The organism is Rhizobium sp. P2_G9 (assembly GCF_056403475.1).
Map to the genome: position 1 here is coordinate 56,953 of NZ_JBFUFK010000004.1, position 55,614 is coordinate 112,566.

General features: G+C 59.5%; 57 protein-coding genes and 1 tRNA gene (1 of these 58 only partly in view). 27 read left to right on the forward strand and 31 right to left on the reverse strand.

Annotated elements, in window-relative coordinates; all coding sequences use genetic code 11:
• From guaD to vapC, 3 genes are all read left to right on the forward strand, one after another.
• Positions 1-492, forward strand: the 3' end of a protein-coding gene (gene guaD, locus AC1DYF_RS04585) for a guanine deaminase (RefSeq protein ID WP_477875498.1). Its footprint begins 816 nt before the window's first position; only the last 492 of its 1,308 coding nucleotides appear in the window; its start codon lies beyond the left edge, outside the window; its stop codon occupies positions 490-492.
• A 64-nt stretch (positions 493-556) separates the two neighbouring features.
• A complete protein-coding gene (locus AC1DYF_RS04590; RefSeq protein WP_477875499.1) occupies positions 557-769 on the forward strand; it encodes a type II toxin-antitoxin system VapB family antitoxin in 213 nt (70 codons plus the stop codon).
• Complete coding sequence (vapC, locus tag AC1DYF_RS04595) at positions 766-1,158, forward strand: type II toxin-antitoxin system VapC family toxin (protein ID WP_477875500.1); 393 nt, start codon at positions 766-768, stop codon at positions 1,156-1,158. Before AC1DYF_RS04590 ends, vapC begins: the two co-directional genes overlap by 4 nt.
• A 38-nt stretch (positions 1,159-1,196) precedes the next feature.
• Here vapC and AC1DYF_RS04600 read toward each other — a convergent pair whose 3' ends face one another.
• Entirely contained in the window at positions 1,197-3,023 is a 1,827-nt protein-coding gene (locus tag AC1DYF_RS04600; protein ID WP_477875501.1) for a glycoside hydrolase family 113, read from the reverse strand.
• A gap of 147 nt (positions 3,024-3,170) precedes the next feature.
• Positions 3,171-4,064, reverse strand: coding sequence for an AraC family transcriptional regulator (locus AC1DYF_RS04605; RefSeq protein ID WP_477875502.1), 894 nt, complete (start codon positions 4,062-4,064; stop codon positions 3,171-3,173).
• 201 nt (positions 4,065-4,265) lie between these two features.
• Here AC1DYF_RS04605 and AC1DYF_RS04610 point away from each other — a divergent pair, with 201 nt between their 5' ends.
• A complete protein-coding gene (locus AC1DYF_RS04610; RefSeq protein ID WP_477875503.1) occupies positions 4,266-4,394 on the forward strand; it encodes a hypothetical protein in 129 nt (42 codons plus the stop codon).
• On the forward strand, positions 4,387-4,761 hold the full coding sequence (locus AC1DYF_RS04615) for an Atu4866 domain-containing protein (protein WP_477875504.1): 375 nt from the start codon (positions 4,387-4,389) through the stop codon (positions 4,759-4,761). Before AC1DYF_RS04610 ends, AC1DYF_RS04615 begins: the two co-directional genes overlap by 8 nt.
• A 176-nt stretch (positions 4,762-4,937) precedes the next feature.
• Here the strand turns inward: AC1DYF_RS04615 and AC1DYF_RS04620 are convergent, their stop codons facing one another.
• From AC1DYF_RS04620 to AC1DYF_RS04640, 5 genes are all read right to left on the reverse strand, one after another.
• Positions 4,938-6,290: a hypothetical protein gene (locus AC1DYF_RS04620; RefSeq protein ID WP_477875505.1), complete on the reverse strand. Its 1,353-nt coding sequence runs from the start codon at positions 6,288-6,290 to the stop codon at positions 4,938-4,940.
• A gap of 9 nt (positions 6,291-6,299) precedes the next feature.
• Positions 6,300-6,554: an acyl carrier protein gene (locus AC1DYF_RS04625; protein WP_477875506.1), complete on the reverse strand. Its 255-nt coding sequence runs from the start codon at positions 6,552-6,554 to the stop codon at positions 6,300-6,302.
• Positions 6,555-6,571: 17 nt separating this feature from the next.
• Entirely contained in the window at positions 6,572-7,657 is a 1,086-nt protein-coding gene (locus tag AC1DYF_RS04630) for a YheC/YheD family protein (protein WP_477875507.1), read from the reverse strand.
• On the reverse strand, positions 7,654-8,736 hold the full coding sequence (locus AC1DYF_RS04635; protein WP_477875508.1) for a YheC/YheD family protein: 1,083 nt from the start codon (positions 8,734-8,736) through the stop codon (positions 7,654-7,656). Before AC1DYF_RS04635 ends, AC1DYF_RS04630 begins: the two co-directional genes overlap by 4 nt.
• Before the next feature lie 251 nt (positions 8,737-8,987).
• Positions 8,988-9,752, reverse strand: coding sequence for an SDR family oxidoreductase (locus tag AC1DYF_RS04640; protein ID WP_477875509.1), 765 nt, complete (start codon positions 9,750-9,752; stop codon positions 8,988-8,990).
• Between the two features lie 144 nt (positions 9,753-9,896).
• Between AC1DYF_RS04640 and AC1DYF_RS04645 the strand changes: the two genes are divergently transcribed.
• On the forward strand, positions 9,897-10,796 hold the full coding sequence (locus tag AC1DYF_RS04645) for a LysR family transcriptional regulator (RefSeq protein WP_477875510.1): 900 nt from the start codon (positions 9,897-9,899) through the stop codon (positions 10,794-10,796).
• A gap of 35 nt (positions 10,797-10,831) precedes the next feature.
• On the opposite strand, the gene AC1DYF_RS04650 is transcribed toward AC1DYF_RS04645, so the two are convergent.
• Positions 10,832-11,659: an AraC family ligand binding domain-containing protein gene (locus AC1DYF_RS04650; protein ID WP_477875511.1), complete on the reverse strand. Its 828-nt coding sequence runs from the start codon at positions 11,657-11,659 to the stop codon at positions 10,832-10,834.
• A 68-nt stretch (positions 11,660-11,727) separates the two neighbouring features.
• Between AC1DYF_RS04650 and AC1DYF_RS04655 the strand changes: the two genes are divergently transcribed.
• From AC1DYF_RS04655 to rpsU, 3 genes are all read left to right on the forward strand, one after another.
• Positions 11,728-12,708 (forward strand): DMT family transporter, encoded by a 981-nt coding sequence (locus tag AC1DYF_RS04655; protein ID WP_477875512.1) that lies wholly within the window; start codon positions 11,728-11,730, stop codon positions 12,706-12,708.
• A 236-nt stretch (positions 12,709-12,944) separates the two neighbouring features.
• Positions 12,945-13,154, forward strand: coding sequence for a cold-shock protein (locus tag AC1DYF_RS04660; protein ID WP_477875513.1), 210 nt, complete (start codon positions 12,945-12,947; stop codon positions 13,152-13,154).
• Between the two features lie 419 nt (positions 13,155-13,573).
• Positions 13,574-13,810 carry a 30S ribosomal protein S21 gene (rpsU, locus tag AC1DYF_RS04665; RefSeq protein ID WP_477875514.1) on the forward strand — a complete coding sequence of 79 codons (237 nt, stop codon included), beginning with the start codon at positions 13,574-13,576 and terminating at the stop codon, positions 13,808-13,810.
• Positions 13,811-13,916: 106 nt separating this feature from the next.
• Here rpsU and ade read toward each other — a convergent pair whose 3' ends face one another.
• The 4 genes from ade to choX all read right to left on the reverse strand — a co-directional run bounded on the left by ade (position 13,917) and on the right by choX (position 18,976).
• Positions 13,917-15,611 (reverse strand): adenine deaminase, encoded by a 1,695-nt coding sequence (ade, locus tag AC1DYF_RS04670; RefSeq protein WP_477875515.1) that lies wholly within the window; start codon positions 15,609-15,611, stop codon positions 13,917-13,919.
• A 126-nt stretch (positions 15,612-15,737) separates the two neighbouring features.
• Positions 15,738-16,706 carry a CorA family divalent cation transporter gene (locus AC1DYF_RS04675; RefSeq protein ID WP_477875664.1) on the reverse strand — a complete coding sequence of 323 codons (969 nt, stop codon included), beginning with the start codon at positions 16,704-16,706 and terminating at the stop codon, positions 15,738-15,740.
• Between the two features lie 304 nt (positions 16,707-17,010).
• Entirely contained in the window at positions 17,011-18,033 is a 1,023-nt protein-coding gene (locus tag AC1DYF_RS04680; RefSeq protein WP_477875516.1) for an alcohol dehydrogenase catalytic domain-containing protein, read from the reverse strand.
• Positions 18,034-18,037: 4 nt separating this feature from the next.
• Complete coding sequence (choX, locus tag AC1DYF_RS04685; RefSeq protein WP_477875517.1) at positions 18,038-18,976, reverse strand: choline ABC transporter substrate-binding protein; 939 nt, start codon at positions 18,974-18,976, stop codon at positions 18,038-18,040.
• 102 nt (positions 18,977-19,078) lie between these two features.
• Here choX and betI point away from each other — a divergent pair, with 102 nt between their 5' ends.
• A complete protein-coding gene (betI, locus tag AC1DYF_RS04690) occupies positions 19,079-19,717 on the forward strand; it encodes a transcriptional regulator BetI (protein WP_477875518.1) in 639 nt (212 codons plus the stop codon).
• Positions 19,718-19,934: 217 nt separating this feature from the next.
• On the opposite strand, the gene aptA is transcribed toward betI, so the two are convergent.
• The 13 genes from aptA to AC1DYF_RS04755 all read right to left on the reverse strand — a co-directional run bounded on the left by aptA (position 19,935) and on the right by AC1DYF_RS04755 (position 31,654).
• Complete coding sequence (gene aptA / locus AC1DYF_RS04695) at positions 19,935-21,263, reverse strand: omega-aminotransferase AptA (RefSeq protein ID WP_477875519.1); 1,329 nt, start codon at positions 21,261-21,263, stop codon at positions 19,935-19,937.
• Between the two features lie 370 nt (positions 21,264-21,633).
• Entirely contained in the window at positions 21,634-22,755 is a 1,122-nt protein-coding gene (locus AC1DYF_RS04700; RefSeq protein ID WP_477875520.1) for a DUF2333 family protein, read from the reverse strand.
• Between the two features lie 3 nt (positions 22,756-22,758).
• Entirely contained in the window at positions 22,759-24,048 is a 1,290-nt protein-coding gene (locus tag AC1DYF_RS04705) for a DUF6638 family protein (protein ID WP_477875521.1), read from the reverse strand.
• A 15-nt stretch (positions 24,049-24,063) separates the two neighbouring features.
• A complete protein-coding gene (locus AC1DYF_RS04710; RefSeq protein WP_477875522.1) occupies positions 24,064-24,333 on the reverse strand; it encodes a type II toxin-antitoxin system RelE family toxin in 270 nt (89 codons plus the stop codon).
• Positions 24,317-24,550: a type II toxin-antitoxin system RelB family antitoxin gene (gene relB / locus AC1DYF_RS04715; RefSeq protein ID WP_477875523.1), complete on the reverse strand. Its 234-nt coding sequence runs from the start codon at positions 24,548-24,550 to the stop codon at positions 24,317-24,319. Before relB ends, AC1DYF_RS04710 begins: the two co-directional genes overlap by 17 nt.
• Positions 24,547-24,939, reverse strand: a complete 393-nt coding sequence (locus AC1DYF_RS04720) for a helix-turn-helix domain-containing protein (RefSeq protein ID WP_477875524.1) — start codon at positions 24,937-24,939, stop codon at positions 24,547-24,549. Before AC1DYF_RS04720 ends, relB begins: the two co-directional genes overlap by 4 nt.
• A gap of 5 nt (positions 24,940-24,944) precedes the next feature.
• Positions 24,945-25,199, reverse strand: coding sequence for a type II toxin-antitoxin system RelE family toxin (locus AC1DYF_RS04725; protein WP_477875525.1), 255 nt, complete (start codon positions 25,197-25,199; stop codon positions 24,945-24,947).
• Between the two features lie 60 nt (positions 25,200-25,259).
• Positions 25,260-27,173: an AAA family ATPase gene (locus AC1DYF_RS04730; RefSeq protein ID WP_477875526.1), complete on the reverse strand. Its 1,914-nt coding sequence runs from the start codon at positions 27,171-27,173 to the stop codon at positions 25,260-25,262.
• Positions 27,174-27,315: 142 nt separating this feature from the next.
• Positions 27,316-28,461 carry a hypothetical protein gene (locus AC1DYF_RS04735; protein ID WP_477875527.1) on the reverse strand — a complete coding sequence of 382 codons (1,146 nt, stop codon included), beginning with the start codon at positions 28,459-28,461 and terminating at the stop codon, positions 27,316-27,318.
• Between the two features lie 15 nt (positions 28,462-28,476).
• Complete coding sequence (locus tag AC1DYF_RS04740) at positions 28,477-29,364, reverse strand: prohibitin family protein (RefSeq protein ID WP_477875528.1); 888 nt, start codon at positions 29,362-29,364, stop codon at positions 28,477-28,479.
• Between the two features lie 72 nt (positions 29,365-29,436).
• Positions 29,437-30,525 carry a hypothetical protein gene (locus AC1DYF_RS04745; RefSeq protein ID WP_477875529.1) on the reverse strand — a complete coding sequence of 363 codons (1,089 nt, stop codon included), beginning with the start codon at positions 30,523-30,525 and terminating at the stop codon, positions 29,437-29,439.
• A 188-nt stretch (positions 30,526-30,713) separates the two neighbouring features.
• On the reverse strand, positions 30,714-31,109 hold the full coding sequence (locus AC1DYF_RS04750; protein ID WP_477875530.1) for a c-type cytochrome: 396 nt from the start codon (positions 31,107-31,109) through the stop codon (positions 30,714-30,716).
• Positions 31,110-31,225: 116 nt separating this feature from the next.
• On the reverse strand, positions 31,226-31,654 hold the full coding sequence (locus AC1DYF_RS04755; protein ID WP_477875531.1) for a c-type cytochrome: 429 nt from the start codon (positions 31,652-31,654) through the stop codon (positions 31,226-31,228).
• 285 nt (positions 31,655-31,939) lie between these two features.
• On the opposite strand from AC1DYF_RS04755, the gene AC1DYF_RS04760 reads away from it, so the two are divergent.
• The 6 genes from AC1DYF_RS04760 to AC1DYF_RS04785 all read left to right on the forward strand — a co-directional run bounded on the left by AC1DYF_RS04760 (position 31,940) and on the right by AC1DYF_RS04785 (position 37,479).
• Positions 31,940-32,890: a choline ABC transporter substrate-binding protein gene (locus tag AC1DYF_RS04760; protein ID WP_477875532.1), complete on the forward strand. Its 951-nt coding sequence runs from the start codon at positions 31,940-31,942 to the stop codon at positions 32,888-32,890.
• Between the two features lie 63 nt (positions 32,891-32,953).
• Entirely contained in the window at positions 32,954-33,847 is an 894-nt protein-coding gene (gene choW / locus AC1DYF_RS04765; protein WP_477875533.1) for a choline ABC transporter permease subunit, read from the forward strand.
• Positions 33,844-34,881: a choline ABC transporter ATP-binding protein gene (gene choV / locus AC1DYF_RS04770; protein WP_477875534.1), complete on the forward strand. Its 1,038-nt coding sequence runs from the start codon at positions 33,844-33,846 to the stop codon at positions 34,879-34,881. The genes choW and choV overlap by 4 nt, the downstream gene beginning before the upstream one ends.
• A 23-nt stretch (positions 34,882-34,904) precedes the next feature.
• Positions 34,905-35,660 (forward strand): HugZ family pyridoxamine 5'-phosphate oxidase, encoded by a 756-nt coding sequence (locus tag AC1DYF_RS04775; protein WP_477875535.1) that lies wholly within the window; start codon positions 34,905-34,907, stop codon positions 35,658-35,660.
• 113 nt (positions 35,661-35,773) lie between these two features.
• The gene (locus tag AC1DYF_RS04780; protein WP_477875536.1) at positions 35,774-36,091 is read left to right on the forward strand and encodes an ArsR/SmtB family transcription factor; all 318 of its coding nucleotides are present in this window, start codon (positions 35,774-35,776) and stop codon (positions 36,089-36,091) included.
• A gap of 638 nt (positions 36,092-36,729) precedes the next feature.
• The gene (locus AC1DYF_RS04785; protein ID WP_477875537.1) at positions 36,730-37,479 is read left to right on the forward strand and encodes a helix-turn-helix transcriptional regulator; all 750 of its coding nucleotides are present in this window, start codon (positions 36,730-36,732) and stop codon (positions 37,477-37,479) included.
• Between the two features lie 28 nt (positions 37,480-37,507).
• On the opposite strand, the gene AC1DYF_RS04790 is transcribed toward AC1DYF_RS04785, so the two are convergent.
• Positions 37,508-38,059 carry a TIGR00645 family protein gene (locus tag AC1DYF_RS04790; protein ID WP_477875538.1) on the reverse strand — a complete coding sequence of 184 codons (552 nt, stop codon included), beginning with the start codon at positions 38,057-38,059 and terminating at the stop codon, positions 37,508-37,510.
• A 211-nt stretch (positions 38,060-38,270) separates the two neighbouring features.
• Between AC1DYF_RS04790 and AC1DYF_RS04795 the strand changes: the two genes are divergently transcribed.
• The 6 genes from AC1DYF_RS04795 (at position 38,271) to AC1DYF_RS04820 (ending at position 45,556) form a co-directional block, all read left to right on the forward strand.
• Positions 38,271-39,242: a COG3904 family protein gene (locus AC1DYF_RS04795; RefSeq protein ID WP_477875539.1), complete on the forward strand. Its 972-nt coding sequence runs from the start codon at positions 38,271-38,273 to the stop codon at positions 39,240-39,242.
• 491 nt (positions 39,243-39,733) lie between these two features.
• Positions 39,734-41,785 (forward strand): SPFH domain-containing protein, encoded by a 2,052-nt coding sequence (locus AC1DYF_RS04800; RefSeq protein WP_477875540.1) that lies wholly within the window; start codon positions 39,734-39,736, stop codon positions 41,783-41,785.
• Between the two features lie 136 nt (positions 41,786-41,921).
• Positions 41,922-41,997: transfer RNA gene (locus tag AC1DYF_RS04805), tRNA-Thr, on the forward strand.
• A gap of 163 nt (positions 41,998-42,160) precedes the next feature.
• A complete protein-coding gene (locus AC1DYF_RS04810) occupies positions 42,161-43,081 on the forward strand; it encodes a bestrophin family protein (protein WP_477875541.1) in 921 nt (306 codons plus the stop codon).
• 179 nt (positions 43,082-43,260) lie between these two features.
• Positions 43,261-44,940 carry a formate--tetrahydrofolate ligase gene (locus tag AC1DYF_RS04815; protein ID WP_477875542.1) on the forward strand — a complete coding sequence of 560 codons (1,680 nt, stop codon included), beginning with the start codon at positions 43,261-43,263 and terminating at the stop codon, positions 44,938-44,940.
• A 211-nt stretch (positions 44,941-45,151) separates the two neighbouring features.
• Positions 45,152-45,556, forward strand: a complete 405-nt coding sequence (locus AC1DYF_RS04820) for a VOC family protein (protein WP_477875543.1) — start codon at positions 45,152-45,154, stop codon at positions 45,554-45,556.
• 18 nt (positions 45,557-45,574) lie between these two features.
• Here AC1DYF_RS04820 and AC1DYF_RS04825 read toward each other — a convergent pair whose 3' ends face one another.
• Genes AC1DYF_RS04825 through AC1DYF_RS04835 form a run of 3 tightly spaced genes read right to left on the reverse strand, consistent with a single transcriptional unit; the run spans position 45,575 to position 47,135 of the window.
• Positions 45,575-46,093: a GNAT family N-acetyltransferase gene (locus tag AC1DYF_RS04825; RefSeq protein ID WP_477875544.1), complete on the reverse strand. Its 519-nt coding sequence runs from the start codon at positions 46,091-46,093 to the stop codon at positions 45,575-45,577.
• Positions 46,086-46,376, reverse strand: coding sequence for a type II toxin-antitoxin system TacA family antitoxin (locus AC1DYF_RS04830; RefSeq protein ID WP_477875545.1), 291 nt, complete (start codon positions 46,374-46,376; stop codon positions 46,086-46,088). The genes AC1DYF_RS04825 and AC1DYF_RS04830 overlap by 8 nt, the downstream gene beginning before the upstream one ends.
• Positions 46,377-46,421: 45 nt before the next feature.
• A complete protein-coding gene (locus tag AC1DYF_RS04835; protein WP_477875546.1) occupies positions 46,422-47,135 on the reverse strand; it encodes an extensin-like domain-containing protein in 714 nt (237 codons plus the stop codon).
• 371 nt (positions 47,136-47,506) lie between these two features.
• On the opposite strand from AC1DYF_RS04835, the gene AC1DYF_RS04840 reads away from it, so the two are divergent.
• The 5 genes from AC1DYF_RS04840 (at position 47,507) to queF (ending at position 53,917) form a co-directional block, all read left to right on the forward strand.
• A complete protein-coding gene (locus tag AC1DYF_RS04840; protein ID WP_477875547.1) occupies positions 47,507-49,024 on the forward strand; it encodes a M10 family metallopeptidase C-terminal domain-containing protein in 1,518 nt (505 codons plus the stop codon).
• A 238-nt stretch (positions 49,025-49,262) separates the two neighbouring features.
• Entirely contained in the window at positions 49,263-51,452 is a 2,190-nt protein-coding gene (locus AC1DYF_RS04845) for an anthranilate synthase (protein ID WP_477875548.1), read from the forward strand.
• 72 nt (positions 51,453-51,524) lie between these two features.
• Entirely contained in the window at positions 51,525-52,091 is a 567-nt protein-coding gene (locus tag AC1DYF_RS04850) for a DUF2199 domain-containing protein (protein WP_477875549.1), read from the forward strand.
• Between the two features lie 439 nt (positions 52,092-52,530).
• Positions 52,531-53,433: a cation diffusion facilitator family transporter gene (locus AC1DYF_RS04855; protein ID WP_477875550.1), complete on the forward strand. Its 903-nt coding sequence runs from the start codon at positions 52,531-52,533 to the stop codon at positions 53,431-53,433.
• A gap of 19 nt (positions 53,434-53,452) precedes the next feature.
• Entirely contained in the window at positions 53,453-53,917 is a 465-nt protein-coding gene (queF, locus tag AC1DYF_RS04860) for a preQ(1) synthase (RefSeq protein WP_477875551.1), read from the forward strand.
• A 28-nt stretch (positions 53,918-53,945) separates the two neighbouring features.
• Here the strand turns inward: queF and AC1DYF_RS04865 are convergent, their stop codons facing one another.
• Entirely contained in the window at positions 53,946-54,773 is an 828-nt protein-coding gene (locus tag AC1DYF_RS04865) for a DUF2076 domain-containing protein (RefSeq protein WP_477875552.1), read from the reverse strand.
• Between the two features lie 159 nt (positions 54,774-54,932).
• Positions 54,933-55,505 carry a HupE/UreJ family protein gene (locus AC1DYF_RS04870; RefSeq protein ID WP_477875553.1) on the reverse strand — a complete coding sequence of 191 codons (573 nt, stop codon included), beginning with the start codon at positions 55,503-55,505 and terminating at the stop codon, positions 54,933-54,935.
• Positions 55,506-55,614: the final 109 nt, after the last annotated feature.

The following is a 55,614-nucleotide window of genomic DNA, read 5'->3' on the forward strand; positions in this document are numbered from 1 at the left end:
CATCTCTCCGACCGGGAGGCCGACGCGATGAGCGAGAGCGGCTCGGTGGCGGTATTCTGCCCGACGTCGAACCTCTTCCTTGGCTCCGGCCTGTTCGGGTTGAAACGGCTGTCGCAACGGGAAAAGGGCGTCAGAGTCGCCGTGGCAACCGATATCGGCGGAGGCACGTCCTATTCCATGCTCAGGACGTTGGACGAGGGCTACAAGGTGCTGCAGTTGCAGGGCGAGCGGATGACGCCGTTCGAGAGTTTTTATCGCATGACGCTCGGCAATGCCTTGGCGCTCGGTCTCGAGGACAAGATCGGCACGCTTGAAATTGGTTCGGATGCGGACCTCGTCGTGCTCGATGCGCGCTCGACGCCAGCCATGGCGTTGAAGATGGAGGCGGTGAAGATGCTCGCAGAAGAACTGTTCCTGATGCAGACCATGGGCGATGATCGGACGATTGCCGAAACCTATGTGGCGGGAAGGGCGGCGAAGAGCGGAATTTAGGCGCGTTGAAAACCGATGTGTCGATGTGTATATTCAAGGAGATTTATACACATTGGAGGCCGCGATGCGAACGAATATCGATATCGACGAAGGCTTGTTGCGGGAAGCAATGGCTTTGACAGGCCAAAAAACCAAGAAAGCGGTGGTTGAAGAGGGGCTCAGACGTTTGATCCGCACCGAACGGCAGAGCAACGCCATCGACGCGATGTGGGGCTTGGGCTGGGAGGGCGACCTCGAAGAAATGCGGACGGATAAGGAGCGAGAGCCCGTCGAATGATTGCGGTGGACTCGTCTGTTCTCATCGATATGTACCGGCAGATCGACAATTCGAGAACACGCAAACTGAAAACTCTTAGGACTTTGGAAGAAGAGATAATCCTGCTTGACGTCGTCATGCTCGAAGTTCTGCAAGGTGCGCGGGACGATTTGCACAGTCGTCGGTTGGAGAGAAATATGCGTGAATTGCGGCTGGAGTGCGCGATGTCATTCGAGATAGCCGTCAATGCTGCTCAGCATTCGCGCAAACTTCGAAGCCTTGGAGTTACGATCCGAAAGACGATTGATATTATCATCGGCACATGGTGCATCGAAAACCACTGTCCATTGCTGCACAACGATCGCGACTTCCTGCCAATGGTCCAGCATCTCGGGCTCAGGGAATTCTGAGCCGAAACCTGTCCCGATGCCCACTGCTATGCGCGCTTTCAGAACTCGAAGTCGCTCGCCTGCAATTCGCTCTTTTGGAAATTCTCGATGATCAGCGTGTCGTGCCCGGCGACGATCCAGAGGTCGTTGCCATGCTGTTCGGCATGGCTTTTCACCGCGTTGAAACTATCGACGGCTTTCCAGTTGGCAACATAGATGTCGTCGCCCTTGCCGAAATCGGTGATCGTGTCTTTGCCATAGCCGGTGGCGAAGCCGAATGTGTCACTGCCGGCGCCGCCGGTCAGCCTGTCGTTGCCGTAGCCGCCGTCGAGCACGTCGTCGTCGCCGTGTGATGGCGTGAGCGCCTTCGAAAGACCGGTAAGATCGACCGTAAACGAGCCGTCGGCATAGAGTGCGCCGCTATGCGGCTCCTGATCGTTGTTGGCCTTGCTCAGGTCGATCGTTTGCCCGTTGATGACGATCGAATCGACATAGAGGTTGCGATCCACCTTGCCCGCGGCATCGTCGTTGGTGAACACCACTTTCAGCGAATGGAAGCTCTTCGGGGTGGAGAAATCGTAGGCGAACTGGCTGATATCCCAGGCTTCCTTGCCTTCGTCCTTGGCCTCGCCGGTGCCGACCACCTGACCATCGATCAGTATCTTGAACTTGGCACCGACCCCATCCAGCATGTCGGCATGGGCGGTGATGGCGATCAGCGAGTCGTTGCCGGGATGCTGGGAGCTGCCGCCGATCAGCACGTCATTGCCCTCGCCGCCGATCAGGCTGTCATTGCCGTCACCGCCGAGAATCCGGGTGCCGCCGACGCCACCCACCAGGCGGTCGTTACGGACGGTGCCGAACAGCGTCATGCCGGTGTCGGGCGCGGCGTGGCCATTGTTATCCATGCCGTACCAGAGATTGACGACCTTTTGGGCGGCCCGGCCCTTGGTGTGGTAGTCTTTGGGTTCAGTGTCGTCGTCGGCGCGCCAGTCCCAGATGTAGAAGCCGTCGAACCAGTCGCCGCCCTGACTGGCGAAGGCGTTGAACATCGACTTGAACAGATCGGCCTGCTCCTTCTCGTCGAGCGCGCCGTTGCTGGACCAGTCGCCGGGGTCGATGGCGTCACCATTGATGGCGCGGAAGCCGCATTCTGTGAACTGTACATGCTTGCCGTATTTCTCGGCCAAGTCATGGACGTAGTCCACGGGCGATTTGCCGTCGAGTCCGGCATCAATCTCGGCGGAACCGGAGCGATGTGTCCAGGCATATTCGAGTTCTTTGACGGTCGGATTGGTGTCCTTCACGGCAAGCGAGAAATAACCGTCGACGCCGATCACATCGAGCTTGTCCCAGAAGGAAAGTGTCGCCGCCTCGGTCGTGGTCGCGGCATAGGTCAATTGGCCGTGGTAGACATTGCGGACGGCGTTGATGATGTCGAGCCATTGCGAGCGGTATTTCTCCCCGGTCATCGATTCCAGTTCGCAGCCGACGGAGAAGCTTTTGACCCCTGTCTTTTCTGCGATCTCGGCGTAGTGCACTTCCATCGCCTTGTAGCTCGCGAACCATTTGTCGGGATCTTTGGGGTCGAGGTAGGCGCGCCACTGACCATCCAGCGTGTCGATGTGGGGGTTGAGCAGGACATTGATCCCCTTTGCCTGGGCAGCCTTGATGCCGGCGATCAGGTCCTTGTCGCTCGGCGTGATGTCATTGGGCGCCAGCGTGTCGGACTGCAGCGTCTTCTGGTAATATTCGGGGATGATGGCGATTGAATTTGCGCCGGTCGAAACGATCTGGGACAACTCGTCCTTGGATGTCGCCGTGCCATACACACTGGTGCCATAGCCGGTGTAGTTATAGCCCTGTACCTTGAAACTCGTCGCCATGGAACAGCCTCCCGCTGATCAACGGCTGCATGATGACGCAAGTTTATTTCAGCGCAAGCTTATAAAGATGAAATAGCCGTGAAGGTCAGCGCAGGCCATGGAAAATATGCCGGCATCCGCGCTGTGTGTGGAGCCGGCATATGAGATTCAAGCATCCGCGTAGCGTTGGGGCTCGCTGCGCAGCCGGTCGATATCACGTTGCGGCGGGGCGCCGAACAGGCGCTTGTATTCACGGCTGAACTGCGACGGGCTGTCATAGCCGACCGTGTGACCGGCGCCCGCCGCATCCTGCGTCCGCGTCAGGATCAGCCGCCGCGCCTCCTGCAAGCGCAACTGCTTCTGATACTGCAGCGGGCTCATTGCGGTGGCTTCGCGGAAATGCTGGTGCAGCGAAGATGGGCTCATGCCGGAGAGCGAAGCCACTTCCTCGATGCTGAAGGAGCGCGTGTAGTTCTCCTTGATCCAGGTGATGGCGCGGCCGACATGGCGATGCTGCGCCGGCGGCTGCAGCATGCGGCGCACGCAGGCAGCCTGCTCGCCCTTGAGCAGCCGGTAGAGGATTTCGCGCTCGATCAGCGGCGCCAATGCTTCAGCGTCCTCCGGCGTTTCGTGCAGGCGCAGCAGGCGGATCGCCGCATCGAGCAGTTCGGCTGAGGTGTTCTGCGTCGCCATGCCGAGGCTCAACTCTTCCGAGGGCGCGGGCGTGTTCATGATCATTTCGGCAGCGAGGCTCAGGTCGAGCTCCAGCTTCATGCCGAGATAGGGCTCAGCCTCGCTCGCCTCCATCACCTGGCCCATCACCGGCAGATCCATCGAGACCAGGAGATGTTGCGACGGCCCATAATGGAACACTTCCTCGCCGAGGATCATCCGCTTGCCGCCTTGGGCGATGAAGCAGATCGCTGCCTTCTGCACGGCATGATGCGGCTCAGACGGCGAGGAGCGCCGATAGATCGTCAGTCTCGGCACGGCCGTCTGGTGGCCACCGTCTTTTTCAGCGTATCGTGCAATCAGTCTTGCAAGTTCTTTATGCCGTTCCATGAAGAAATTCCGAATTCGTGGGCATTTTCATATCGCTATGGCAGTGCTTATAATCCAATCCACCGGTTTCGCCAATTGCACGATTCTGCCATTCGGAGAATTGTGCAATCATTGTGGAGGAATGGTCTACCGCCTTTTTCGTTTCCCCGGCTATATCGTCACTGTCAGCAACGCCCCAACGCAAACCAGAAAGGAAAGACCATGGCTCCGAAAACGCTCACCACTGTCATCTGGGATTTCCCGGTGCGTATTTTCAATACACTGCGCGAAAAAATCGACAGGTTCGCTCGTGATCGCGCCTTGGCGGATGAGAGGTGGCTCAATGGTTAGGCACGGAATATTGTTCGACGCGGCGAGTTTCTCGCTGTCGCTGGTGGCGGCTCTGTCGCCGTTTGCGCCGTCCTATCGCGAGGCGGCTCGCAAGAAGATCGAAGCACATAGCAAGGAGATCGGCTTGGCCGAGAACAAATATGCCGGCGTCTGGGTGACCGGCGACGGCTATATCCGCTATGAATTGCTGCCGAATGGCCGCTATGTCGAGGCGCGCGGCAACCGGGAACAGGCCTATCTCGGCCAATATTGGATGGCCGGCGACCATATCGACTACAAGGACGATACCGGCTTCACCGCCGACGGCGACTTCAAGGATGGTATCCTCTATCATGCCGGCATGGTGCTTTATCGGCGGGATAATTGAGGGTTATTTCGAAGATGGGAGGCGGCATCAGAGCGTGGCTGCTGTCCTCATAGGCGAAGTGAGGCATGGTCGTTCATTCCCAAAGCATTCGTCTTCTCGCCGCAGCCAGGTTTGGAATGCTGCATATTCCCGGTGCTCTAAATCATGCCGCGCGAATAGGATCCACGCGGCATGATTTAAGCTGTCGCGACGTTTCCGAGCGCTGTCGACATCAAATCGAAGAACAAGCCCTGAGAAACAGCTTCGCTTAGCGTCCCATGGCGGGAAATACCGGGAAGGGGACGAACGGTCACATGCCGCATCGTCGCCAGCGCATCGGCCGAGCGCTCATCATAGCGGTTTTCGGCGCCATAGACGATCGTGGCGCCGGGCACCGTTTCCCGACGAGCGTAGAGCATCCGCAGATCGACGATGTCATCGTCGAGACGATGGCCCGTGCGCGCTTCAATCTCCAGTCGTTTATCCGGCTTCAAGACGCCGACATAGGCGGGGCTGAATGCCAGCACGTGGTGAGCACCGAGTTCTATGCCGTAGCGAAGGGCGCCGTAGCCGCCGGAAGACTGGCCAAGGCAGATGATTTGCCGTGTTCCCATTTTTTCGCAAAGGTGCTTGAGCGCAATACAGGTCTCCCCGACATTCGAGCCAAGACCCGGAATCCCGGCAAGATAATAAGCCTCCTGCCGATCATAGAGAATGATCAGGTTAACGCCAAAGCGGCTTAAGAGCCGTTCGAGGAAGTAGACTGCAACCGTGAATCGCCGGTCGAGGCCGGTAAATGCGATGACGGTGACAGTGGAGCCTGCATCCTTGATCCGATAATCGGCCCCATCGGTCTTTACGCTTTCCGGCTGGTTCTCATACCCCGTCAGACTTGTCGACACGTCCAGCAATTTGAGGACATCCGCACGATATTTGCCGGTGCGTACCAGACAAGCCGACGCTCTGAAACTCCTGATAAACTGCGCCCTTTGCGCGAGATTGACCATTGCGCGAAGTTGCGAACCTCGACCCGCTTCGGCTGCGGCACGGAGCAGCGAGATGGCTTCCTCGACCCGCCCTTCGTTTACCATCAACTTGGCAGCCTTGAGTTTTTCCTTCAGCGTCGCGTCGCGATCGTAGGCGAGATGCAGCGCCGGGGATACCGCGTTCCAATCCCGGCCCGGCATGGCCGCCGAGGCCAACTGCGTATCGATTCCCAGATGGCTGACGGCTTCGCCATTCGACGTTCCCTGCAAGTCGGCGCCGCCAACAGCTCTCCTGAGCGCGACCAAGAGATTGCTGGCTTCAGTGCGATACCGCTCCGATCGCAGCATGCACAGGATGGCCCTTAGCCCGCGTTTGATCTGGCGCTTGCGCAGCAGATTGACCATTGCGTTCAATTGGTGGCGCTTGCTTTGGGCAGTGAGCGCTTCGAGCAGCGACAAGGCCTCCCTCAAACGCCCATCTTTGGCAAGCTTGCGGGCGACCTTGATCCTTTCCTTCGGCGTTGCATTCGGATCTTCCATCAAGCGCAGGATCGGTGCCAGCATGTCCAGCCCTCACTCCTGCCCACTGTCGATCAGTCTATCGATGATATGGTCTATCGTCGAACCGGACCTCAGGAATATTTCCGGATCGATTTCGTGCCCCAGGTCTTTTTCGACTTCCATCGCCAACTGGATGCTGTCGACCGAGTCGATATCGAATGATCCGATCGTGTCGCTGCCATCGATGGAATCGGCGCTCCTGCCGGTCATGACCGCAATGTGCAGTTTCAGTCGATGCGATAGTTGGAGTCTCCCCTCAGCCGACATAAACGCCCCCCGTTGTTCTATCCGGCAAAATTGAGTTTAAGTGTTCCTTTCGCAATAGCCAAGCAATAATCCACGTTTACTCTGGCGCGTTCCAGATTATGTCCGGAAGACTGCGGCTGGATATTAGCTTCGATCAGCCAAATGGCGTCACTTTCATCGAGAACCATATCGACACCGAGCTCTTTGATGCGGAAATCCTGGAACCGATCCAATGTCCGGCCGAGTTCCAGAGTGAGCGATTCCGCCTCATCGCGGATTTCCTCGCTGCGGCGACATCTGCGCTGCTCGAGCGCGACAGCGATGTCGCCGCCATAGCCGCCGTTTGTCGGATTGCCCACGGAAAAGCCAATCTCGCCGATCCGGGCGCCCGACTTTACAACTTTCCAGTCGCCTGTCCCATCCTTGTGGACATCAAACCGGATGTAGAAGGCGCGGCCATCCGGCGTGACCGACTTCACATACTTTTGCAGGATATAGCGGCGATACCGGGTTCGGCCTTCGATCGTCTGGGCGGTCCGCCTGGAGACCTCTTGCAGACTGCCGGTCCAACTCTCCTGGTCAGCGCGGTGCGTCCAATCATCGGCCTGGGGAAGGATGAATTGGATACCCCGGCCGCGATTGCCGTCTGCAGGCTTGATGACCGCGGAGCCCACCTTTCTCAGCCAATCCTCGACCGCCTGCGCGACGTCTTCGTCGGGCGCGATGATCCGTTGGGGGAGAAGGTATTTTCGCAGGGGAGTGTCGGAGAGCCGCACGGGCAGGTCGGCCTTGTCTGGGCCTATGTCTTCGACGGTGGGACATTTCGATCGCATCCAGTCACGGACGTCGAGGTGCCGGCGCAATGTCGGGCGGGCCGGGATAACCGCGACATCCGGCCGAGCGATCTGCCGCTGTTGAAACGCACCGTCGATCCAGACATTAGCGCCGATCCTGTCCATCTCGATGTCGCAATCGGCGGCGTTTATCAGGCAGAATTCGCCTCCCTGTAGTATCGTCTCTGCCAGCAGAGCCCTGAGACGCAAAGGCGGAAACCGGTCGCGCTCTTCGCTGCCGAAGTGGACGATCGCGATCAACGGTTTGCTCGACGCGAACAAATCGGTCATAGCGCCTCTCGAATATATTTCGTTGCCTGTGGCAACGTGCCGGAAGCGACGGCGAAAGCATAGTCGACCGCAAACTCCGCGCGGCGCTGTTCATAGCTTGTCGTTTCCGGCTGGAGATTGGCTTCGAGTAGCCAGACATTGTCCTCACTGTCGAGAAGCATGTCGACTCCCAGTTCGAAGATTGATGCTTCCGGATGGGCATCGAGCGCTTTCGCCGTGTTCAGGGCTAGGTTGACTGCATCATCAAAGATCAGGGATGGCGGACGGACCTTGCGCTGCCGGAGCGTGGGTTCAAGTGCTCCTAGATAACCGCCAAAGGCAATATTGCTGGCGCGTTCGCCGATTTCCGCCATTTGGGCAAATGCCCGCAAGACGCCCCATTCGCTGCTTCCATTCTTTCCGACGTCGACACGCAGCTGCAGTGCCCGGCCGTCGGCAGTCGAGGAATCCACGAATTTCTGGATGACGATCGTCCGGTAGCCTGCGCGCCCGCCAAGGTCCTGTGCAACGTGTTCGGCGACTTCGTCCATCGTGCCGCGTCGCGTCTCGCGGTTCTGTCTGACGGACCAGTTCTCGCCGTCGCGCAGGATGAAACGGACGCCCCGGCCCGAACTGCTGATCGCCGGCTTGACGACGATCGAACCATGGAGCCGCATCGCCGACATGATCGACGCTTTGACATCATCGGGGTTCAGCACATCCTGAGGGATGATTCGTTCGGCGGCCGGGCTATTTTGGAGGAAGGCTCCCAGCCGCGCTTTGTCGGGTCCGCAGGCGCGTATCACCGGAAAGCGGCTCGACAGCCAGTTCAAAACATCATGCTGGCGACGAAGCACCGCTGCACCACCGAAGCACGCGACGACATCGAGGGCGTCGATCCCGGTAGAGGTCCAGCGGCCGCCTTGCCATAGGTCGCCGCTGATCGTTCCTGCTTCGATATCGCAGCCCTCGCTGGTGAAAACCGCCATCGATCCACCGCGCAGAACCACTTCAGCCAATGTCGCCTTGAGGCGATAGGGAGGAAGCCTTGCCTTCCACGCCTCACTGACCATGAACAGGCCGAACAGCTTGGAGGTCATCAGGGCCTTTCTGCGCGTGGGAGAAAACAACTATAGTCTGGCAGTATCATTTATTAGCGACCGCTTTTGAAGATGCGGGCGCCGCGCTACACAGAATTCTGCGCAGAAAAAAACGCTTTTCAACCGGCTCACCCGGGCCTGTGTTTCACGGCCTGTGTGGCGATGACATTCGCTTGCACCAACGAACGCCCAATATGTTCGTAGACACCACATCGGCAGGGTGCAGCCCTGCCGACCGAGTCACATCCGTTTCAGGTCCGCGTGACCGACGCGCCGCCGTCCACCAGCGATGCCGTGCCGGTGACGAAGCTCGACTCGTCGGAGGCAAGGTAGAGGACCGAGCGGGCGAGTTCTTCCGGTGTCGCCACCCGCTTCAACGCGTGCAGGCCGATGACGAAGGCGCGTTTGTCGGCGGTGTCGTTCATTTCGCGATACATGTCGGTATCGACCGCACCGGGCAGGATGGAATTCACCCGGACGTTCTGCGCGCCATATTCGACGGCCAGCGCCTGTGTCAGGCCGATCAGGCCCGATTTGCTGGCGGCATAGGCGGCAACACCGGGGAAGGAGAAGCTGTAGCCGACGAAAGTTGAGGTGAAGATGATCGAGCCGCCGCCATTGGCGGCCATTGGCGCAACCTGGTGCTTGGCGGCAAGGAAGGACGCCGTCAGGTTGATCGCCAGTGCGTCGGAAAAGCCTTTTTCCGAAACGTCGGTCGTGGCGCCGGCTTCACCGAGCGTTCCGGCATTGTTGAAGGCGATGTCGAGCCTGCCGAAGCGGCTGAGCGCGGTGGCGACGAGTTCTTTGTGGTAGTCTTCGCTACGGACGTCGCCTGCCACGGCCACGGCGCTGCCGCCGGAAGCTTCGATGTCCTTGACCAGTTGATCGAGCTCGGATTGGCGACGCGCGCCGACCACTACCTTGGCGCCTTCCTCGGCGAAAAGCTTGGCGGTGGCGCGGCCGATGCCGGCGCTTGCACCGGTGATGATGGCAACTTTGTTGTTCAGGCGGTTCATTGTTCGTCTCCCGATATCCAGAGGAAGGATGGCGCCTGCCATCCCTTGTGATGAAGCTAAGATGGCATTCCACATTCGTTCGGATTAGTCTTCAAATAGAGGAACTGAAATCCGGGAAAACCGAACAATGACGAGGGCCGAGAGATGATAAAAACCGAAAGTATCACGGCTTTTGTTGCGATTGTCGAGGGAGGCTCCATCAGCGAGGCGGCACGGCGGCTGCGGCTCTCCAAATCCGTGGTCAGCGAACGGCTCGTGGAACTCGAAACGTCACTCGGCGGCGTGCTCCTGCACCGCACCACGCGCAAGTTGACGCTGACGGAAGATGGTGCGGCCTTTCTCGAGCGGGCGCGGCGCATCGCGCGCGAGCTCGAAGAAGCCGCCACGGATATGACCGAGCGGCGGGGAACGCTGGCCGGTTCACTTCGTATCGCGGCACCCGTCACCTTCGGCAGGATGCATCTCGGGCCGGCGCTCTATCCGTTCCTGCGGCAGCATCCGGAGCTCGAATTGACGCTGGACATGGACGACCGTCGCGTGGACGCCGTCTCGGACGGCTACGATGCCATCATCCGGCATGGGCCGATCGCCGATTCCCGGCTCGTGGCCTGGAAACTGGCGTCCAGCCATCGGCTGCTGCTTGCCTCTCCCGACTATCTGGAGCGCTTCGGCGTGCCGCGTACGCTCGAAGATCTGGAATGCCACCGCGGCCTTTTCTACACCAATCGCGGCGTTGCGGATTGGCGCTTCCAGACGGCCGAGGGCACGACCATCGTCCGGGCCAAGTTCGCGCTCGGGATAAACAACGGCGACATGCTGCGCGAGGCGGCGATAGCCGGGCTCGGGATTGCTTTGCTGCCCCCCTTCATCGCCGGCTTCGCTGTTCGGGAGGGGAGGCTGCGCGTGATCGATATCGATCCGAGACCCGAGCCGGAATTCGTCTATATGGCGCATCCGCAGGGGCGAAATCCACCGGCCAAGCTGCGCGCCATCGCCGATCACCTGAAGAAAGTGTTCGGCGATCCTCCCTATTGGGACCTGTAGCTATCCGTTTTGCCGAACGATTCTTTAGCCGGACTTCATCGCGCCGATGCCCGATATTCCTCCGGTGTCATCCCCGTCATGCGCTTGAACATGGCGATAAACGCTGAGGCGCTGCCATAGCCCATTGCGGTCGAGATGCGTTCGATTGTGTCGCTGCCCTCCAGAAGGGGCATGGCTTTTATCACCCGCAGCCTTTGTTTCCATTCGGCGAAAGGTATGCCGAGATCGCGCATGCAGCGGCGAATCAACGTCCGCTCCGTGGTGCCGCCGAGCCGCGCGAACTCGGCAAGCGCGCGATTGTCCTGCGGGCTTTCCTCGAGATGCGACAGGATGGGCTGTAGATGAGAATCCTCCGACCAAGGGAGATAAGTGCCAGTTCGTCGGGCGGTGGCGAGGAGGTCTATCACCACTTGCAGGAAGCGCTGATGCTGCGACGGCATCTCCCGGGAATTGCCGTTCATCCTGAGATGTTCGAGCATCGAGCGCAACAAAGGGCTGATTTCCAGGGCGGTGGTCGTCTCGGGCATCGGACCGCACAATTCCGGAGAGACGTAAAGCGAGCAATGGCAGGCGGCATGGCGGTTGAAGCCCTGGTGCTCGACATCGGGCGGCAGCCACACGCCGTATTGCGGCGGTGCAAGATAGTGCCTGTCGGCGAGGCTGATTTCGATGACGCCGCTGTAGGAATAAACGAATTCGCCCCAGGGATGGCTGTGGCGGGGATAGGTGGCGTTATCCGGCATGTCCGCCGAGCGGAAATAAAGCGGCGACGGCAACGCGTCGCGAAATGGCGCCTCGCGGAAATGCAGCGCCTTGTTGGCTTGCGGCCAGGTTCCTGTCAGGAATTCGATACCGACTGTCATGAAGTCAGCATATCCCGCGATCCTGACAAATGATAGAGGAGCAGTCTTCGTAAAGAGGGATGCCAGCCGTGGAAAACCGCAAATCCATCGATGCCAGCGCCGTCGGTCTGATGCTCGTCGTTTGCCTGATCTGGGCGCTGCAGCCGATTGGTCTGAAATTTACCGGCGGCTATGCGGCGCCGGTGCTGCAGATTGGATTGCGATCGGGATTTGCGGGTTTGTTCGTCTTCATCCTGATCGTCGTGAAGCGTCAGAAACTGCAATGGTTCGGCAGAAACGCGGCGCTGGGCGTCATGGCGGGATTGCTGTTTGCGGTGGAATTCTTCTTTGTCGGTGAGGCGCTCAAGCACACATCGGCCTCGCATGTCGTGGTCTTCCTCTACACGGCGCCGATCTTCGCCGGGATCGGCCTGCATATCAGGCTCGCGAGCGAGCGGCTGTCCGCGGTTCAATGGGCTGGCATCATCATCGCCGCGATGGGCATTGCCTATGCTTTCCTGCAGCCGTCGGCCGGCTCGAGGCAGGATCTCGGCTCGATCTTTCTCGGGGATTTGATGGCGCTTCTCGGCGGCGCWTTCTGGGGCGCCACGACTGTTCTCATCCGCACGACGAGCCTGAGCACGATTCCGGCGGCCCATGTGCTGTTCTACCAATTGGCGACGGCCTTCGTCATCTTGACGACCGCAGCTGTCATGACCGGCAACGGCCATATCGAGCTGAATGCGATCCTCGTGGCGCAACTGGCGTTTCAGTCGATCGTCGTCTCGTTCTTGAGCTTCCTTACCTGGTTCTGGCTGCTGACCAAGTACAAGGCGTCACAACTCGGTGTGTTCTCGTTTACGACGCCGCTGTTCGGCGTGGTCGCGGGCATCGTCCTGCTCCATGAGCCGCTGACGGCCGCGTTTGTCACGGGTGCTGCCGGCGTGTTGGTGGGGATCGTGATTGTCAGCGCTTATCCCTGGATCAGGCAACGACGCCAAGGGAGATTGGGAAATGACGGCATCGCCCGGACAAGTGTGGAAAGTGGCATGAGGCAGGCGGCTCGCTGAGCCCATGAACCGCCTGTCGGCAGCCGTCGGAAGTGGGATTTGACATTGCCGCTAACGGCTGACGACAAAGTTTCTTCCGGTGATTGTTTTCGTAGCGTTTTTGGCATATATGGCTCGCATCGAACTTTGTTGGCGACTTTATCCCAGCCTTTTTGGGGATTTTCGGATTTCCATCCATCGTCGATTCTAACTTGGTCGATAAGACCGGCCACACCTACGATTGAAAGGAAATCGTTATGACCACGGGCACAGTAAAATGGTTCAACAGCACCAAGGGTTTCGGCTTCATCCAGCCCGATAACGGCGGCCAGGACGTTTTCGTCCACATCTCCGCTGTTGAGCGCGCCGGCATGCAGGGCCTCAATGAAGGCCAGAAGATCAGCTACGAGATCGTGCAGGACCGTCGTACGGGCAAGAGCTCGGCCGATCATCTTCGCGCCGTCTGAGATATCTTCATTGCCACGCGCCAGCACGGATGTACTGGTGCGTCACGGGCGATGATTATGGAAGGTCGGGAAATTCCCGGCCTTTTGTTTTTCCGAGAAAGGAGCCGGAAATGTCGAGGCATGCCTATAAGGTTGACGACATCGTGCTCCTGCGGACGGGGCCCATTCGAAATGCCGCGCCGAGCGGCGCCGGCCGCGTTCTCGCGATCCTTCCTGCAGATGCAGAGGGGATATCGCAATATCGTGTGAAATTCGATGCCGAGAATTGTGAGCGGCATATCTCTGCTGTCGAAATAGACGATGATATGTCGATGACGACAGGGAGAGAACGGCCAGGCTCGAACAGCTCGGCGGGCTCATGGATCAATCACAAATCCATCAAGACAAGCCGATAGCGGCACTGACCGAAGGAGATATCATTGCAGGTACTTGTTAGAGACAACAACGTCGAGCAGGCGCTTCGCGTGCTGAAGAAGAAGATGCAGCGCGAAGGCGTGTTTCGCGAAATGAAGGCGCGCAGCGCTTATGAAAAGCCGTCGGAAAAGCGTGCCCGCGAAAAGGCCGACGCTATCCGCCGCGCACGCAAACTCGCGCGCAAAAAGGCGCAACGCGAAGGCCTGCTGCCGATGCCGAAAAAGGTCATGCACGCCAGATAAGCGCCGGCCCGCCTCTACCGGGCGCCGGCAATCATTGTCGCGAGGCGCCCGACCCCATACCAAGTGTCGATAATATGTACCCATTGCATATCATCGACACTTGGTATCACTCGATCAGTTCGAATCGGTCCACGTCGACCAGACCCCTATCCGATATTTTCAGATGCGGAATCACCGGCAGCGGCATGAAGGCGAGCTGCAGGAAAGGCTCCTGCAATGTCGAGCCTAAAGCAAAGGCTGCCTGACGCAGGTGATGGAGGGTGTCGCGAACTTTTTCGTAAGGTTCGAGACTCATCAAGCCGGCGACGGGGAGGGCAATCTCGCCGGTGACGCGGCCATCCTCGACGACGACGAAACCACCTTTGATTTCAGACAACCGGTTGGCGGCGATGGCCATGTCTTCGTCGCTGGCGCCGACGACGCAGATATTGTGGCTGTCATGGCCGACGGTGGAGGCGATGGCGCCCTTCTTCAGGCCAAAGCCCTGAACGAAGCCCGTGGCCATGTTGCCGTTCTTGCCGTGGCGTTCGATGACTGAGATTTTCAGGATATCGTTGACGAAATCGACCGTGGCCTGGTTGCCCTGCATCGGCAGTCGGTAGCGGCGATGCTCGGTGATGATCTTTCCCGGCAGGACGCCGAGCACCGGGCTTTCCGTATCGCGCGCCGCAACGGCAAAATCCGCCGACGTGACATGCTTCGCCTTCACGCTGTCAAGACCGACCGGTTCCACCGGCTTGCGGGCCGCGAACAGGTCCGGTGTAACGCGTCGGCCGGCCGTGAAGACCATTTCCGCCCTGCAGTTTTCCAGGCTGTCGATGACGACGAGATCGGCGCGCCAGCCGGGCGCCACCAGGCCGCGGTCACGCAGGCCGAAGGCTTTTGCCGCGGAGATCGAGGCGGCGCGGTAGATGGCGAGCGGCTCGACGCCGTGGGCGATGGCCGTGCGGATCATATAGTCGAGATGACCCTGTTCGGCAATGTCGAGCGGGTTGCGATCATCCGTGCAGAGCGCGAGATAGGGTGACAGCCGTTCGGTGATGATGGGCATCAGCGCATGCAGGTCCTTGGAGACCGAGCCTTCGCGAACGAGGATATGCACGCCCTTGCGGATCTTTTCCAGCGCTTCCGCGGCACTGGTGGATTCGTGCTCGGTGCGGATGCCGGTCGAGAGATAGCCGTTCAGTCTATAGCCCGACAGCAGCGGCGCGTGGCCGTCGATATGGCCCTCCTGGAAGGCTTCGAGCTTGGCGAGCGGCACCGGGTCCTTGGCGATCACGCCGGGAAAATTCATCATTTCCGCCAGTCCGATCACCTTGGGATGCTTGCGGAAGGGCAGGAGGCGCTCGATCGGCAGGTCGGCGCCGGACGTTTCGAGATGCGTCGCCGGCACGCAGGAGGAGAGTTGTACGCGGATGTCCATGATCGTTTCGAGGGCCGAATCAAGGAAGAATTGCAGTCCTTCCGTGCCCAGCACATTGGCGATCTCATGCGGATCGCAGATCACCGTCGTCACGCCATAAGGCAGCACGCAGCGGTCGAATTCGTGCGGCGTGACGAGCGAGGATTCGATATGCAGATGCGTGTCGATAAAGCCAGGTACGACGATCCTGCCTGAAATATCGATCGTCTGCCTGCCTTCATATCCGCCGCAGGTGCCGACGATACGATCCTCGCAGATGGCGATGTCGGAGGCGACCAGTTCGCCCGTGACAAGATCGAAGAAGCGCCCACCTCTGAGCACGATGTCGGCTGGCTCGCGGCCTGTGCCCTGGTCGATCAGTCGTTCGAGTTTCGTCATGGGCCGCTCCGATTCCTGATCGAGGCATTTTAGCGGCGCGGCGAGAGGATGCAAATGGCCTTCGCGCGGCGGCCTGCTTTGGTTGATCCAGATCGCAAACGCCGCCGTCGGCCAACAGGCCCTGGATCACAGCCAATCAATGCGCCGCAGCACGAAAAGCGTGAGCGCGGACAGCACGGCCATAGAGCCCACGATCGCCATGAAGGCCCAGCCGTCGCCGACGCCAGGTATGCCGCCGACATTCATGCCGAACAGCCCCGCTATGACACTCGGCGGCAGCAGTAGTGCAGCGAGGGCAGAGAGGCGATTGGAATTGCGGGCGATCCGCTCGCTGATGACGGTGGAAAGGTCGTCATGCAGAATGCTGGTTCGATCGCGGATGGCATCCAGATATTCGATGAAGCGTGACAGTTTGTCGATCACCTCTCTGAAGCGCATCTTGTCGCGCTCCTTCAGCCAATGCGCATCGTCATGCTCGATCCGGCCTAGCGCATCGCGTTGCGGCGCGAGATAGCGGCGCAATTGCACTGCACGGCGACGCAGCAGTTTCAGCCGCCCTCGTACCTCGCCGGCATTGCCGTGGAAGATCATTTCGTCGAGCTCGTCGACTTCCTCGTCCATGGCGTCGAGCACCGGCTCGATGTCGCGGCAGAGTTTGTCGCTGACCATGGCGAGCAATTCGCCCGTCTGGCGAGGCCCCTTGCCGGCTTCGAGCGCCAGCCGGATATCGCGCAGCCCGGTGAGGTAATGACCGCTGTCGCGCAGCGTGATCAGCCGGTTCTCGTCGATCCATGCATGCAGCGGCACGAGATCTATGTCGTCAGTCGGCACCTGCACTTCGTCGGGCGGCACGGCGCAAACGCCGCGCAGGATGATCAAAAGGCCGTTTTCGACCTCTTCCACATGCGGCCGGGAGTCTTCGGCAAGCAGCGCCTCAGCGACCAGCGGATCGAGCCCACTCTCGTTGGTAATCCAGTCGGCCGCGGCGGGGTGGTTGCGTTCGAAATGGAACCAGGCGACGCCGTCCGAAGGCTGCCATTGGCAAATGCTCTTCAGATCCAGCGCCTTGCTGCCGCCTTTCCCGTCAAGCAGCATGGCAAAACGTAAACCCGGCTCGGCACCGTAGCGCAGCGGCAGTCTCGGCAGGTCCAATCCACTCTCCTCCCTCGGGGCATGTGTTGCAAGCAGTATGCCAAGTCCTGCTATAATAACAGTAAACAGGAAAGTCGCGAAGGGTCCCACCTGCGATCCAGTGGGTGATCAGGGAGATGACAGATTGACGCAGGCCGTTAAAGATCCGACCTGATTTTCAATGCGATATGCCTCTCAACGCTTGCTTGATGTCGGCAGGGCAGATCAGAAAGGTGGACAGACAGCAAGGTCGCGGCAAAGAATTGGTTCAAAAACGAATGACGAAGCGGCCGCCGGCTTTGCCCTGCTCAAGGTTTTCGAGCGCTCTCGATGCATGCTCAATACTGATTTCCTCTATCGGATTGCGGAGCGGCTTTTCCGCATGGATCGCTACGACTTCGCCCATCTCCCGCCGTGTTCCGACGCTGGTGCCGGTGATGGTGACGCCGGTGCCGGTCAGCCATTCCTGGTTCAGCGGCACCGGTTCCGAGACGAGGGCAGCGGCGACGATGCGACCGCGAGGGCGAACGGCGGCGGTCATCGGTTGCCAGGTCGCGGGACTGGGGGCGAAATTGATGACGGCGTGGAATTTGTCTGTGCGTTGCCGAAGCCGGTCCGGCAGGTCGGCGTCGACCAGTTCGGTCCAGTTTGCGCCATAGCCGGCGGCATGCTCGAGCTTGGCAGGATCGCGATCGATGGCGAGGACGTCGGCACCCAGCCGTCTTGCAAGCTGGACGGCATAGAGGCCAAGGCCGCCGCAGCCGAAAATGGCAACTCGTTCCCCGGCAGTGACGCCGGCGCGGCGGAGCGCGCCATAGGCGGTGACGCCGGCACACATGACTGGCGCAGTGGCAACCGGATCGACACCTGTCGGCAGCGGCACACCGAAACGCGCGTCTGCGACGACATAGTCGGCAAAACCACCGGGGACATTGAGGCCGTGGGCGCGCTGGTGTTGGCAAAAGGATTCCTGCCCATCCAGGCATTCGTCGCAATGCAGGCAGGTGTCGTGCAGCCAAGGCACGCCGGCATGATCGCCGATGGCCCAGCCTTCAACGCCATCGCCAATCGCGGCCACGATGCCGACGCCCTCGTGGCCGAGAATGAAAGGCGAGGGCGCCTCGGGCGGGCGGACGTCGCCCTTCCAGATATGGACGTCGGAATGGCAGATGCCGCAGGCTTCGAGTCGCACCAGCAACTGGCCGGGACCGGCGACCGGTCGGGGAACGGTCCTGATTTCCAGCGGTTCGCCGTAGCGGGTCAGCACCGCGGCACGCATGAATTCATCCATCAGGTCAGTTACCCAGTGCTGCCTTGACCGCGTCGAGTCCCGGCTTGCCGTCCCATGTCTTGACGTCCTTCAGCCAGGCTTCGAGCTTTTCCGGATGTGCTTTCATCATCTTCTTGGCCGCGGCTGGCGCTTCCATGCCGCCGGTCATGATCATGTTCATGCCGGTATTCTCGTAGGAGATATCGAAGACGAGGTWGCTGAGGAATTTTGTCACGTTTGGGCAGTCCGCCGGGTAGCCCTCCCGGACGATGGTGCGCACCGTTGCACCGCCGAAATTCGGGCCGAACTCAACGTCGCCGCCGGAGAGATAGGTCATATCCAGGTTGACGTTCATCGGATGCGGCTGCCAGCCAAGAAAGACGATCCAATCCTTGTTGGGGAGCGAACGGCGGACCTGCGTCAGCATCGCTGCTTCGCTCGATTCGATGACTTTCCAGTTCTTGTCGAGGCCGTGCGTGTGCTTCTCGACCATGTCGAGCAGTGGCTGGTTGGAACCGGCTTCGATGCCATAGATCTTGTGGTCAAGCTTGTCGGCGAATTTCTGCAGGTCGTCGAAGGAGTTCAGGCCGGCATCGGATTCATATTTCGGCACCGCGAGGGTGTACTTTGCGCCCGTCAGGTTCGTCGTCACCGGGATCACCCAGCTCTTGTCAAAAAACTCCTTATAGTCGAGGTCCTGCACCGGCCGCCAATTGCCGAGGAAGACGTCCATCTGGCCGTTCTTCAGCGACTGATAGGTGACGTTGAGGGCGAGCATGGTCTGCTTGGCGTTGTAGCCGAGCGCCTTGAGGATGGTTTCGGCAGTCGTGTTGGTCAGTGCAATGTCGGTCCAGCCGAGGTCGGACATGCGCACCGTCCTGCATTCCGGTTTTTCGGCCGCGAGCGCAGCAGGTAGCAGGATGGCATTCAATGCAATCGAAGCGGCAATGGCTCTGGTGTTCATGACAGTTCCCCTGTTGTTTTCGGCGAGCATAGAACGATAAAATTTTTTTCCAAGATAAAAAATTGTTAGAGCGTACAAAAAATTGTTCTGATAGGAAAAGCCATGCCATCAGGATCGAAGAAACAGAAGACCCGCATCGAGGACATCCGCCGTGTCGAACTCATCGACGCGGCGCATCGCATTTTCCTGCAGGAAGGGCTGAAGGGCCTGACCACGACGAAGATTTGCGCCGAAGCTGGCATGTCGCAGGGCATCCTTACTTATTATTTCAGGGATAAGGAGGAGGTGCTGTTCGAGATGGTGCGGATGAACCACCGGGTGCTGGCCGATGAGGTCGTCGTTCATCTCCGCGCTGCCCGCACCCGCTGGGATCGGCTGATCGCGCTGATCGATGGAAACTTTCCCGCCAATCGCTTTGACCGGCCGGCGGCGAGCGCCTGGATTTCGCTCTATTCGGAGGCGGCACATAATGAGAGCTATGCGCGGCTGCAGCGGCCCTATTACAAACGCCTGCGGTCCAATGTCGCCTCGGTGCTGAAGCCGCTGATGGCGCGCGACGCGATCGACCATTTCGTGCGCGGCTTTGCTGCGATGATCGACGGCCTGTGGATGAGGCGGGGTCATTCGGAAGAGGACATGTGGCTATCCGAGGCGAAGCTTTTGCTTGTCGAATATGTCGAGCAGAGCCTTGGGGCGGACATGGTGCGGATGTTGAAAGCCGAGATTTACCGCAACATTTGATCTCCCAGAGAGTGCGGCAAGCGCCAGACTGGCGCCTGCCCAATGCTTGGATATGCTGGTGCTTATCCGACGCGCTCGATCTTGCCGGCATTCACCACTTCGACCAGGGCATAGGCATTCATGGGCAAGGCCTCCGGCGGGATATTGCAAGCCCTCCTGGCCATGAATCAAAAAAGCGGCCGGAGACGGCCGCTTTCGCTGATATTCTCGATCTCTGTCAGATATTCGACATCAGCACCTTGCGGAGCTTGTCGAACAGTTCGTCGATATGGCTCTTTTCGATGATCAGCGGCGGCGACAGTGCGATGATGTCGCCGGTGGTGCGGATCAGGAGGCCACTCTCATAGGCCTTGAGGAAGGCGGTGAAGGCGCGCTTGGTCGGCTCGCCGGCAATCGGTGCGAGTTCGATGGCGCCGATGAGGCCGAGATTGCGAATGTCGATGACATTCGGGCAATCCTTGAGTGAATGAAGCGCATCTTCCCAATAGGAGGCGAGCTCGGCGCCGCGGGTGAGCAGGCCTTCTTCCTTGTAGGTGTCGAGCGTGCCAAGCGCCGCAGCCGAGGCGATCGGGTTGCCCGAATAGGTGTAGCCGTGGAAGAACTCGATCATGTGCTCGGGACCCTGCATGAACGCGTCATGGATCTCAGCGGTGACGAGCACGGCGCCCATGGGGATGACGCCGTTGGTCAGGCCCTTGGCGGTGGTGATGATATCCGGCTTGACGTCGAAATATTGTGCAGCGAACGGCGTGCCGAGGCGGCCGAAGCCGGTGATGACTTCATCGAAGATCAGCAAGATGCCGTGCTTGGTGCAGATTTCGCGCAGCTTCTGCAGGTAACCTTTCGGCGGCAGGATGACGCCGGTGGAGCCGGCGACCGGCTCGACGATGACTGCGGCGATGGTCGAGGCGTCATGCAGGGTGACGATGCGCTCGAGTTCGCTGGCGATATCGCCGCCATGTTCCGGCAGGCCTTTGGTGAAGGCGTTCTTGTCGGGGAAATGGGTGTGCGGCATGTGGTCGACGCCGGTCAGCAGCGTGCCGAACATTTTTCTGTTGGCGACGATGCCGCCGACGGAGATGCCCCCGAAATTGACACCATGATAGCCACGCTCGCGGCCGATCAGGCGGAAGCGCGAACCGTTGCCTTTGATGCGATGATAGGCGAGCGCGATCTTGAGCGCCGTTTCGACCGATTCAGAGCCGGAATTGGTGTAGAGCACATGCTCCATGCCTTCGGGCGCGATGTCGATCAGGCGGTTGGCGAGTTCGAATGCCTTGGGATGGCCAAGCTGGAAGGCCGGCGCGTAATCGAGCTCGCCTGCCTGCTGGCGGATCGCCTCGGTGATCTTGGGGCGGCAATGGCCGGCATTCACGCACCAGAGACCGGCGGTGCCGTCGAGCACGGTGCGGCCATCATGTGTCTTGTAATACATGTCCTGGGCGCTGACAAAAAGCCGCGGCTCCTTCTTGAATTGCCGGTTGGCAGTGAAGGGCATCCAGAACGCACGCATGTCATTGGGCGTGGTATTGAGGCGGTTCGACATAGTTTTCTCCGGAATTGGTCGAAAAACGCGGGGAATAGGCCGATAAATCCTCCCCCTTCGTGCTTTTTTCGAGCGTTCGGCGGCCAAACCAGCATATTCGTATTGGTCGGTCAAACTACCAAGCACGCGGCCTTTTTCAAGGCGTAGCACGGAATTTCATAAGAGATCACCGGAATTGATCAGGGCCCGGGCAAGCCCGAAGCAAGCTTGACGTGACACAGCTCGCGCGGGAAGAACGTGCCGCGGCAGGGAATCAGGGCATGGTGGCGCGCGCTTCCCCAAATGTGGCGGCAAGCCAGAATAGACTCCGTTTCCCAATGACCGGGGAAACGGAGTTCTTGGCGTCTGGTCCGCTCTTTTCGGGTGCCGTTTAGCGATCCAGCACGTCGCGGATATCCACCAGGCTCGAACGGGCGTTGAGCAGGTAGAAGCCTTCGGTCGCCAGATGCGACGGCATGATCAATCCATCCTCGGCGCCGTTGGAGATGATCAGCGGCCGGATATCGAGCGCCTTGCGGAAGCGGCTGAGCATCACGCCCCAGATCTGGCCAAGGTTCTTTTCCTGGATGGTCGAGGCAAAGTCGATGCGAGCGGCGGAGAGAAGGCCGTAATAGCCGTACATCTGGCCGTAAGCGAACCAGAAGCGGTCATCGGCGCGCGTGTCGAACCAGCCGGCGCTATGTTTTTCGGAACGCTCCTGGAGGATGCTCGACGTGCTGCCGAGATCGCTCGAGACGCGATCGAGGAACTGCAGCAGGTTGTCGGCGCGACCGTCGAAGGTTGCCTGGCAATTCGCCAGTTCGACATTGAAGTCATGCAGTTCCTTGATCGCCTGGTTGAAGATGGCCGGTGCCGGCGTGCGGAAGCCGAATGGGGAGCGACCGATATACCAGGCCTCTTCGTTGTATTGCATGTTCTGGCGGGCATCCTGAAGGTTCTTGTTGACGCTCGAGGTGGCGCGGACACGCGCCAGCGTGTCGACCAGTTCGATGGTCGTGCGGCGGATGGTCTGGTTCATGCCGCGCTGGAAGCTGGCTTTGTTGTCGAGGAATGGCGTGTCGTCCCAGTCAAGGCCGAAAAAGCCCATCTTGTAGAGCAGTGCCGAACTGATCCAGGTGTTCTGGTTGACCTCATTGTTGATAAGATCGGCGGTGACGTCGACGATTGCCGAGCGCTCACACTTCTTCGGCGCGGAGGTATCCTCGCCGGCCAGCGGCTGTCCGGCGGACAGCTTGCGCTCCCCGAGCTTGTAAGTGGCGACATAGTCGGGATCGAAGCCGTTCCAGGACTGCGTGATCCAGACAAAGTGACCGTAGGCGACGACGAGGATCAGCAGGATCAGACCGACCACGGCCTTGATGATCAGGCCGCGCGACGCATACCAGCGGCTGGCGCTCATGAACGGAAACAGGATCCAGGCGATCAGAATGCCGATGCCACGGCCGATGGCGCTGAATATGCCCTGGATGAAGTTGATGATCGGGTCCAGCATGCGTCAATCCCTGGTTATGCCATAGAGGCGGCGGCGGAATGCCAGTTTGTCTTTGAGATATGTGCCTTCCAGCGTCTTCACAACATAGTCCCTGAACTTTTCCGAGTAGCGTTCATAGGCGTCGTAAAAGCCTTGCTTATCGAAAATATAGCGGGAGACGAAATCGAAGGGCTGCATCTGCGACAGAAGCCGGTTGACCAGCCACTGGTCCGGATGGTCGGGTTCGGCGCGGGTGAGCAGGAAGCGGTAGCGGGCGGCAATATCTTTCATCCGGACCTGGCCGGTGGTCGTGACCACGCGGTACATCTCGCTCAGCACCGGATAGCTGCCTTCCTCGGAGACCAGCCGGGCATTCATATGCGCCCAGGTCTGCAGCCAGACCATGTCGGCCTTGGCGGGATCGAAATTGGGGTCATGGGCAGCGGCGAGGCCGATCAGGATCATCTTCAGCCGATGTTCGTAGAGGCCCGAATCCTGGATCCAGGAGGCCTGCGGCAACTGGATGCGCTTGGTGCGGGCGAGGAAGCCGTAGATCGTCTCGTAGTCACTGCTGTCGATATAAGAAACCTGCCAGGGCCGCGCCTTGCGGAAGCCCGGCACGGTCGACGAACAGATGACGGTCGAGTTACGGTCATCGTGGAAGACGAAGACGCCGCCAAAATGATTGGCCCAGAAGGCGTCGTGGCGAAAGACCAGCTTGTCGGGCACCAGGGTGTTCTGGCGGATGTCACCGGTCAGCTTCGCCAGGTCGACCATGCGGGTCAGCATGTCGTCGTCGCGCCAGGCATTCGGCTGGGAGAGGAGCTTGTCGGACAAGGCGCGCAGTTCCGAGGCCTTGCCGAGGATATCTTCGGCCGAATGGACGCGGAAATTCACCTCGTTGATCGAGAGCAGGTCCTCGATATGGTCGACGGTCGCCACCGAATCCTCGATCTCGCCATAGAGCGCGTCCTTGATGGTGACGGCGCTGATGGCGCGGGCATTGGCGACGAAGAATTCATGCATCAGGCCGGCGGTGTTGGAGAAGCTCGTATGCACCACCGGCAGGTTTTCCTGGTCCGGAGTCAGGATGATGAAGCGGCGATTGACGCGATGCGGATCGAGATAATCCTCGTCGTTCAGTTCCTCGGCGACCTCGGGCGAGAAGCCGGTCATGTCGATGTTGAATTCGGTGAGCTTGGTTTCGGGCATGCCGAAACCCTTGAGCGCCTTGTTGTAACGGGCGATCAAATGCGGCTCGTTGACGGTGAGCAGCCGGCCGTAGATCAGTTCTGCTTCGAGGAGGCGCTTCATGCGGGGGCCAAACGACTATCTGTAGATTTCACGACGATGTCCGATTTCGATGACGAGAACGACGAGGCGTTGGTCCTGGATGTGGCAGATGATCCGATAGTCGCCGACTCGATAGCGCCAGAGGTTTGTATACTGCTTACCGACGAGCGCCTTGCCAATACGACGAGGACTTTCGACGCCGCTCACCCGTTCTCGTAGAAAATCGCTAATACGTCGGGCATCGGATTTGTTCAGCTTTCCTAGCTGCTTCTCGGCGCTGGCGTCGATCTCAATCTTCCAGACCAAGCCTGCGTTCCACCTCTTCCAAGGTATAGGTTCTGCTCTCCCCGGCTTCGATTTTTCTTAACACTTCTTCGGCGCGCATGACATCCTCAATGTCCTCGATATGTTCAAGGATGGCTTCTGAAATGAAGTCATTTGGCGATTGTCCTGCTGCATCCGCAAGCGATTTCATGCGTTCGAATAGCGCTTCGGGCAAATGGATAGCAGTTTGGATTGTCATGGCTGGTCCATCCTTTCCACCAGATCGTCTAGCGTCACTTCAAGCTCCTGCGCAATTTTTTTCAAGGTTGCGATGCCGCCATCCTTCTTGCCGGTCTCGATCTCCGAGAGGAAAGCTGCGCTGATGCCCGTTCGCTCCGCAAGCTCCTTGCCTGTCAGGCCGCGTAATTCGCGGTAGACTCGGATCGGACTTTCTCCATCCATCAAACGATTGGCGAATTCCTCCGGGATAGCCTCTTCGTCTCCGGCCGCGAGCTTCTTCCGATATTCCGCAACAGCTGCGAGATCCTCCGCCAGTTCAGCCTTCTCCAGCAACGCGTCATAGTCATGACGGCTGAGAACAATCATTTCCTCACCATTCGGAGTCTTGAAAGACACGGCCGTGTTCATGGCTCTCATTCCTTGTAGACATCGCCCCGCGGGCCGCCTTTGATCACCTCGATGACGATATCGTTCTCATCGAAGATAACGCGCCAGTCGCAGACACGCAGTCGAAAAGAATCCTCGCTCTGCAGCTCTTTCACGTTGTTCGCCATCGACGCAGGATCAGCGGCATATTGACGGATTTTCGATCTGATCCTTTCGGATTCATTCTTTGGGATGCGTTTGAGCGTTCTGATCGCCTGTTTGCTGTAAGCTATTTTCTTCATGCGAACATAGCTCCTTGGGCCCGAACCATCAAGGAAATTAGCTGTCGGCTAATTTTTCTATCAACCCCACCGCCCATCGCGCTTCATCGCCTCGATCTCCTTCACCGCCTTCTCCCTCTGCCGCTCGCGGCGAATGATGTCGTTGATCGCCGCATCATCCGACTTGTCGGTGTAGCGGAATTCGCTGTCGGCGTAGCGGTTGATTTCCTGAAGGATCATGTCGAGCGTGATCGGACCGCGCAGGTCCTCGATCATGGTTTTCTTCTCGTCGTATGATTTGTGCATAAACGCCTCCGGCTTGACGAACCAGTCGTCCGGCAGGTCGACATCCATGGCGCGCATCTTGATCGCATCGGTGATGTTCTTGATGGCGCGGCCGGTGAAGCGCGGTTCGGCCTCGCGAATCATGTGCAGATAGGTGCCGACATCAGCGATCGTTTTCAGGCCGCCTTTTTCCTTGGTGAATTTGTCGTAGACGGCGGCGAGGCCTTCTTCCTGCGGTTTGGCATGCGCCTCGTAGCTGGTGGCGACGGCGCGCTTGATTTCCTGGTTGGCGTAGAGCTTGTGGTCGCCGAGCGGGATCGAGTGGTTCTTGCCGGCAAGCAGGGCAAAGATGTCGATATAGTCCTCGCGCGTCTGCGGGCCATCGACCAGCCAGCGGGCGCCGGCGCGTTGGCGCAACGCGTCGTCGACATTTTCCGGATAGTTGGAGAACATGCCGAAACTGGCATTGCCGCGCACCACGGTTGAGGCGCCGGCGAAGCTTTCCATCAGCACAGCGGTGACTTCCTGCTGGCCAGCAGAAGCGCGGTCGTCGGAGCGTTTTGCCGCCACCTGATCGATGTCGTCGATGGTGCCGAAGCCGATCGCCTTCGGATTGATGACGTTGTTGATGAAATCCTTGCAGTTCTGACCGGATTTGCCCTGGTAGGAGGAGATCTGGTCGACGCCGAAATTCTCGTAGTGGAAAGTGTAGCCGGCGACCTGGCAATAGTCGTTGATCAGGCCGGCAATCATCTGGATCAGCGTYGTCTTGCCGGTGCCGGGCATGCCGTCGCCGATGAAGGTGAACAGAAAGCCGCCAAGCTCGACGAAGGGGTTCATCTGTCGGGAAAAATCATAGGCCATGATCATCTTGGCAAGCTTCATGCCCTGATATTTGGCGATGTGATTGCCGACCACTTCCTCCGGCTTTTTGAAGGTCATGGTCAGCGGCTTGCGCTTCTGGCCGGGGGCGACGTCGAAGCCGTTGAGATCGAAATCGTCCTGCTCGATGCGGATATGAACATTTTCGAAGGCGGCAAGGCCGGCAAAGCGCGGCTTGCGCGAGATCAGGCCTTCGATGGCAACGCGCGCGAAGGCGCGGGCGCGGCTGGTGAGGCCGAGATCGTCCGGCGCACCCTGGATGGCGCGTTCAAGGCCTGCGACCATGGATTTTGCCGCATCCTGCGGCGTGTCGAAGAGATAGTCGGGTTCCGGCACATCCTCGGCCGGCTCGCCTTCACCGGAGAGGGTGACTGAGAGGTAAGCGGCGACGGAAAAGGCGGCGATATAGGCCGCAGCGGCGAGCAGGCTTTTGAAGGTCTCGGCGTCCTGTCCCTGCAGGGGGGCCGCGGCGTTGCGCGCCTGCAGGCCTTCGAGATTGGTCTGGCGGGCGAAAACATCGGCGACGGCAAGACCGACCATGATGCCGCGGCGGGTGCGATAGAGCAAAGCGTGCTGGGCCGGGGACAGCATCTGGTCGCCGGGACGGGTCGCCTGGATCACCTGAGCCAAGCCCACCTCTCGGGTCTTGCGCACCCCCGTCGTCGACACGGTCGGCACGAAGCGGCGGCCGGTGCCGGCGATCGTGGTGCCGGTGCCGCTGGCGTCGCTTTCCAGCATCACCAGCTTGGTCACCATGCTCTGTGCGGTCACCATATGCTTGGCGATGTCCTCCTCGGGGATTGCCGTCAGGCCGGTGTTCAGTGCCATGGGGTAGAGCCTTTCGAGTTAACGGTATCGGTGCCTTTGCCGGCGTTGCGTAAGGGCAAGATCTCGGCGGCAGTTGCAAACGCGGTCGGGTGTGGTCAATCTCCGAAGTATGAGACCGCGAGGCCGGTTGGGTGTCCCTGCCTCATACCTCGCTCGTCACCTGATTTCCCGAAATCACATGCACCTTGTACCCGGCAAAGATCGACTCCGCCTCACCGGAGGCATAGAGCGCGGTATAGGCCTCATGCGGCACCAGCGCATGCTTCTCAAAGCCACTGACGCCCATGCGCGCCGCTTCGAGGTCGTTGGTGTCGATGTGGAATTCCTCTTCCGCAGGGGTCGACGAGAAGAAGCCCTTCACTTCCGGCTTTTCGCGCTTGGAAAACACTTCCTGCGCCGTCCAGGTCAGAAGCCAGGCATTTTCCGGCTTCTTGACGCGCGACAGGATGCCGTTGATCACGGCATTGTTCTCGGTGATCCCGGCTGAATAGAACGGGCCGACGACGATGCGGCGGAGTTGTTTTGGGTGCAGCGTTGGAAAATCCTTGTCCAGATTGGTGGCAATGGTCACCGGCGACAGCGAATAGGCATTGTTGCGGATGACGAAATCGTCGAAGCGGGCGGCCAGTTCCGGATTGAGCAGGCCGCCGACGGGCAGGGGGATATCGACCTCGGGATTCAAATGACCGTCGCGAGTCACCAGCATGCGCATCATGTTCTCGGACGAATCCTCGATGCGGGCGATATAGATCATCGGCAGCGTCTGCGAGCCGTCGAAGGAGGCCCAGTTGACCACGCAGGCCGGCCGCATCGTCTCGCGGTTGACGGCGACGGACGACGTTTCCGGCAGCACGACCGGCGAGAAGACCTCGCCTTTCAGCACCTCTTCGAGATAGAGGCGCTCGGCCATGCGCGTCTGCAGCACTTCGGGAAAGGCCTTGCTGCGCAGGATGAAGTCGACCATTTCGGCGCGCAGGCGGCCGGCATCGGGGATGGCGGCGAGGCGCTCCGGCGCGGCCTTGCGGTCATTTTCCAGTTCCAGGACATTCTGGTAGACAGGGAAGCCGGATTCGGCGCGCGAGATACGGAAGCGGTCCATGAAACCGATCTTGTTTTCCCAGCAGCGCAGCGAGGCCTTCAGCCGGTCGATATATTTCATGATCACGGTGGCCGTGAGGTCGCGCATCTGCTGGCCGCGCGTCACGTCGTCGAGATAGAGTTCCATGCCGTCGAAGGCCGAGCGGACGGTCTGGAAATACTGGCCGACGGCGGGTTCCAATGCATTCATAGGCTGTTCACACCATTACTTGACGCCGATGAACGGCAGGGCGGAGCCCGGCACCATCGAATTCGGCAATTGGCCATTCCATTTTTCCGATGCCGTGAGGCTGATCAGCAGCGGATTGTCCTTCAGAGCGGCGCCTTTGGCTCGGATCGCGTCCGCCTCGGCATTGCCCGCCAGCCGCACCGCGTCGGCATTGGCCTGCGCCTCGGCGCGGACGGCGTCAGCACGGGCGTTTGCCTGGGTGACGGTGATCTGTGCCTGGACCTTTTCACGCTCGGCGTTCTGGCGGATTTTCTGCACCTCGACCTCGGCCAGCATGCGGTTTTCAATCGACTGCTCGTAGGCGTCGGAGAAATCTATATTCTCGATCTGCACGCTATCGATGATGACAGGACCCTGGACCGATTTGCGGATCGCCGCTTCAGTGTCAGCGTTCAGCCGGGCACGTTCCTGGATGGCGGTGACGGCATTGAACTGGCCGAAGACATTCTTGACTTGTTCGTAGACGCGCCTGTCGATCAGGCGATTGACGATGCCTTCTTCGCCGCCATATTCGGCATAGATTTTTGCGACCTGGTCGGCCGGCAGGTGATAGCTCACCGAAAGCGTGATGTCGGCTGGCTGCTGGTCTCGCGAATAGGTGTTGACCTTGCTGTAGACCTGCGCGCGGTTCTGCACCGAAATCTTCACGACTTTGTCGAAGACGGGCAGCTTGAAACCCAGGCCTGGTTCAGCCGTGCCGACCACGGCGCCGTTCCGCAGGATCACGCCGCGTTCGCCCTGATCGACGGTATAGAAGCTGCCGCCGACGAAGATCGGTCCGAAGATGACGATCAGGACGATGACGACGATCGCTTTCAGAATGATGTTTCGTCTGGACGACGACGCTGCGGCATTGTCCGCCATGATTCCCTCCGGCAAAGCGGTTTGCCGCGAACGGATCATCCGCTCGCGGCGTTTGTCGAACCGGCCTTGCGTTTATTCCTTCACGTAGTTCGCTGAATTGTGCTTATCCATCACCGTCTGGAAGCGGCGGGCGAAGGCGTCGTCGGCGAGCTTCTTGCGGCGCTGGATGTCGGCGGACGCCAGCATGTTCTTCTCATGCAGTTCCAAGAGGTCGCCGATATGGCGCTGCGAGGCGGCGCCGATGCCGGCCATGGTTTCTTCCGCGGCGGTATCGACCTGGCTGCCAAGCGTGTTGATCTTGTGGGCGACATCCTGCTGGGCGGCGGTCTTCAAAGAATCTTCCAGCGCCTTGTAGAGAACGATGCGCTGCTCGGTGTCGATGGTCAGCTTGTTGATCAGCGTGTTCTGGGCGGCGATCTGGTTGTTGAGCGAATCGACGAAGGTCTGGAACATCGAGGTATAGCGCTCGAGCGTCTGGCTTTCGGCGAGCAGTTCCTGCTCCTTGGCCTGCATCTGGTTATATTCGGTGGCGAGCTTGGAACGTTCACCCTCCAACTCGGTGCGGCCCATCTGGTCGGTGGCGGCGGCGATCTTGTTTTCGATGTCCAGTAGCATCGGGTTCAATTCTTCGATGCGCTTCTGCACGGCTTCGAGGTTGGTCACCGTGTTCTTGCGGCGCTCGATCACCTGGACGAGGTTGTTTTCCGACTGCTTGTAGCGCGTGTCGAGGATGTTCTTCTGGTCCTTGAGCATGCCGACGATCGTGTCGGACTTGGCGAGCAGTTCCTGCAGGTTGCCTGCCAGCGACATGTTGCGGACACGCTCGGTGCGCATGCGCTGGGCGCTCTGCTTGGAGAACAGGCCGACGAATTTTTCCATGCCGGTCTGGCTCTTCATGCTCTCGAATTCGGAACCGAAGACATTGGTGGCATCTTCAAGGCCGATGATCAGGTCGGCGATATTGCCTTCCATGACCTTCTGCTGGTGGATCACGTCCTGGATGCRCGCATTCTCGATATCGAAATTGACGTCGCCGAGCTTGGTGTCGGCCTTGGCGAATTTGTCGAGCACTCCGGTGGAGGCGTCGAGTTTGCCGCGCATGTCGTTGACGACAGTGCGGGTCTTCTCGATTTCGGCATCGAAGGACTGGAGCGTGGCCATTTTGATTCCCCTGGATATCCGCGTGGCGGTGCGGCGTTGAGACAAGTCTGGTCGGCAGGAGAATAGCGTGTTTTCAGCAATATGGAACCCGCGCGACCCGCTGGCGAGGACTAAGATTTGGTGACGGTCGGAGAACGCGCAAGGGGAAGGGATTATTCATTTTGATCTCCTTCCGCGGCTTTGAACGGCTATTGCCGCGCATTGGTGGCGCGCAGAAAGGCGATGATGTCGGCAATATCCTTGTCGTCCGTCAAGCCGGCAAATGTCATGTTGGTGCCGGGAACCAGTCTGCGCGGGCTCCTGACATAGGCCGCGAAGGTCCCGTCGTCCCATTTGACGCCGTTTGCGGCGAATGCGCGCATCGCGTCGGAATAATGTTGGAAACTCAGAAGCGTTGCGGCCGGCTGATCCATCACGCCGTAGAGTGACGGGCCGACACGGTTGAGGTTTTTCTCGATGGAATGACAGGCCGCACAGCGCCTATCGAACATCGCTTCGCCATGATTGGGATCGCCGCCCGCATGTGCCTGTGCGGCAGCCGTGAGCAGGCCGGCCGCGAGAAGAAGTCTCCGTGGCGTCATCATGTCTTGTCCCTCAAACATTCCGGTGCGTCGTGGCCATCGCTCAGACCTGGGACGGACCAACAGGCCAAGTTCTTCGATCGTCCCTGCTTTTTGGATGAAGACTCCTCCAGGCCTCATTACCAGCCAGATTTCACCGCCTTCGGATTCTTCAGATAGGCGATCAGATTGACGATATCCTGCGATTTCCTGAGGCCGGTGAAAGCCATCCTGACGCCCGGAATATAGTCGCGAGGCGCCGTGAGATAGGCGGTCAGCGTTGCTTCGTCCCATTTGTGACCGGCGGCGCCGAAGGCGGTCATCGCGTCGGAATAGGTGTAGTTGGGTGCCGAGGCGGCCGGCCGGCCGACGACGTGGAACAGCGACGGGCCGATCCGGTTTGCGCCTTCGTCGACGGAGTGGCAGGAGCGGCAGTTGTGGAAAACCGCCTCGCCCTTGACGGGATCGCCGTCGGCAAACGCCTGGCTGGCCGTGCCGGTCAGGATCAGAGCAGAGAAAAGACAGAGGGCTTTCACGATATTTCCTTCGTCATTTTTGGTTTTGCACATGTCTCTGTTCCCCGAAACCGGTGGCCACTTTCGGGCGACATGCTCGGCGGCCGTTGACGATAATCAATCACATCCGCGTTATCGCCAACAGGGGCATTGCGTCGCAGAGCCACTGCAAAAACACAATCCACAGGCGGTTTTCGGTAGAGATCGTTACAGGAATTTTGTCGCAGGGAGGGATTGCGGCATGGTGGCGTCGCTAATCAACACGTCAACGCCGCCAATTCGCTTGAATTTGTTTCACGTTGGTGGTTGGCTAGGACAACCAAAAGAGGGAGAACCTAAATGACATCTTTCGTCACCAAACTCACAGTCACGCTCGGCATGTCGCTGGCGGCCTTTGTGGGTGTTGCTCAGGCGGCCGAGCCGGAGAGCTGCGGCACCATTCATTTTGCCCAGGTGAGCTGGACCGATATCCAGGCCACGACCGGCACGGCAACGACGATCCTCAAGGCGCTCGGTTATAAGACCGACATCAAGGACCTCGACGTGCCGATCGTCTACCAGGGGCTGGCCAACAAGCAGCTCGACATCTTCCTCGGCAACTGGATGCCGTCGATGGCGCCGATCATCAAGCCGTTTGCCGATGCCAAGACCGTGCTGACCGTGCGCGCCAACCTTGAAGGCGCCAAGTACACGCTTGCGACCAATGAGGCCGGCGCCAAGCTCGGCATCAAGAGCTTTGCCGACATCGCCAAGCACAAGGATGAACTCGAAGGCAAGGTGTACGGCATCGAGCCGGGCAATGACGGCAACAAGCTGATCCTCGACATGATCAACGGCAACAAGTTCGATCTGAAGAGCTTCAAGCTGGTCGAATCGTCCGAACAAGGCATGCTGTCGCAGGTCGCCAAATACGACAATGCCGGCAAGCCGATCATCTTCCTCGGCTGGGCGCCGCATCCGATGAACACCAAGTTCAAGATGACTTATCTGGCGGGTGGCGACGACGTTTTCGGCCCCGACTTCGGTGGTGCGACCGTGTTCACCAACACCCGCGCAGGCTATTCCGAGCAGTGCCCGAATGTCGGCAAGTTCCTGCAGAACCTGTCGTTCACGCTGGACATGGAAAACCAGATCATGGGCAAGATCATGGATGACGGCATGCAGGGCGACAAGGCTGCCAAGTCCTGGCTGAAGAAGAACCCCGACGTCATCAAGCCCTGGCTCGCCGGCGTGACGACCAAGGATGGCGGCGACGCCGAAGGTGCCGTGAAGTCGGCTCTCGGCCTGTGATCATCCGGCCTTCAGGGGCGGCTTTGCCGCCCCTGTCCGTCACACATTTTTGAGGGGTAAGGGATGGAATGGCTGCACTCGTGGCTGCTTGACGATGATGGAAAGATCCAGGTCGGCAAAGGCGCCAAAGTTGTCGTTGATTGGATCACCCATAATCTGGCTGGGCTGTTCAATCTCATATCGGTCGTTTTCACGGACGTTTACAATTGGTTGGTTTTGGCTCTGTTCGGGCCGTTCGATGGTGAATCGCGCTGGGCCATGTTCTATGCGGCATTCATCATTGTCGTATTTTGCGGCTTAGCCTGGCTGCTGCGCCGACAAATCGGCGTTGTCATCTTCACGGCACTGGGGCTCCTGCTGATTTACAATCTCGGCTACTGGCTCGAGGCCATGCAGACTTTGTCCCTGGTGCTTGTCGCCACCTTCATTTCGATGCTTGTGGGCGTGCCGGTCGGCATCCTCTCAGCGCGTCGCCCATGGTTCTATGCTGCAATTCGGCCAATCCTCGACCTGATGCAGACGGTGCCGACCTTCGTTTACCTCATCCCTGCACTCATCCTTTTCGGCGTCGGTCCGGTGTCCGGCATGGTGGCGACGATCATCTTCGCCATGCCTGCGCCGATCCGGCTGACGCGGCTCGGCATCATCTCCACGCCGCCGTCCCTGATCGAGGCCGCGCAGGCGTTTGGCGCGGCGCCGATGCAGGTGCTGACCAAGGTGGAACTGCCCTATGCACTGCCACAGATCATGGCGGGCTTCACCCAGACGATCATGCTGTCGCTCTCCATGGTGGTCATCGCCTCGATGGTCGGCGCCGACGGGCTTGGCACGCTGGTGCAGCGCGCGCTCGGTCAGATGAATGTGCCGATGGGATTTGAATCCGGCCTCTGTATCGTCATTCTGGCCATCATCCTCGATCGTATCTTCCGCTTTTTTGACGAAGGAGAGACGACATGAGCGCGATCCAGTTCGACAATGTCTCGATCATCTTCGGCAACAATGCCAACCGGGCGCTGGCCATGGCCGACCAGGGCAAGACGCGCGACGAGATCAGCGCCGCGACCGGCTTGGTGCTCGGCGTGGCCAATGCCTCGCTCAACATCGAAGAGGGCGAAATCCTGGTGCTGATGGGGCTTTCCGGCTCCGGCAAGTCGACACTGCTCCGGGCCGTCAATGCGCTGGCGCCGGTGGTGCGCGGCGAAGTGAAGGTCAATGCCTCGGGCCGCTCGACCAATCCCTACAAATGCAATGCACCGCAACTGCGCGATCTGCGTATGCATCTCGTATCGATGGTGTTCCAGCAGTTTGCGCTTTTGCCGTGGCGAACCGTGGCCGAGAATGTCGGCTTTGGGCTTGAGCTGGCCGGTGTGCCGGACGGCGAGCGCAAGAAGCGGGTCGGCGAACAGCTTGAGCTTGTCAATCTGTCCAAGTGGGCTGACCGCAAGGTGCAGGAACTGTCGGGCGGCATGCAGCAGCGTGTCGGCCTGGCGCGCGCCTTTGCCACCGGCGCGCCGATCCTCTTGATGGACGAGCCGTTCTCGGCGCTCGACCCGCTGATCCGCACTCGTCTGCAGGACGAATTGCTGGAATTCCAGCGGAAGCTCAAGAAGACTATCCTGTTCGTCAGCCACGACCTCGACGAGGCGTTCCGGATCGGCAATCGTATCGCCATCATGGAAGGCGGGCGCATTGTCCAGTGCGGCACGCCGCAGGACATCGTGCGCAATCCGATCGACAAATATGTCGCCGATTTCGTCCAGCACATGAATCCGATCAACATGCTGACGGCAGCTGACGTCATGCGCCGGGACTTTGACCCGTCCGCCAAGGTCGCCGGCACTGCGATGCCACATGCCCGCCTCCAGGATGTGCTCGACGCCATGTCGCGCACGCCCGGCGTCATCGGCGTGGTCGACAACGGTACGCTGATCGGCGCGATTTCGGCTCAGGACGTCGTCAACGGCCTGACGCAGCACCGCACCAAAGATTAAGCCGGGAGGCCGGGAGGGTCGTCATGAAACCCGAGAAACCGGCCTCCGTCATCCGCCCGACCGACGACGATGCACGGCGCCTGGCGCGCACACTTCTGCGCGGAGCGCGGTTTGCCGCGCTCGCGGTGCTTGAACCGGAGACCGGTCATCCGTTTTCCAGCCGCGTTCTCATCGGCACCGATGTCGATGGGACCCCGGTCATGCTTGCCTCGACGCTCGCTGTCCATACCCGGGCAGTGCTCGCCGATCCACGCTGCTCGCTCCTGGTCGGCGAACCCGGCAAAGGCGACCCGCTTGCCTGGCCGCGGCTGACGGTGCTGGCGGATGCCCAACGCGTAGAACCTGACACCGAATCACATTCGCGAATTCGTGCCCGGTTTCTCCGGCGCCACCCTAAATCAGGTCTTTATGCCGATTTTCAGGACTTTTCCTTCTTCAGGCTTGTGCCAAAATCGGCCAGCTTGAACGGCGGGTTTGGAAAAGCATACAGAATTTTAGCATCCGATTTAATAATTGATTCACGTGCCATTTATGACATAGCTGATCAAGAGTTGCAATTATTAGCGGAGATGAATTCCCCTGATGCGGGTATTGCGGCTTCACTGATAAAATATTTTTTCAAAGAAAAAACAGGGGATTGGCGAGCTGTTGGTGTGGATGCCGAAGGAGTCGACCTCGCGCGTGGAGAGCATCTGAGACGTTTTGAGCTCGGACAAACTCTGGCTGATGTAAGCGGTGTGATTGCTGCATATTCGAATATCCTAATGAATATACATTAAATTTAGCAGTGTACATGGCTGTCTTCTCCTTGTTAGTGTTTATCGTTCAATTTCAAGAACGTGGGGTGATTGATTGAACGATCATTCAATAGGGGTGGATGAAAGTATTTGCCATGAAAATGAGGAAACTATCGGAGCATTCCGGCGCTGCGGCGGCACTATTGTCCGCCATGGCCAATCCTAAGCGACTGATGATTCTCTGCAATCTGGTGAATGGCGAGGTTCCCGTGGGGATTCTCGCCAATCAGGTGGGGCTCAGCCAGTCCGCCTTGTCGCAGCATCTGTCCAAATTGCGGGCGCAGAAGCTGGTCAAGACACGGCGGGACGCGCAGACGATCTATTATTCCAGCAACTCGGCGCAGGTTATTACCCTGCTCTCGGCGCTGGAGTCGATCTACGGCGAGGTGGAAATTGCCAAGACGGCCGCTTGAGGTTGTGTAATTTGAAACAACCGATGGTGGCGAGGCTCGATGTCTGAGGGGTTGGACAGCAGAGCCTCGTACCGGCTCCCACGGTTCGGAGTGCATCAAAGCAAGAAATTTCCCGGGCCCGCCGCAAAGCGGGCCCGGGCATTGTTGTTATTCATATCTGACCTGGACAGCAGCGATCGATTTTCACCGATGGCGACCGAACTGTTGTTATTGCCGCCACGGTGCTCACCCAGAACACCCCGTTGAATTGCAAAGCGCTCAGACAGTTCAAGCCGACGGCTGCGAGTGGCTTTCTGCCGTTGACTTGAACGGACGCGGCCGGAATGGCGCAAAGACCAACTGTGATGCTTGATCAGAATCGCCGCGTATGGAAAGTAGGTTCAGATTGCGTGCTGGATTGCAACGGCGGATATGACTACATTGGCGATGACATATCGGCGGTCGTGTCAGGAGCCAAACGAGGTCTGTTGTCTTGCTTCTGCGCCTCAGCCGCGGCGGAGATGTGACAGATGGTGTCGCGTTCTCGATGTCATCCAGGGCGTATTGAGTTATGGGAACGAAACGTCCTTTGGGCTCCGAGCTACACTCGTCGTCTCTGCAGCAGATGCTGATGCCGGCAGGGTCTTGATTTTCATTTCTTGAATTTGGCAGCGAGCATAGGACGGGCGATCATCGGACAGCGGGACACACTTTATACAGCACTTGCCAATGGCGTGCCGGAGGGGGCGGTTTCCGACCTGCTGTTTGAGGTAGGCACGGCCTTCGACATGAAGAATGCCAGCTTCCTGCTGATGCCGTCGAAGACCGACGATTCCTTGTCGAAGCTGATCTTGCTGAGCTCGATGCCGCGAGAATTTTGGGAGCGTGTCGATCAGCTTTACCCGCTGCCCACCTCTCAGCTGTTCAACACGGCACGCAGTTCGCTGGTGCCGGTGACGTGGTCGCTCGATGAAATACGACGGCAAAACCTGTTGATTCACGGCGTCGAGCCGGCCATCGTGCCGTTCCTCCGGCAATTCGGTATCAGCCACGGCGTTGTCTTTCCGGTGTTTTCCATCGACGGGATGCGCCATGCGCTCAGGTTCGACGGCGACCGCGCGCCGCTGACGCAGGCGGAGATCAACGAGCTCGCCATGCTTTCGGCGCATTTCGTCCAGGCCTATGACCGGTCCCGCTATCCCCTGAGCGACCCCATGGGATTGACGGAACGGGAGCTGGAAGTCGTACAATGGAGCGCCACCGGCAAGACCTCGCTGGAGATCGCGGCGGTCATGTCGCTCTCAGACCACACGATCAATGCCTATATGAACAACGCGTTGAGAAAGCTCGACTGCACGAGCCGGACCCAGCTGGTCGCCAAAGCGCTCAGGATGCGTCTCATCAGCTGATCTGGCCATGGTTGACCAGCGAGGCCGGTCACGCCGAAAGTCCTTCGTCCGGCTTCTCTACCTTGGCATCGGCGCTCTTGGGCTTCATGTAGTACATGATGCGTTCGAGCATGCCGAGCATCACAGCCGAGATCACGAAGGCGATGTGCATACCCGTGAGCAGCATCAGCTTGGTGTTGTCGTACTGGTTGGCATTGAGGAAGATCTGCAGCAGATGGATCGAGGAGATGGCCACGATCGAAGAAGCGACCTTGATCTTCAGGCTGCCGGAATCGAGCTTGCCGAGGAAGGAGACGTCGGACTCGCCTTCTTCGTCGAAGCGGCTGACGAAATTCTCATAGCCCGAGATCATTACCATGACGATCAGGCTGGCCACCAGCGCCGCATCGATCAGTGTAAGCATGGCGAGAATCATGTCCGCCTCGTCATAGACGAAAACGTTCTGCGCTATTTTCCAGAACTTATAGCCAAAGGACACGGCGTAGACCGCCAGCGCTGCGACCAGTCCCAGATAGAACACGACCAGGATCCAGCGACTGGAGAGGATGATGCGTTCCACGAGCAGTTCGAGCGATTTCATCGGCAGTCCTTCGAATGTTTGCACTGCGGCATAATTAGCGAGGGTAGGGGGCTTGTTCAATGGCAGGCTGTTGCAAAGCGGAGTCACTCGCCCACACTCTTGCGCTCACGATTCGTCAACTGCAAATGCAGGTCTTGAATGTGACGCCCGATCGCCGCATTTTAGGCACGCGCGACGATGATTTGCTTTTGAAGCGGTATAACCTCTCTTGATGCCGAGACTGACGAAACAGATTTCCGGCTGCCTGACGGCCCTGGTTCTGGCACTGACACTTGTGGCCAGTCCCGCGGTGTCGGCTGGGCAGCCCAATGAAGGCCAACCTGCGGACAACAAGCAGGCCAACCCATTCGACTTGCCGATGTATTTTGCCATCGTCCGCAGCAATGCCGGCTATTGCGAGCCGAATTGCCCGGAATGGATCTATGGCGAAGGCCAGATCGACGCCAACACGCCGTCGGCCTTCCGCAAGGTTCTTGAGCAGATGGGAGACCGACATCTGCCGTTGATCCTGATCTCGCCTGGCGGCAATGTCGAGTCGGCTGTCGAGATGGGTCGTCTGATCCGCAAGAACAATATCCCGGTGCAGATCGGCTATACGCGTTTCTTCAATTGCTCGCCGCGCGATGCAGACTGCATCGGCGACAGCCCGCAAAAGGGTGAGTTCCGTGGCATGGCCATGGTCACCGGCGCCTTCTGCTGGTCGGCCTGTCCGCTGGTGCTGGCGGGCGGCGCGCGCCGGCTTTCCAGCGAGTGGTCCTATACGGGCGTGCACCAAGTGACCACCGTCTATCAGCGTGAACAGGTGTTCTATCGCGAGCGTTACCGGCTGATCGACGGCAAGAAGAAGATCATCAGCCGCAAGATCCTGAGCCGCAAGAATGCAGGCACGCAGTCGACCACGCGGCTGCCCAAGGCGACGCGCACGCTGCTGACCGGCTATTTCCATGAAATGGGCGTGGAAAAGACGCTGCTGAAGGCGATGCTGTCGACTACGCCCGACAAGATCCGCAGGCTGGCGCCCGACGAAATGCTCGCCATGCATCTGATCACCGAGCTCAGCAATAGCGATCTGCTCACCGACCCGACGCTTTGCCGCGGCGATGCGCCGGCGGCCAATTGCATCAAGCGCAATCCGCAGCCGCAAACGATCGTGACGCCGCAAAGTCCGCCTACAAGAACCTAGAGCGTGTCGCACCTATTTGGAGCCATTCTGCCGGGCGTCTTTCCGCCAGTTCCTGCGGCGATGGCCTCGACGGTACATCTGTGTACCGCCGTTCGGCCATCGCCTTGGCCCTGACGAAAATCCGTCCCGGCAGAATGGCTCCAAATAGGTGCGACACGCTCTAGATTCGCAGAATTGAATGCTCGAAATCTGCGAATGAGTGGAATGGCTTATTCGATTTCGCCGGTTCGACCCCTTTAAACCTATAGGGGCGGTTCCTACGTCATTCCCGCTATGTCTATCAAGGCAACTCCGATGTGAGACAATCGGCGCGCAATTCCGCCAGGGGACGGCGGCGCGCGCAACATCTTCCCAAACCTCCGCAGTCTGATCATTGCGCGACCTTTGACCGCGCCATGCGCATAATTGCGCGTCCTTCCCCGTTTTATCTTCAACAACAACAACCGGGTCGCTGTCGGGTGGATGGACCCGCGTGCCCATAGGAGAAATTCATGGAAGTCCTGCAATCTATCGGCCCTACCGAGTGGCGGCTCATCGAGGTGGTCGTGCTGATCGTTGTTCTGGCGGTCCTGTTCCGCTGGAGCGGTATCGTCCGCTACATCCCGAACGACAGGCTCGGCATTCTGGAAAAGCTCTGGAGCGCGCGTGGCTCGGTCGAGAGCGGCTTTATTGCGTTGCGCGGCGAGGCCGGCTTCCAGCCGGAAGTCCTGCGCGGCGGCCTGCACTTCTTCATGCCGTTCCAGTATTCGATTCATCGCGCCAACCTGGTGACCATTCCGCAAGGCCAGATCGGCTATATCTTTGCCCGTGACGGCAAGGCCCTGCCGCCGACGCAGACGCTGGCGTCCAATATCGTCGCCGATGATTTTCAGGATACGCGCGGCTTTTTGGAAAAGGGCGGCCAGAAGGGTCCGCAGCGCAAGATCCTGCGAGAAGGCACTTATGCCATCAATCTTGCCCAGTTCATCGTCCTGACGGCGCAATCGACCTATGCGGTGAATCTTAGCTCCACGGAGCAGAAATTGTTCAGCGACATGTCGTTGATGATCTCTGAACGAAGAGGCTTCCAGCCGGTGGTGATCCATGACGCAGAAGACATGATCGGTGTCGTCACGGTGCATGACGGTCCGGCGCTGCCCGACGGCGAGATCATCGCGCCGACAGTCGCCAACGACCCGAAGGACCCGAACTTCCATAACAATTTCCAGGATCCGGAAAAATTCCTCGAAGCCGGTGGTTATCGCGGACGCCAGCTGCAGGTGCTCGCCGACGGCTCGTATTTCCTCAACCGCATCTTCGTCACTGTCGAGCTGGTCGAAAAAACCATCATCGACGTCGGCACGGTAGGCGTGGTCGTCTCCTATACCGGCCGTCGCGGTCCGGATATTTCCGGCCAGTCCTATCGCCATGGCGAACTGGTGGAGATGGGCGATCGTGGTGTCTGGTCGCAGCCGCTGCTGCCGGGCAAATATGCCTTCAACACCTATGCCGGCAATATCGTCGTCGTGCCGACCACCAACTTCGTGCTGAAATGGAGGCGGGAACAGTTCGGCGAACATCGCCTCGACGAAAACCTGTCGGAAGTATCGCTGATCACCAGGGATGCGTTCGAGCCGATGCTGCCGCTCTCCGTCGTCGTTCATATCGACTATATGAAGGCGCCGCTGGTGGTGCAGCGCTTCGGCGATATCAAGCGGCTGGTCGAGCAGACGCTCGATCCGATGGTCTCTGCCTATTTCAAGAACATCGCCCAGACCAAGACTCTGATCGAGCTGTTGCAGGAGCGCAGCGAGATCCAGAGCACGTCGGGCGAGGAAATGCGCGAGAAATTCGCCACCTATAGCCTCGAACTGCAGGAAGTGCTGATTGGCACGCCGCGCGCCGACAACGGCCAGAATGGCATAGAGCAGATCCTGATCCAGTTGCGCGAGCGCCAGATCGCCGTGGAAAAAGTCGAGACCTACAAGCTGCAGGAAGCCGCTGCGATCCAGGAGCGTACTTTGCGCGAAAAGCAGGCGCTGGCTGAGCAGCAGACCAAGATCACGGCTTCGTCGCTGGCCATCGAGATCAGCGAGAACGAGGGCAAGGCCCAGCTCGCCCGTACCCGCCAGCAGGCCGAGACGATCCAGGTGACCGCCAAGGCCGAGGCCGAAAAGGTGCGGCTGAGCGGCCAGGGCGAGGCCGACCGCATCAAGGCGATCGCGTTTGCCGACGCCGAGCGCATCAAGGCCGTGGGCTTTGCCGATGCCGAGAAGGTGCGCGCCGTGGGTCTCGCAGAAGCCGAGGCGACCGAGAAGAAGGTCGAGGCCTTCGGCGGCCCGGACTATCAGCTCAACGCCCAGGTGCTGATGCGCTTCGCCGAAGCGATCGAAAACGGCCGCCTGCCGCTCGTGCCGCAGATCCAGATCGGTGGCGCTGGCGGCGAGAAGGGTGGGGCGAACGGCCTCGTCGAGATGATGCTGTCAATGCTGGTGTCCGACAAACTCAACCGGCAGCAACCGGTGCAGGTGACGCCGAGTGCGCCGGCGCTGGAGCAGCAGTGATCGATCGGAAGGCCGGCGAGAGCCGGCCTTCCTTTCTGAGGTACGCCGGCGAAGCGCGGCTGGTTAACCCTAATCCTTAACCGCATTTTAACGATATGCTTGGCGAACGGCGGTGGCGTGATAAAGATTTCCTCACGTCCCTTGTAGCTCAATGCAAGAGCAGCTGCTCAGTTCGCAGCCGATCCGGGTTCAATTCCCAGGCGGGGACACCAATTTTCTGTTTGATGGCGGCTCGCGCAACAACGATGGTGCACGGGCCGCCTTTCCTCAGCGGAAAAGGTCCGCGAGTTCCCTGGAGCGTTCTCTCGAGTTTGTCTCTATGGCGTGCACAAATCCTGCTCTATGACGGGGATGTGCAACACAGAAGGCCGCTCCATGATCGTCCGCCCCCGTCCGAATGCCCTGGAACTCTTCTTCATCCTGCGTGGCTCGATCGTCCCCGACATTATCGGCCAGATCGCAGTCGCGGCGATGTTTGCGGCTTTCGTCATCTTCGTGCACCGGCAATGGCCGCATGCGCTGCCGGTGTTCGAAGGAGCGCCGTTTGCAGTGGTCGGCATTGCATTGTCGATCTTTCTCGGCTTCCGCAACAACGCCTGTTACGACCGATGGTGGGAGGCGCGCAAGCAATGGGGCGAGCATATTTTCCTTGCCCGCAATTTCGCCCGCCAGACTCTGGTGTTGCAAGAGGTTGACGGCGGCGTAGCGCGCGAGCGGCTCAACCGGCTGGTCATCGCCTTTACCTGGGCGCTTGCCAAACATCTGCGTCCGGCTGCCGAGAGTCGGTCCGGCCCGAAGGATTGGCTGGAGGGTGAGGATGCTACGTTCGTCGCCGAGGCACGCAATCGGCCCGATGCCATTCTCAGGCTGATCGGCATGGAACTCGCCCGGCTGAGGGCTGCCGGCGTGCTCAGCGACATGCTGTTCCAGACGCTCGACGCAACGGTCGGGCGGATGGGCCTGGTGCAGGCGGCTTGCGAGCGCATTGCCAATACGCCGGTGCCGTTCGCCTATACGCTGCTCCTGCATCGGACGGCCTATGTGTTCTGCATTCTCCTGCCATTCGGGCTTGCCGATTCGCTTGGCTGGGCGACGCCGCTCGCTGTCGTCCTGGTCGCCTATACCTTTTTCGGGCTCGATGCGTTGAGCGTTCATCTGGAAGAGCCGTTTGCCGATATCCCGAACGGGCTTGCCCTTTCGGCGATGGCGGAAACCATCGAGATCAATGTCCACGAAGCGCTCGGCGAAACGAACCTGCCACCGCTTCCGAAGGCACGGGACTTCATCCTGATGTAGTGCAATTCCGTGCCGGCTTGCACGATTTGATTTTACAATCGAGCGATTGATGTCGCAAATGACCCATCGGGCGGCGAACCGGGCAGCGCATTTTCAAAACGGCTCAGGTTCTATTCCGATACGCTCGGCGCGAGGAGGCTCCGTGCGATCAATGCAAGTTCGTTGGGAGGCGACGAGGCATGGCTGAGGTGAAATCCGATATCGAGATCGCGCGTGCGGCAGACAAGAAGAACATCATGGAGATCGGGGCGAAGCTGGGAATACCGGCGGAACATCTCCTCCCTTACGGACATGACAAGGCGAAGATTTCCGCGGAATTCATCGCCGCCCAGCAGGGCAAGAAGAACGGCAGGCTGATCCTCGTCACCGCCATCAACCCGACGCCGGCCGGCGAAGGCAAGACGACGACGACCGTCGGCCTCGGTGACGGCCTCAACCGCATTGGCAGGAAGGCCATCACCTGCATTCGCGAAGCCTCGCTCGGCCCGTGCTTCGGCGTCAAGGGCGGCGCAGCCGGCGGCGGTTATGCGCAGGTCGTGCCGATGGAAGACATCAACCTGCACTTCACCGGCGATTTCCATGCGATCACCGCCGCGCATAACCTGCTTTCGGCCCTGCTCGACAATCACATCTATTGGGGCAACGAGCAGAATATCGACATCCGCCGCATTGCCTGGCGCCGGGTGATGGACATGAATGACCGGGCGCTCCGGCACATCGTCTGTTCGCTCGGCGGCATCGCCAACGGCTATCCGCGCGAAACGGGTTTCGACATTACCGTTGCGTCCGAGGTGATGGCGATCCTTTGCCTGTCGATGGACCTCAAGGACCTGGAAAAGCGGCTCGGCAACATCATCGTTGGTTATCGCCGCGACAAGACCCCCGTCTTTGCCCATGACATCAAGGCAGATGGGGCGATGACCGTGCTGCTCAAGGATGCGATGCAGCCGAACCTGGTGCAGACGCTCGAAAACAATCCGGCCTTCGTGCATGGCGGCCCGTTCGCCAACATTGCCCATGGCTGCAATTCGGTGGTTGCCACGACGACGGCGCTGAAACTCGCCGACTATGTCGTCACCGAAGCCGGCTTCGGCGCCGATCTGGGGGCGGAAAAATTCTTCGATATCAAGTGCCGCAAGGCCGGCCTCAAGCCGGATGCGGCGGTCATCGTCGCAACGGCCCGCGCGATGAAAATGAACGGCGGCGTCAAGAAGGACGATCTTGGCCAGGAGAATATCGAGGCGGTGAAACGCGGCTGCGCCAATCTCGGCCGGCATATTCAGAACGTCAAGAAATTCGGCGTGCCGGTGGTGGTCGGCATCAACCATTTCATCTCCGACACCGAGGGCGAAATCCAGGCGATCAAGGATTATGTCGCCACGCTTGGCGCCGAGGCGATCCTTTGCCGACACTGGGCAAGAGGCTCCGCCGGCATCGAGGACCTGGCAAACAAGGTGGTGCAGCTCGCCGAATCCGGTGCTTCGCAATTCTCGCCGCTCTATCCCGACAACATGCCGCTGTTCCGCAAGATCGAGACCATCGCCAAGGACATCTATCATGCCGGCGAAGTGATTGCCGACAAGTCGATCCGCGACCAGCTGCGCGCCTGGGAGGACCAGGGCTACGGCAACCTGCCCATCTGCATGGCCAAGACGCAATATTCCTTCTCGACCGACCCCAATCTGCGCGGTGCGCCGGAGGGTCACACGGTGCCCGTGCGCGAGGTCAGGCTGTCGGCCGGCGCCGGCTTCATCGTCGTCATCACCGGCGAGATCATGACCATGCCGGGCCTGCCGAAATCCCCCTCGTCGGAGCGGATTTTCCTCAATGAACTGGGGCAGATAGAGGGGTTGTTCTGACGGCTTGATGGCCGATCGACGGCGTGCTAATTGGGCGCTGTCGAAAAAGGCAGGACCGGATATGGTAAGCCCGGTCCCTTCCCGAAGGGGAAGCTCTGCTCCACAGTCCCTGTGAGAACCCGCGACGAGCAACGGCACATTTCGTGCCGGCTCGGCGGATTCTTTGGAGCGACAGCTCACATGTTCCGCCGACCAATCAAAGGAACATGACATGCGACTGAACCATTTGGATATCCACGTAGAAGACATAGCGGCGACGACCGAATTTTTAACGCGACATTTCGAGCTCAAACTGCGCGAGATGCGCGGCAAGGCAGGTCTTGCCATCCTCGATGACGATGCCGGCACCGAGATCGTCGTCAGCCGGCCGGTCGAGGCATTCGGCGGCGTCGACCAGGCCTCTCTCGGGCGCGTTACTTATCACCTTGGCTTCATCCAGCCTGAGCGCACAGACGTCGACCGGCTGCATAGGGCAATCAGTGAGGATGGCATCGCCGACGCGCTCACCGAGCCGAAGGAGATGCGGGGTGGCTACCTGTTCTATTGCCTTGCACCGGGCCGAGTATTGATTGAGGTCGGCTGGCGGCCGCCTCACCAGATTGAGAGAGTGCTCTGAGCGAACAGCTGGCAGGCCTCAGCCAAGGAGCGCAGTTTCCAGCCTGTTGAGGTCGAGAGCCAATGTCGACGCTTCAACTGGTAGGCGGACAAAACCATGGCGGAGATAGAAGGTTTCGGCTGCGGCTGACATGGCGTGGACGATTACCAGCCGCCCAGCAWCATGCTTTGCGGCTTGACGGGCGCGGATCACCGCGTCTTTCAGCAAGGCACGCCCGAGTCCTGAGCCCTGGCAATTCACCGATACTGCAAGGCGTCCTATGATCGCAGCCGGAATAAGATTCGGCATGTTTCGGCGCATGCTGCCTGTAGCCTCTCGATTGGAAAGACTGCCCATGGCGAGCGAGTAGTAGCCAACGACTTCCAAGCTCTCGTGGTGGCAGACGACATAGGTGCGACTTGCGCCAAGGTGCAGATTGGCAAGCGCGCGCTTGCGAAGCCATTCGTCGAGGATGGCTTCCCCACAGTCGAATGTCGAGAGATTATGGTCTTTGCGGATGACTGTCGGTTTATCGAAGCGCTGCGTCGCCTCAATCATCGGCCCAGACCGGTTTGCTTGACAGTAGGCGCTGGATCCCCTCGGTCTCTGCCGCGGACGGTTCGCCGTCAAGCCATGCGAGCACTTTTTGGAAATTGACTGCGTTCAGTGCGATATCGGTCTGATCGAGCAATATGTTCCTCGCTTCCTTCAGGGCCGAGGCCAGCATGAACTGCGAGCGATTGGCGCCCACCAGCGCTGCAGCTTGGTCAATCAGGTCCCGGTCATCCATCCTGGCTCGCAGGTGGATGTTGACCTCAGATAAAGCTGGTGCGTCGCTCATGGCCTAAAAAAATAGAGAGATGTGTTTACATTGTCAACACCGCTCTCACCAGCAATACCGGAAGCCCGCCTTCCGAGCGATCACGTCGAGATGCAGATGCGTCTCATGCGCCTTGTCGCTTGATGGATCCAGCACGGTGGTGAAATAGAGGCAGGCGGCGGCGGTGATGGCGCGCTGGAAGGCGCCATCCAGGGTCGAATCCTGCATGCGCGGCTGGATCGAGAAGCTGTGGCCGCTTTTGAAGCTGAGGCCGGCTATGTCGATGGCGTTGCCATGGGCGTGTTCGGAAATTTTTCCGGTCGCAGCGCTGTCGCGGTTGCGGCAGACATAGGCGGATGCCTGGTTCAGCCCGATAAGCGTTTCCTCAGGCTTTGCGGTCTTCAGCATCGGGATGATGATCTCCGACGTCCATTTCGACAGCGCCAGCGCCTCCTCGCAACGTATTGTGCCTTCCGGTTTCAGCGTGATGCCGTTTGCCACCGAGGAGATGACGATCGGCCGGTCGATGCCGCAGCCATTTCCATCGTCGACGCGGGGCGTTTCGCGATAGATGACGCCAGYCTGTTTCAGTGCAGTGAGGCAGGCCTGGAATTTGGCGGGGTCCTCTGCCTCGATCGGCGGCGGGACATAGGTGTCGACTTTCTCCTCCGGCTTGGCCAGTTTGTCTTCAGGTTTGGCTTGGTCCTCTTCCGCTTTGCCCTGATTGTCGTCGGGCTTGGTCTCACTGTCTTTCGGCGCGACCTTTTCCGGTTTTTTCACCGGCTCCTGCTTCTGGTCAGCCGGAGCCGTCGTGTCCGGACGCGGCTCGGGGATCGGCACGACATCGGGCAGGTCGGCGCCGAGCAGGAAGAAGAGCGCCGAGAAAAGAATGGCGAAACGGTATGAGATGGCATCGCTCCTTCGAAGTCACAATCGGGGAGCAACGCGGGCAGGTGGCGTCTGGTTCGATAAAGTTCCGCGGAAGCCTGACGCGATAAGTGATCGCCCGCGGATGGTTTGCCATTCGTTCAAAATGTGGATTTCGTATTCTGCTGTTGTAAACGCAGCTTCAGCGATATTCCGAGAGGCAGCGAATAGAGCGGCGGGCGCTCGCGTCCACAGCATAGAGATCGCTGAGATAGGGGTGGCCCATGGGCTTGGTGACAAAGAAACCGGATTTTTCGCAGACCATGCCCGACGTTTCGGCCAGTGGTATCAAGCTCTTGGAAGCGATCACCGCAAACAAAATCTGGAATGAGTCGAGCCTGCAATATTATCTGGGCGGCAGCAACGCGCTGGCTCTCGATTCCGACTTCAAATCGGATCTCCATTCCATGTTCGGTAACGTCACGCCGGACTCGGTTTTCCAATTCACGACGGTGACCCAGAACGCCTTCAAGGCGATCGACAATATTGTGCCGATGAGCATTTCTCAGACCAATAATCCCGATGATGCCGAGCAAGTCATCATCAGCGTCGATAAGCCGAGCAGCGATACGGAAGGTTTTTTCGACTTCCCGGGCACCTACTTTCACGATGGCGGGCAGGAGAGCTGGTCGCTCGGTGCGTTCAACAGCGGCCTCGGCTATATGCTGAAAGCCGGCGAGGAGGGTGGCGGCCAATATGCCAACTGGACGATCATCCATGAGATCGGCCATAGCCTGGGCCTCAAGCATACCCATCAGGAGGCCAGCGGCCTGCCCCCGCTGCCCGAGGTCGGCAAATTCATGGACAATGAGATGTATTCCGTCATGTCCTATAATCCGGCGTCGAGCGGAACGACCTATGGCCATGCGGTGACGATGATGGGATTGGACGTGGCGGCGCTGCAGGCGCTCTATGGCAAGTCCGTCTATGCCGACGGGGATTCGACCTATACCTTGAACGACCCCAAGAATGGCGCGCTGGACCTCACCGAAGGCGATGTCTCGATCGGCCGCGCTTATTACTGCATCTGGGATTCGGGCGGCGATGACACGATCCGCTATGGCGGGTCGAAATATTCGGCGCTCATCAACCTCAACGACGCGACGCTGGATACGAAATCCAACAGCAGCGATCTGACCGCGTTGTTCGGCGAGCTGAAGGTGACGTCCTTCTACAAGGATCTCTCCCACAAGCTGCAGCAGGAAATCGTCGACACTTGGCACCACGCTGGCGGCTTCTTCTCGCATGTACTGACCAAGAGCGGCGGCACCTACCAGGCTTTTGATGGCGGCTATTCGATCGCCCATGATGCGGGAATCGAAAATGCCAGCGGCGGCGGTTCGGGCGATTTACTCATCGGCAATACGCTCGGCAACTTTCTTGCCGGTCTCGCCGGCGGCGACACGATGCTGGGCGGTGACGGCGCCGACACGCTGCAGGGCGGTGCCGGCAATGACGTGATCGATGGCGGGCGCGGCGACGACATGCTGTTCGGCGGTGCCGGCAGGGATCGCTTCGTGTTCTCCGACGGTTATGGCACCGACACGATCGGTGATTTCAGCCATGGTGACACGATCGATCTCAAAAAGTTCGGACTGAATGACTTTTCCGACTTCAACCAGCTTTACAAAAACTACATGACTGATGTCGGCGGCAGCACGCACATTACCATTGGCGGCGACACATTGATCGTCGAAGGTGTTGCGAAGGCCGACTTGACGTCCAGTGATTTCGTGATCTGACCTGTTTCGCAGGTGACAGCGGGCGCGGCGGCTGGCCGTACCCCCCTTGACCGATCTGGAAAACTGCATGTATGTATTTTGCATGAACAGATCTTTGAACATTGCTAGCTGGTGGTGGGTTCGCTGAAAACGCGGCCTCGAACAGTCATGTGAAAAGACAGACGACGAAGCCGCCCAGATCTGAGGCGGCTTTTTTCATATCCAGGCCGCGCGAGCTGGGCCAAAACGGAGAACGAGAATGGGAACGCGCGTATTGGATAACGGGTCTGAACAATACCAGACGAAGGGCGGCATTACCGTCACTCGCTCGCGGCGCGAGACGAGCTATAGCGACGCTATCGACAGCTATATCGAGAAGCTCGACGAGCGGCGCGGCGCTGTCTTCTCCTCCAACTATGAATATCCCGGCCGCTATACCCGTTGGGATGTGGCGATCGCCGACCCGCCGCTCGGCATCACCTCGTTCGGCCGGGCGATGTGGCTGGAAGCCTATAACCCCCGCGGCGAGGTGCTGCTCGACATCATTGCCAAGCATCTGGCCGCTGTCGATGATATCGTGCTTGGTGAGCGTAGCGCGATGCGCCTCGATCTAAGCGTCAGCAAGCCGGACCGGGTGTTTACCGAAGAAGAGCGCTCGAAGACACCGACCGTGTTCACAGTGCTGCGCGCCATTACCAACCTGTTTCACTCCGCCGAAGACGGGCAGATCGGCCTCTACGGCGCCTTCGGCTACGATCTCGCTTTTCAGTTTGACGCGATTGAGCTGAAGCTCAAGCGACCTTCCGATCAGCGCGACATGGTGCTGTTCCTGCCCGACGAAATCCTCGTGGTCGACAATTATTCCGCCAAGGCCTGGATCGACCGCTATGATTTCGCCAAGGATGGCAAGACGACCGAGGGCAAGGCGGGTGACAGCCCGGCCGATCCCTTCCGCCACACCGATACCATCCCGCCGCGCGGCGACCACCGCCCGGGCGAATATGCCGAACTGGTCAAGGAAGCCAAGCTCAGCTTCCAGCGCGGCGACCTGTTCGAAGTCGTGCCCGGCCAGAAATTCATGGAGCGTTGCGATTCCAAGCCGTCGGCAATTTCGCGGCGGCTGAAGGCGATCAATCCGTCGCCCTATTCCTTCTTCATCAATCTCGGCAACCAGGAATACCTGGTTGGCGCCTCGCCGGAAATGTTCGTCCGGGTCAATGGCCGCCGCATCGAGACTTGCCCGATCTCCGGCACGATCAAGCGGGGCGAGGATGCGATCGCCGATTCCGAGCAGATCCTGAAGCTTTTAAATTCCAAGAAAGATGAGTCCGAACTCACAATGTGTTCGGATGTCGACCGCAACGACAAGAGCCGCGTCTGTGAGCCGGGCTCCGTGAAAGTCATCGGCCGGCGGCAGATCGAGATGTATTCGCGCCTGATCCACACTGTCGATCATATCGAAGGCCGCCTGCGCGAGGATATGGATGCTTTCGACGGCTTCCTCAGCCATGCCTGGGCCGTCACCGTCACCGGTGCGCCGAAACTTTGGGCGATGCGCTTCATCGAGGCGCATGAGAAGAGCCCGCGTGTCTGGTATGGCGGCGCGATTGGCTGGGTCGGGTTCAATGGCGACATGAATACGGGGCTGACGCTCCGCACCATCCGCATCAAGGATGGTATAGCCGAGGTCCGGGCCGGCGCGACGCTGCTCTACGACTCTATTCCTGAAGAGGAAGAGGCGGAGACGGAACTCAAGGCTTCGGCGATGATCGCGGCCATTCGCGATGCAAGATCGGGGAATTCTGCCATGACCAAGCGCGACGTCGCCAAGGTGGGCACGGGCGTCAACATCCTGCTCGTCGACCACGAGGATTCATTCGTCCACACGCTCGCCAACTATTTCCGCCAGACGGGCGCCACTGTGACCACCGTGCGCACGCCAGTGCCGGAAGAGATTTTCGACCGGCTGAACCCGGATCTTGTCGTGCTGTCGCCCGGACCTGGTTCGCCGGCCGATTTCGACTGCAAGGCGACGATCAAGAAGGCGCGGGCGAGAAGCCTGCCGATCTTCGGCGTCTGCCTTGGGCTGCAGGCGCTCGCCGAAGCCTATGGCGGCGAACTGCGCCATCTCGCCATCCCCATGCACGGCAAACCGTCGCGCATCCGCGTGCTGGAGCCGGGCGTGGTGTTCTCCGGCCTCGGCAAGGAAGTCACCGTCGGCCGCTATCACTCGATCTTCGCCGATCCCTCGACGCTGGCGCGCGAATTTATCATCACCGCCGAGAGCGAGGACGGCACGATCATGGGCATCGAGCACACCAAGGAGCCGGTGGCCGCAGTGCAGTTCCACCCGGAATCGATCATGACGCTCGGTTCTGATGCCGGCATGCGGATGATCGAGAATGTGGTGGCGCATCTGGCGAAGCGGGCGCGGGTGAAGGCGGCGTGAGAATATGAATTCCGGCGGAGCGCGTCATCGAAGGTGATGCGCTCCGTTTCGATGACCACGAAGGAGTTCGCGTTGAAAAAACGCCTCGGAAGCTTTCGGTATAAATGCGCCTGTTGCGGAAATGAATTCGAGGGTGCGCCATCGTTCGGCTCCGATATTCCGGCTTTTGTACACAGTGTGCCGGAAGATGAGCGGGCAGGCCGAGTCATGCTTGACAGCGATCTTTGCATCGTTCACCCGCGAGAAAACGAGGGCACAGAAGAGGATATCTTCGCAATCCGCGTCACTCTGGAAATCCCTATCCACGACAGCCCTGAACCTTTCCAGTGGGGCCTTTGGGTGTCTCAATCCAAGGATAGCTTTCTCAGATATCTGGAAACCTATGAAGAAGACCAGTCCGATGAGGTTTCGTTCGGCTGGCTTCCCGTGACGATGGTATATTATCGAGAATTCGACTCCGAAGATTTTAGCGAGAGTCTAGCTTGTGATGTTAACTGGGGGCCGGCGGGACAGCGACCGACCATCGTGTTGCACGAGAGCGATCATCCTCTCTATCTTGACCAGGCAAACGGTATCAGCTGGGACAAAGCCGTCGAGATCGCACAACAATGTATGCGAGCCATTCATAAGCCGCATTGAGTGTCGGAATGCGTAGATGAGGATCGACAGGATCAAGGAAGACGCCTGTGTCGCCGCCCGGATGTCGAACGCCGGGACGCGAATGAGCGAGAACGTCGCGGGGCATCTGGCGAAGTGAGCGCGGGTCAAGGTGGCCTAATCGCTACGATCCCCGAAAAGGTTGAAGATTTCGATCACGGCCGAAATGTGGGAAAGACTGACATCCAGCTCGAAACGCCCCGAAGCCATAACAATTCCCGCGCTTATTATGGGCTAATCAAATAGTCCATAATAAGGGGAATTTCCACTATGAGCTCTGATCAATCTTGACTTGACCCCGTCGTCGATCTCCGCCATAGACCGCGGCAGAAAACCGCGCGCAAGGACCTGCCCTGTGCGCGGTTTTGCGTTTGTTTTGGCGAGTTTGCAAATCACTCGCATTTGCGGAAGGAGCGATTGTATGGGAGCATCTGACGGCATCCTGCATCGGCTTGCCTTCTGGGGCATTCCGATCTCGATCCTGGTGCTGGGATTGAAACTGGTCGCCTGGTATGTGACCGGGTCGGTCGCGCTTTTGTCCGACGGGTTGGAATCGACCGTCAATGTCATTGCGGCGATTATGGCCTGGGTCGTGGTCGGCTACGCGGCTAAGCCGGCGGATCACGACCATCCGTTCGGGCACTACAAGGCCGAATATATTTCCGCCGTTATCGAGGGCGTGCTGATTGTCGTCGCGGCTCTTTTAATTGTGCAGGAGGCGGTCGGTGCGCTGATGAAGCCGACGATGCCGGAGGCCCCGGTGCTCGGCCTCGGCATCAACGCGATTGCCAGCGTCATCAATGCGGCCTGGGCCTATATGCTGATCCGCTTCGGCCGGCTGCATCGCTCGCCGGCGCTGATTGCCGATGGCGAGCATGTCCTGTCCGATGTGGTGACGTCGGGCGGCGTGCTGGTCGGACTGGTGCTGGCGCTTGCCACGGGCTATGCTTTCCTCGATCCGGCGTTGGCGATCGTCGTCGCCATCAACATCATCTACCAGGGATGGAAGGTGATCTCGAATTCAGTCAACGGGCTGATGGATCGCGCCATCGACCCTGAGGAAGAAGAGGCGGTCAAGCAGGCCATTTCGAAGAATGCCGGGGGCGCTCTGAATGCCCATCACCTGCGCACGCGCAAGGCGGGGCGGGTGACCTTCATCGATTTCGACCTTGTCGTGCCGCACACGATGACGGTGGGGGAGGCGCATGGCATCTGCGACCGGCTGGAAGATGCGATCCATGCGGTGCTGCCAAGCGCCCAATGTGAAATCCATGTGGAGCCGGAGAGTGAGAAATCGCACGGCGTCCGCGTCGTCACGCAGTAGTTATCCAAGGAACTAAAACATGCCGAAAACCGATGTTTCCAGCCTGACGCAGCTCGGCTCCGAGACCAAAAGCTTCGCCAGCCCCGAAGAGGCAATTCTCGAACGGGTGCCGGCCAGCCACAAGGGCACCGACTATATCGTGCGCTTCGTGATGCCGGAATTCACCTCTGTCTGCCCGATGACCGGCCAGCCGGATTTCGCCCATATCGTCATCGATTATGTGCCGGATGCCTGGCTGGTCGAGTCGAAATCGCTGAAACTTTATTTCCACTCGTTCCGCAACCACGGCGCCTTCCATGAGGATTGCACGCTCGACATCGCCAAGCGCATCGTCGAACTGCTGCAGCCGAAATGGCTGCGGATCGGCGCCTATTGGTATCCGCGTGGCGGCATGCCGATCGATGTCTTCTGGCAGACCGGTGCGGCGCCGGAAGGCCTGTGGCTGCCCGATCAGGGCGTGCCGCCTTATCGCGGCCGCGGCTGATCGGGCTGTCGGCAGAGCTGAACTCGGCTCAGGCGTAATTGCTATCGTCGTCGCTGCCGCCGAAATCGCCGTCGTCGGCGACGTCGTAGTCATCGTTGTTGTCGTTATCGCGGCTGTTGTCGGCGAAGCCGCTGCCGCTGGCACTGTCGCCGCCGGCGCGATCATCGGACTTGTTGTTGTCACGGACGTTTTTGTCGTTGTCGCYGAAGAAATTGTTGACGACCGTCTCGCCCGGATTGGTGTTGGTGCCGCCGAACAAGCCGCTGGTCAGGTTATTGTTGTTGTGTGATGAGAACATGTCGCGCACTGCATCGGCCGCCAGCATGCCGCCGGCCACGCCGGCTGCTGTGGTGAGCGCGCCACTCAGAAAACCGCCGCTCGACCCCATCGGCGGCTGGCTCCAAGGACCACCGGTCGCGCCGGAGCGACCCCAGGGGCCCGGCGCGGGCGCCGGTTCATCATAGTAGTCGCGGCCGCGATAGCGGTCCTGGTTGCGATAGTCATCATAGAGACGGCCTTCGCGCTGGTCATAGGGTGCGCTGCGCTGCGGCGTCGAATCCCTGCTGCCGAACAGCGAGCCGAGACTGCCGAGAAAACCCGTGCTCTGCTGACGGTTGGCGCCGGCCTGTGATTCGAGATCCTCGACCTGGGCTTCCAGTTCGTGGACGCGATTGGTCATCGACTGCAGCGCCTGATCCTGAACGATCACGGCCTGGGCGAGGAAATAGGCGGCATAGGGCTGTTCGCGGAGCTTCTGCGCGATCAGGTCCTCGGCGTCGTGGTCGCGCGGCGTGTTGGCCGCGCCGCGCACGCGCTCGAAGAGATCTGTCAGCAACTGACGTTCTTCCGGTGACATTGCGGCTCTCCTTTTCGATCCGTCTTTATCTGTCGGAAACGATCTAGGGATCGAAAAGTGGCGGTTCGAGGCTCCGCCAGATTAAATAAATGTAATCTTCCGGATATGAAAATGCGGGCTCGTGGCGAGCCCGCATGGTTCTGCCTGAAAAGCCGGCCGTCAGCCGAGAACCAGTGCCGCACCACCGAGTGCGGTGAGCACTCCGAGCATGCGCGCCAGTGCGGCCTGGCGGCTGCCGATGGTCATGCCGAGGCCAAGGCCGATGGCGTGCAGGACGGCCGTCGCAATCATGAAGCCGATGGCGAAGGAGATCGGTGTCACGTCACCCATCTCCCCGCCATGCGCATGACCGTGGAACAGTGCGAAGACGCCGACCACGGCAGCGCTCGCCGTCGTTGGAATCCGCACGGCAAGCGCGACAAGCAGGCCGAGGCCGACGATCGAGGCGAGAATGCCCGGCTCGACGAAAGGCAATGGGATGCGGTTCATCGCCATGAAGAAGCCGATGGCCATCATGGACATGAAGCTCGCCGGCACGATCCAGCGCGCACGGCCGCCGATCTGCGCTGCCCAGAGGCCGACGGCGACCATGGCCAGGATATGGTCGGCACCGGAGAAGGGGTGGGCAAGCCCGGTCATCAGCGAACCATGCTCGAGCGGACTGATATGGGCGAAAGCCGGAGCCGCCATGGCGGCAAGAAGGACGGTCGAAATGGAAAGGCGTTTGAACATTTTGATCCCCTTTGAAGTCTGAAGGCGCATGAAACTCTGTCGTGGATTTCTAAGCCTCGGGGATGCCGGCTGTCCATACGGTGTTTGCCGCAGAGGCTATTGGTGAATT

What these genes read in the sequence shown, in the direction of transcription:
- vapC (WP_477875500.1), top strand. Translation starts at nt 766, where the DNA reads ATGATTGCGGTGGACTCGTCTGTTCTCATCGATATGTACCGGCAGATC.
- relB (WP_477875523.1), bottom strand. Translation starts at nt 24,550, where the DNA reads ATGACAATCCAAACTGCTATCCATTTGCCCGAAGCGCTATTCGAACGC.
- AC1DYF_RS04640 (WP_477875509.1), bottom strand. Translation starts at nt 9,752, where the DNA reads ATGAACCGCCTGAACAACAAAGTTGCCATCATCACCGGTGCAAGCGCC.
- AC1DYF_RS04600 (WP_477875501.1), bottom strand. Translation starts at nt 3,023, where the DNA reads ATGGCGACGAGTTTCAAGGTACAGGGCTATAACTACACCGGCTATGGC.
- AC1DYF_RS04870 (WP_477875553.1), bottom strand. Translation starts at nt 55,505, where the DNA reads ATGTTCAAACGCCTTTCCATTTCGACCGTCCTTCTTGCCGCCATGGCG.
- AC1DYF_RS04610 (WP_477875503.1), top strand. Translation starts at nt 4,266, where the DNA reads ATGGCTCCGAAAACGCTCACCACTGTCATCTGGGATTTCCCGGTGCGT.
- AC1DYF_RS04705 (WP_477875521.1), bottom strand. Translation starts at nt 24,048, where the DNA reads ATGAAGCGCCTCCTCGAAGCAGAACTGATCTACGGCCGGCTGCTCACC.
- AC1DYF_RS04760 (WP_477875532.1), top strand. Translation starts at nt 31,940, where the DNA reads ATGACATCTTTCGTCACCAAACTCACAGTCACGCTCGGCATGTCGCTG.
- betI (WP_477875518.1), top strand. Translation starts at nt 19,079, where the DNA reads ATGCCATCAGGATCGAAGAAACAGAAGACCCGCATCGAGGACATCCGC.
- AC1DYF_RS04635 (WP_477875508.1), bottom strand. Translation starts at nt 8,736, where the DNA reads ATGACCTCCAAGCTGTTCGGCCTGTTCATGGTCAGTGAGGCGTGGAAG.
- AC1DYF_RS04630 (WP_477875507.1), bottom strand. Translation starts at nt 7,657, where the DNA reads ATGACCGATTTGTTCGCGTCGAGCAAACCGTTGATCGCGATCGTCCAC.
- AC1DYF_RS04830 (WP_477875545.1), bottom strand. Translation starts at nt 46,376, where the DNA reads ATGAGCGACGCACCAGCTTTATCTGAGGTCAACATCCACCTGCGAGCC.
- AC1DYF_RS04800 (WP_477875540.1), top strand. Translation starts at nt 39,734, where the DNA reads ATGGAAGTCCTGCAATCTATCGGCCCTACCGAGTGGCGGCTCATCGAG.
- AC1DYF_RS04620 (WP_477875505.1), bottom strand. Translation starts at nt 6,290, where the DNA reads ATGCTGGCACCGATCCTGCGCTTGATGGAAGATCCGAATGCAACGCCG.
- AC1DYF_RS04660 (WP_477875513.1), top strand. Translation starts at nt 12,945, where the DNA reads ATGACCACGGGCACAGTAAAATGGTTCAACAGCACCAAGGGTTTCGGC.
- AC1DYF_RS04790 (WP_477875538.1), bottom strand. Translation starts at nt 38,059, where the DNA reads ATGAAATCGCTCGAACTGCTCGTGGAACGCATCATCCTCTCCAGTCGC.
- AC1DYF_RS04625 (WP_477875506.1), bottom strand. Translation starts at nt 6,554, where the DNA reads ATGTCGGCTGAGGGGAGACTCCAACTATCGCATCGACTGAAACTGCAC.
- AC1DYF_RS04725 (WP_477875525.1), bottom strand. Translation starts at nt 25,199, where the DNA reads ATGAAGAAAATAGCTTACAGCAAACAGGCGATCAGAACGCTCAAACGC.
- choW (WP_477875533.1), top strand. Translation starts at nt 32,954, where the DNA reads ATGGAATGGCTGCACTCGTGGCTGCTTGACGATGATGGAAAGATCCAG.
- aptA (WP_477875519.1), bottom strand. Translation starts at nt 21,263, where the DNA reads ATGTCGAACCGCCTCAATACCACGCCCAATGACATGCGTGCGTTCTGG.
- AC1DYF_RS04680 (WP_477875516.1), bottom strand. Translation starts at nt 18,033, where the DNA reads ATGGATGAATTCATGCGTGCCGCGGTGCTGACCCGCTACGGCGAACCG.
- AC1DYF_RS04615 (WP_477875504.1), top strand. Translation starts at nt 4,387, where the DNA reads ATGGTTAGGCACGGAATATTGTTCGACGCGGCGAGTTTCTCGCTGTCG.
- AC1DYF_RS04650 (WP_477875511.1), bottom strand. Translation starts at nt 11,659, where the DNA reads ATGACAGTCGGTATCGAATTCCTGACAGGAACCTGGCCGCAAGCCAAC.
- AC1DYF_RS04820 (WP_477875543.1), top strand. Translation starts at nt 45,152, where the DNA reads ATGCGACTGAACCATTTGGATATCCACGTAGAAGACATAGCGGCGACG.
- AC1DYF_RS04750 (WP_477875530.1), bottom strand. Translation starts at nt 31,109, where the DNA reads ATGATGACGCCACGGAGACTTCTTCTCGCGGCCGGCCTGCTCACGGCT.
- AC1DYF_RS04645 (WP_477875510.1), top strand. Translation starts at nt 9,897, where the DNA reads ATGATAAAAACCGAAAGTATCACGGCTTTTGTTGCGATTGTCGAGGGA.
- AC1DYF_RS04795 (WP_477875539.1), top strand. Translation starts at nt 38,271, where the DNA reads ATGCCGAGACTGACGAAACAGATTTCCGGCTGCCTGACGGCCCTGGTT.
- AC1DYF_RS04720 (WP_477875524.1), bottom strand. Translation starts at nt 24,939, where the DNA reads ATGAACACGGCCGTGTCTTTCAAGACTCCGAATGGTGAGGAAATGATT.
- AC1DYF_RS04590 (WP_477875499.1), top strand. Translation starts at nt 557, where the DNA reads ATGCGAACGAATATCGATATCGACGAAGGCTTGTTGCGGGAAGCAATG.
- AC1DYF_RS04735 (WP_477875527.1), bottom strand. Translation starts at nt 28,461, where the DNA reads ATGAATGCATTGGAACCCGCCGTCGGCCAGTATTTCCAGACCGTCCGC.
- AC1DYF_RS04845 (WP_477875548.1), top strand. Translation starts at nt 49,263, where the DNA reads ATGGGAACGCGCGTATTGGATAACGGGTCTGAACAATACCAGACGAAG.
- choV (WP_477875534.1), top strand. Translation starts at nt 33,844, where the DNA reads ATGAGCGCGATCCAGTTCGACAATGTCTCGATCATCTTCGGCAACAAT.
- AC1DYF_RS04810 (WP_477875541.1), top strand. Translation starts at nt 42,161, where the DNA reads ATGATCGTCCGCCCCCGTCCGAATGCCCTGGAACTCTTCTTCATCCTG.
- queF (WP_477875551.1), top strand. Translation starts at nt 53,453, where the DNA reads ATGCCGAAAACCGATGTTTCCAGCCTGACGCAGCTCGGCTCCGAGACC.
- AC1DYF_RS04780 (WP_477875536.1), top strand. Translation starts at nt 35,774, where the DNA reads ATGAAAATGAGGAAACTATCGGAGCATTCCGGCGCTGCGGCGGCACTA.
- AC1DYF_RS04675 (WP_477875664.1), bottom strand. Translation starts at nt 16,706, where the DNA reads ATGCTGCTTGACGGGAAAGGCGGCAGCAAGGCGCTGGATCTGAAGAGC.
- ade (WP_477875515.1), bottom strand. Translation starts at nt 15,611, where the DNA reads ATGACGAAACTCGAACGACTGATCGACCAGGGCACAGGCCGCGAGCCA.
- AC1DYF_RS04775 (WP_477875535.1), top strand. Translation starts at nt 34,905, where the DNA reads ATGAAACCCGAGAAACCGGCCTCCGTCATCCGCCCGACCGACGACGAT.
- AC1DYF_RS04755 (WP_477875531.1), bottom strand. Translation starts at nt 31,654, where the DNA reads ATGTGCAAAACCAAAAATGACGAAGGAAATATCGTGAAAGCCCTCTGT.
- AC1DYF_RS04855 (WP_477875550.1), top strand. Translation starts at nt 52,531, where the DNA reads ATGGGAGCATCTGACGGCATCCTGCATCGGCTTGCCTTCTGGGGCATT.
- AC1DYF_RS04815 (WP_477875542.1), top strand. Translation starts at nt 43,261, where the DNA reads ATGGCTGAGGTGAAATCCGATATCGAGATCGCGCGTGCGGCAGACAAG.
- AC1DYF_RS04840 (WP_477875547.1), top strand. Translation starts at nt 47,507, where the DNA reads ATGGGCTTGGTGACAAAGAAACCGGATTTTTCGCAGACCATGCCCGAC.
- AC1DYF_RS04605 (WP_477875502.1), bottom strand. Translation starts at nt 4,064, where the DNA reads ATGGAACGGCATAAAGAACTTGCAAGACTGATTGCACGATACGCTGAA.
- AC1DYF_RS04740 (WP_477875528.1), bottom strand. Translation starts at nt 29,364, where the DNA reads ATGGCGGACAATGCCGCAGCGTCGTCGTCCAGACGAAACATCATTCTG.
- AC1DYF_RS04700 (WP_477875520.1), bottom strand. Translation starts at nt 22,755, where the DNA reads ATGCTGGACCCGATCATCAACTTCATCCAGGGCATATTCAGCGCCATC.